Genomic DNA, 42943 nt, shown 5'->3' on the forward strand with positions numbered 1-42943 from the left:
TTAGAAAAGGCAGTGGATTTGATTAACAATCGACCGAGGAAATCGCTTGACTATCGAACCCCTTTTGAAGTATTCTATGGACATACATCAGACACTGTTGCACTTCAGATTTGAATTGGCGCTTTTTTAGTGTTACTAGGGCTTGGACTATATCACTACCAACAGAAAAAGCGTGAGCCATTTGTTCTATTAGCAGCATCGGGGGTATTCTTGTTAGCCCTTTCATTCCGAACTGTCGATCGCGCAATTTGTCCTTACTTTTCAACGGGCACTCATTTTCTTTGGCATCTTTGTAATGGTATTTTGCTGTACTTATCAGCAAGAGCATTAATCCTAAACAGGTCTATGATGGAGTAGGGTTTACTTAAGAAAAATCTGACTTGCCCAAAATGGCTATATTGCCAGAAAATCGTCAGATGAAATTCATCAAAAGCATTAAGTAAACCGTATTGCAATACAATCCACTCCATCAAGAGAAGAGTTTTGAACCGTATTGGGGCGCTTTTGGCGCAGAGGGAAGAGTATTGCGAGGGTTTTGGATGTCGTAAAAAAACCTTTTATCCCTCCCCTCTCTGTGTTCTCTGTGTTCTCTGCGGTAAAATATTCTTAATATCTACTTCACCTCTTTATAATCCAAAAATCGTCAGATGAAATTCATCAAAAGCGTTAAGTAAACCGTATTGGTCTATGATGGAGTAGGGAGCGATCGCCTCTACCCCTCTCCACATCCCTAAGCACCTCTTTTAGCAACATCCGCTCTAAATGCCGGGAGTAAGCTAAAATCTGCAATCTACCGATCGACTGGCATAAAATCGTAACCCGTACCGGATTTAGAATCGGGTACAATTTGCAAAAGAGCTACTTTGCTATTGCGATCGCCACTCGACAAAAATCTAATTTCCCCCGTGGCACCGCTAACTTTGAAATCCTCAGCAGCTAAGGCTTTAGCCAGCATCACTCGCCCCGCTTTACCGCTATTCGGAGCAATTTGCCCGATCGACCTTCCCAGCCGCAACACCTGCACCGCATCGTAACTCATCGCCGTCCGCCAGTTAACATCAATTCCCCACAAATTTCTAGCTGATTCTACAAATTTTTGATTTTTACTATCAGCAAAATGCCAAGGCACAGAAATTATCGCCCCGTTCAAAGCTGCTCCACCCTGTTTCAATAAATCCGTATTGTATAGAGCATCACCGCCAATTATTGGCAAACCTTTTTGATTATTTTTAGCGATTTCCAGGAATGAATTTACAGTATCTGAATCTGGTAGCAAAACCAACACATCTGCTTCCATCCCATCGATGTGCGCCGCAGAATTTGGCTCAGATAAATCTACTTCTTTAACAACTTGACCGCCTTCCAGAATCAAAGTAGTAGAAAAAGCTGTTTGCAGCGACTTGCTATAAGAACTTTTGGAATTGTAAAAAACCGCAGCCGTGCTTTTTTTCATGCCAGTTAACATATAGCGAGCTAAAGCCGTACCTGTAAATTGGTCGCTCGGTATCGTCCGAAAGAAATAGTTTACTCCGTCAGGGCGCCTGGGAACCGTTGCTAATTGAATGCTCGTGCTCGTAGGTGCGATCGCCACCATTTGATTTTGACTGTAAATTGGAGCAACTGCGATCGAAGTTTTGCTGGTGCCGTGACCGACAACGGCTAAAATACTGCTATCTGCAATCAGACTCTGTGCAATAGCCTTCGCCCGATTTTCATCATTACCGTCATCAGCAATTACTACCTTTAAAGGCACTCCCGCCTTAATTGCTTCGTCTTGAGCTTGGGCTATCCCGCGCAATATTTCCGCCGCCCCGCTGAGATTGTCGCCAATCGGAACTACTGCGGCAATTTTCAAAGCTTGTGCAGTACCGAGTCGAGCGTTATTGAGATAAATTAAAGTTTCCGCGTCTGTGCGATCGACTTGGAAAGCCGCTTCTAGCTGATTTACCGCCGTTTTGAAGTCACCGCTGGCGATCGCGCGAACTCCTGCTTGCTTGTCAGGATTTGCCGTGCTGGCGAACAAAATGCGATCGCCCGCACTGATGTAACTGCTGGCATCTACAGGCGAGGAAGTTTGGGCATTTTCCGGTGTCACCCCAGGCAAAGATGTTACTTGAGAATCGCTAGGATTCAGACTTTTCTCAGCTAAGTTTACAGCATTTTTTAGGATACTTATCAACTCTTTTTTAAATACAAAAGCACCCGCACCTAAAGCAATTAAAAATATCAAAAATACATAAATAAGCCAGCTTTTTTTGCTGCTTTTTTGAGAGTTGGTCGGTTCCTGAATGCTCGCCAAAGTAGCCGCTGTCGGCTCCTCCAAAGCTGCCAACATTTCCTTAGCGGTATGGAACCGACTTCGGGGGTGAAATCTAATCGCTTTATCCAGAACTGCGGCAAATCTCACACTCACCTTTGATGAATGATTCTGCCAAAGCATCTCCCGAGTTTGGGGGTCAGTTTCTAAATCCTGCGGCCACTTTCCAGTTAGTAAATAAATTGCCGTCAATCCCAAACTGTACAAATCGCTCGAATATTCGGGTCTGCCTGCCGCTTGTTCCGGAGCCATAAATTGGGGCGTTCCAATGGATATTGTTACATGATTCCCCCCAGAAGTTACCGATTGATTAATTGTTTCCTTGACGACGCCAAAATCTATCAAAACTGGTTCATCATCAGACTTGCGTAAGATAATGTTTTGAGGTTTAATATCTCGGTGAATAATCTGTTTTTCGTGTATGTAATCCAAAACAATTAGCAGGCTAGTAAGAATTTTCTTGACTTCCTCCTCGGTCATTTTTTCAACTACTTTGACTCGGTTGTTAAGCGTTTCCCCGTCTATCCATTCCAGCGCCAAGAAAAATAAACCGTTTTCCTCAAAGTGCCCGTAAAGTTTGGGGATTTGAGAATGCCCTTCGCCCAACTTTTCCAAAACAGCAGCTTCTTGAGAGAAACGCTCTCGAACACTTTGATCGATATCAGGATTATTTGTCTGCGGCTTAAGCTGCTTAATAACACAACACCGGTGCGAAGGCATTTGCGTGTCTTGGGCCAACAATGTTAAGCCAAAACCTCCTTCTCCCAACTTCTCAATTACCCGGTACCGATTGTTTAAAAGTTGTTCTGATTCTGGGTTGGGTTCCGGCGGCTGCAAAATCTCGCCGTTGATTTGCACGGGACTTTCTACTGCGAGAATTCCATATTTGCCACTCCCGTTTGGTTCGGTATGAATTAGCATGGATGTGTCGCCGTTGTCTTTTAACTTTCTCTTGAGTTCAAAAATGCGATCGACTATTATTTTCTCTTCGTCACCTGTTGGGGGACGCTTGTACAACACATTAAAAATCGCTGTCGGTGCGACATATTTGCCGTAGTGTTTGCTCAACAGCAGCAGCACGATATACTCTTCTTTGTTTAGGTCTATGCACTCGGAACCTAGCTTGACGGCGCGGGTTTTAGTGTCGATGTTCAAGTTGTTCATACCGAAAAGTTTTATTGATAACTAAGAAATTAATAAAAATGCAAGTAATTGGTAAGAAATCGAGTATAGCCTCGATCGGGCAGATATGGTACAATAACAGCACTGGGTCAACTACTGGAGAGATGCTTAGCTCGTCAACTGGATCGAATGCTCGTACCAGAGGCTGCAAAACAGGCTCGATCGCCGATTGCACGAGGGAGAACCCAAAATATCCTTAACGGTTAGACTTAATTGTATAAATATTTGATTTATAGCCAAACCGCAGATTGACGCAAATCGACGCAGATGTATTTCGAGATAAGTCTTCTTAAAAATTTTCAAGTTCCGTAAATAGCGATTGCCCGCCGTGAGTTGCACTGATTCAGGATTTTCGGCAGGGAATCGATCGCATTCAGTTACATGGCAGTCTCTCTGACTACAATATTGTTGGCAACTCGATAAATTTGGCTGGAACCTCTGACCAAATTGCTGTAATTCAAGGCGGTTTTACACCTGACAGTTTCCTGTTTGTGTAATATCAATTATGGAGGAGACGGCAATGCCGTTTCCCACCGAAAATAATATTGTAGGGACATGGCACTGCCGTGTCCTAATTTCTTCTTCCTTCTTCCTTTGTGTCCTTGGCGTCTTCGCGGTTTAATAAAACTAATTTTCGCTGTCAATTGTCAATTGTCAACTGTCAATTGTTTAATCCATTCGAGTAAAATCGGATTGACTAATTCCGGGGCTTCATCCTGGGGACAATGGCCTACGCCCTCCAGCGGAATAAACTTTTCTACAGCCGGAAACTTGGCTAATTCTCGCCCGAGGGCGATCGGCTCCCAAGGGTCTTTTTCGCCCCACACAATCAAAGCAGGACAGTTCAAACGCGGTAACAAATCCTCCGGTAAGGGGCCTTGAGAATAGCTAATAAATGCTACAAATACATCCACTGCGCCGTTGTCTCGCGATGGTTTTAACAAGATTTCTACAAGTTCGTCGCTGACTGCTTCGGGACGGTGATAGGCTTGCAAAAGCACTTTTTTGACTGTATTCGGCGTTGCCAATTGTTTGAAAAATAATTGACTAATCCACTTGACATTTAAAATTTTTTGTGCAATTGGCGCTCCAAAACTGCGATACCAAGGCATTTCGGCGCGTTTGCGATCGTGCAACAAGCGCAGGGAACAATTGAGTAAAATGACACCAGAAGCAATATTGGGAAAATCAACGGCGGCTTGCATAATTGCTACGCAGCCGATCGAATTTCCCACCAAAAAAGCCGGCCCGCCCGCAACTTCCCGACAAAAATCGGCAATTAACTCTCCCCAAGTCTCAAAAGTATAGTCAATCTCCAGCTTGGGTGCAGGCTTAGCAGAAGCGCCAAAACCGATAAGATCGATCGCAAAACAGCGACAATCGGCAGCCAACGCCGGTAAATTCTTACGCCAGTGGCCCCAAGACGCCCCAAAACCGTGGACAAGCACCACCGCCGGGCCCTGGGTGCCCGCAGCCTGGTAACAAATCGGAAAACCTTTCCACATCCAGGTTTGAGGCGCAAGAGCAGTTAACGTAGAAGAAGTCATATAGGTAAAAAAGTGAAAATTTAAGAGTTGGAAGGACTAAAGTCCTTACTACAAACCGTATCGCAATTCGAGGCAACTGCTAGGACACAAATCCCAAACCTTCGCTCCCTCCTCCCTCTGCGCCCTCTGGCGCTGGTGCGGTTAAATCCTCTTTCTCCTTCCTTTGCAGTTAGAGTCGATACTATGTCACGATTAAAGATGCCGATTTTTTTTGCCTTATTGAAATTTCCCCTATGCCAGCGATCATCTCAACTTCCGTCGTGCCGTTTCTAGGATCGGAAATCGTACCCGACTACGACACAGCCCGAGTAGTTATTTTACCCATTCCCTACGAGGCAACCACCACCTACCGCCGCGGGTGCGAAAACGGGCCGGCTAAGCTGCTAGAAGCTTCTCACCAGCTCGAATGCTACGACGAAGAACTCGATCGCGAAGTTTGCTACGATGTTGGTATTTATACCGCATTGCCGATCGCCGATACCCGCAACAAGCAACAAGTTTCATCCTTAGAAATGTTGCAAGTTACCCAACAAACCGTACACCAGCTAATTACCGAAAATAAGTTTGTCATCTCCCTCGGAGGCGAACACAGCATCACCGCCGGCGTTGTCGAAGGCTACCGCCAAGGATATCCCGACGAACCCTTTACAGTGGTGCAAATCGACGCCCACGGGGACTTGCGGCACGAATACGAAGGCTCGATTCACAACCACGCCTGCGTGATGCGACGGGTTGTCGATATGGGCTTACCGACACTGCAAATCGGGATTCGCGCTATCTGCAAGGAAGAAGCCGACTTGATTAAAGCTAAACAGCTAAACGTGTTTCGAGCTCGGGAAATCGCGACTCAACCGGATTGGGCCGATCGCGCCATTGCTAGCATAACAACCAAACGAGTATTTCTGACGATCGACCTAGACGGCATCGATCCAACATTAATACCAGGAGTTGGCACTCCGGAACCAGGTGGGTTAAATTGGTATTCGCTCACCGGATTTTTGCGCCGCGTATTCGAGTCCTACGAAGTAATCGGCTGTGACATCATGGAACTAGCACCTGTTGTAGATTCTGTAGTCTCAGAATTTACCGCCGCCAAACTAACATACAAAATGATTGGATATCAAGCTCTGGCGAAAGGTTGGCTAAAGCAAGACGAGGAATAAATCGCCAAGTCCGAATTCAAATAGGCTGTTAGTCAGGCTATAATTAAGTTCAACAGTTGTAGGGGCAGTGCCCCCGTGCCTGCCCTATAGAGTTGGCCGAAGGAGAGCTACCTCTACCCAGGAGTCCGAGTATTGGAGTAATGAATAGTCCGATCTTAATTTGTCCTTCAAAGACGGGCGGGCTTTCAACCAATTCTTTCTGGTAAAGTCCAAAAACAACCTATTTGATTCGCACCGATCCTTTCATCTTTCAACTTGGAAAATACTGCTCCTCACCTCCTGAAAAAATGAGTTTAATCAGCGAAACAACAGGTACTCCCATTAACGGCTACGCTCCCGATTTTGAACTTCCGGGAGTTGACGAAGACGTTCACCATTTATCTCGATATTTAGAAAAATTTCGAGCGATAGCGGTGATATTTATGTGCAATCAGTCTCCCTGCGTCGAGTTGTATCTCAATCGCCTCAAACAACTGCAAGCAGATTTTCAAGATAGAGACGTTACTTTAATCGGGATTAATGCTAATGATGCCAACCAACATCCCGACGAAAATTTTGAAAATATGAAAATTTTTGCAGCCAACAATCAACTCAACTTCCCGTACATCCGAGATATGGCTCAAGATGTGGCTGAGAGTTTTGGGGCTTCTCATACGCCGGAGGTTTTTTTGTTAGACCAAGACGGCAGATTGCGCTATAAAGGTTTAATAGACGACAACGCCGACAATTCAGAAGCGGTGCAATTTTCTTATTTGCGAAGTGCGATCGACCAATTGCTGAATGACCAACCGATAGAACCTTCGAGTACAGAGGCGATCGGTTGTACTCTCAAATGGCGAGCATAGACGGCGGTTGAAACCGCCAGAAAGTCAAACATAGACGGCGGTTGAAACCGCTTCTACACAAACATAGACGGCGGTTGAAACCGCTCCTACACAAACGATGTCCGCCGGACGCCGACTGAAGAAGATAACGTATTTTAACCGCTCTTCAACCCGCTTGGCATGGGTTTCGTCTGTATAGACGCGGTTTCAACCGCCCGGTCTTATATTTCTGATGAATTCAAAAAAAACTCCTATTCTCAATTTAATTATTGCAGCAATTGTGGCGATCGCACTGCTGATTAATTGGACTCCCGCCACAGCGCAGCAGCGAACATCTTTAACCGTATCCGCTGCCATCAGCCTCTCGCCAGCCTTAACAGAAATCAAAACAGTATATCAAAGCAGCAATCCCAATGTGAATATTACCTATAATTTTGGTGCTTCCGGCGCCCTAGCCCAGCAAATTCAGCAAGGAGCCCCGGTAGATGTGTTTTTCAGCGCCGCTACCAAACAAATGGATGCTTTGCAGCAAGCTAATTTGCTCCTCAACCAGACACGACGCAACCTCCTGACAAATCGCCTGGTATTGATTGCACCCAAAAATAGCGCTGTTTTGAGCGATTTTAAACAGTTGGCGGATGCCAAAATCAAGAAAATTGCGATCGGCGAACCCAACAGCGTCCCCGTCGGACAATACGCCCAGGAAATGCTAGCTAAACTAGGATTGTGGCAGCAAATTAAGCCAAAATTAGTGCTAGGAAATAACGTCCGTCAAGTGCTGACATTTGTCGAAAGCAGAAACGTTGATGCTGGCATAGTCTACGCCACTGACGGCAAAACATCCGACAAAGTAACTGTACAGCTAACAGCGGCCGCAAATTTGCACTCGCCCATCGTTTATCCCCTAGCAGTTATCAGAAACAGCCGCCATCCCGCAGCCGCCAAAACCTTTGTTGAGTTCTTGGCGGGCGATCGCGCTAAAATAGTATTTCAGAAATACGGATTCGGTTTAGCTCGTTAATTAGCTAAGATTAAGACGGCGGTTGAAACCGCGTCTTGTCAAACGAAGTCCGAGCTCAGAGGGACTGAATAAAATAACATAATTTTAACAGCTTGTTCTTCAACCCACGGAGGTGGGTTTTGTCTGTATAGACGCGGTTTCAACCGCCCGGTTTTATTAATCCCAAATATGGAATTCGACTTATCTCCATTGTGGATATCCCTGAAAACATCAGCCATCGCCACATTCTTTACCTTCTTTCTCGGAATCGCCGCCGCCCGCTGGATGCTTTCAACCCGCATCCGAGGTAAAGCCTTGATTGAAGGCATTTTCATCTCTCCCTTAGTTTTGCCGCCCACAGTCGTCGGATTTTTGTTGCTGCTGCTGTTTGGGAGAAATAGTGCGATCGGTCAATTTTTGCTAAAATTCGACTTAACAATCATCTTCACTTGGCAAGCCGCCGTAATTACAGCCACAGTCGTATCATTTCCCCTGATGTACAAAACTGCTTTGGGATCTTTTGAGCAAATTGATACCAACCTTCTCAATGCAGCCCGCACTTTAGGTGCTTCCGAATGGACAGTTTTTTGGCGGATTATGCTACCGCTAGCATGGCCGGGAATTTTAGCAGGAACTATTCTCGCATTTGCCCGCGCTTTGGGTGAATTCGGCGCGACTTTGATGTTAGCTGGGAATATTCCCGGACAAACTCAAACTATCCCGATGGCAATTTATTTTGCTGTGGAATCTGGGGATATGAGGCAAGCTGCTATTTGGGTTTTGATTATTCTTTGTCTAGCTTTTAGCGTGCTTACAGCTGTTAATTATTGGACTGATTTACAAAAAAAATCTCCCCAACCAAATCCTAAATATCGCCATCGTAAGTTAATTATAAACGGGGTTCAGGCTTCTAACCTGGACGGGCAAGATGCCCATCCCACAACTTATTTACATTTTCCAGATAAACCGCAATCTAATGTTGCTAAATTGGCTAATTATGGTGGCACAAATAAAAAAAATAATCAACCGGGAACAGGACTTTTTCTAAACATCTTTAAACCTCTTTCTGGCTTTGCATTAAATGTCGGTTTCGATATCGGGCAGGAAGTGCTGGGAATTTTGGGCGCGTCGGGTTCGGGCAAGAGTATGACTCTGCGCTGCATCGCAGGTTTGGAAACTCCAACTAGCGGTAAAATTGCAGTCAACGGTAAGGTTTTATTCGACTCAGTACAGGGCATTAATGTACCTTCTAAAGACCGTCATATCGGTTTTTTGTTTCAAAACTATGCTTTGTTTCCGCACTTGACTGTGGCTGAAAATATTGCCTTTGGCTTGCAGCATTTATCTGCAAGCGAGCAACAACTTCGAGTCAAGGAACAACTAATTTCGGTGCAAATGTCGGGACTGGAAAATCGCTATCCGCAGGAACTTTCGGGCGGCCAGCAGCAGCGGGTGGCTTTGGCGAGGGCGATCGCAAGTTCGCCGGCTTTGCTGTTGTTAGATGAACCTTTTTCGGCTTTGGATACGCACTTGCGGAGTCAACTGGAACGGGAGTTAATGCAGACTTTGGCTAATTATCGAGGCATTACCTTGTTTGTCAGTCACAATTTAGAGGAGGTTTACCGGGTGTGCGAGAATCTGTTGGTTTTGGCTGATGGAAGTGCGATCGCCTTTGATACCAAACAGAACATTTTCGATCGCCCGCGCAACTTCACCGTCGCCCAGTTGACGGGCTGTAAGAACTTTTGTGCTGCTAAACCTGTTGCTGAAACTGTCGTGGAGGCGATCGACTGGGGCTGCGATCTGACTGTCGCGGAGCCAATTCCCAAATCTCTAGTTTCTGTAGGAATTCGGGCTCATCAAATCAGTTTTGTCAGCGCGTGCGATCGCGAAAATACATTTCCTTGTTGGATCGCCTCAACGGTGGAAACTCCGCACCGGGTGACATTATATCTCAAGTTGCACTCGCCTCCCCACGATTCCCAAGATTATCACTTGCAAGCTGAAGTTTTCAAGGAAAAGTGGCGGGCAATTAAAGACAATCCTTTTCCCTGGTATGTTCATTTGGAGCCAATTAGGTTAATATTAATGGAGGCATGAGTTAACAGCAAGAGACAGTCATATTATGTCCAATAAATTGTCCCTCAAAAAGGTTCGTAGTGAGGACTTTAGTCCTCAGAGGACTGAAGTCCTCACTACGAACCCTTTAGGTGGCGGTAATATAAGGAGATAATATTAACCGTTAATGGTTAACTATAAACAACTAATTTCATCTACTCCAAACATTAAACCATGACAGACAAAGTTAAGAAAACCGATGCCGAATGGCAACAGCAACTCACGCCCGAACAGTTCAAAGTCACCAGAAAAAAGGGAACCGAAAGAGCTTTTAGCGGCGAATATCACGACAACAAAAAGCCCGGAACTTATAAGTGCATTTGCTGCGGCACCGAACTGTTTACATCAGAAACAAAATACGATTCCGGTACCGGTTGGCCGAGTTTCTACGCTCCCATTAAAGAAGAAAATGTCAGGAATGAGGCGGATAATGCCTTGTTCATGCGCCGTACTGAGGTACTGTGTGCTGTTTGTGACGCTCATCTCGGGCACGTATTCAACGATGGGCCCAGGCCAACCGGTCAGCGTTACTGCATGAATTCTGCTGCTCTTGATTTCGTTCCCAAGGAATAAATTCCGCCAACAGATACTGCTAAGTTCTCACCAAAGTATTCTGGAACAAGCCCAAAAGCCTGTTCCAGGCAATTTTATGTTCAAAATGCACCCGTGCTGCTATCTTATGGTGGAGGCAAACAGAAGTAAAAAAATAGTGGCGGCATGGGGATGGTTTATCAGCGGGTTTTGCTGAAGCTCAGCGGTGAGGCGCTGATGGGTAGCTTGGGCTACGGTATCGATCCGGTAGTCGTTGGGTCGATCGCCCAGGAAGTGGCCAAAGTCGTTTCCGAAGGCATTCAAATCGCGATCGTTGTCGGCGGCGGCAATATTTTTCGCGGCGTGAAAGCTGCTTCCGCAGGGATGGATCGGGCAACAGCCGACTATGTGGGCATGATTGCTACGGTAATGAATGCTATCACTTTGCAGGATGCACTGGAACAAGCAGGAGTGCCAACAAGGGTACAATCGGCGATCGCCATGCAAGAAGTAGCTGAACCCTACATTCGGCGGCGCGCCATTCGTCACTTGGAAAAAAAACGGGTAGTGATTTTTGGTGCCGGTTCTGGCAATCCTTTTTTTACTACTGATACTACAGCCGCATTGCGGGCGGCTGAAATTGATGCAGAGGTGATTTTTAAAGCGACGAAGGTAGATGGGGTGTACGATTCTGACCCCCACGTCAACCCAGACGCACGCAGGTATCAAACCCTCACCTACGCCCACGTCTTGAACCAAGACTTGCGGGTGATGGACAGTACCGCGATCGCCCTGTGCAAAGAAAATAATATTCCTATTATGGTATTTGACCTCTCGGTATCGGGCAACATCTACCGAGCCGTAATGGGAGAATCTATTGGAACTCTTGTCGGAGGATTTTGTGAAGTTAGCTGAAGCTGAAGATCATATGCAAAAGGCAGTTGAGGCTACTCAACGGTCTTTTAATACTATCAGGACGGGACGCGCCAACGCCTCCCTCCTCGATCGAGTCATGGTAGATTATTACGGAACTCCAACTCCGATCAAATCCCTTGCCAATATCGGCACCCCGGATGCGACAACGATCAACATTCAACCGTTCGATCGCACAGCGCTTACCTCAATCGAAAAAGCAATTTCCCTGTCCGATGTAGGCCTCGTACCTAACAACGACGGTTCAGTTATTCGCTTGAACATTCCACCGCTTACCAGCGAAAGACGCCAAGAATTTGTCAAAATGGCCGCGAAGTTTGCCGAAGAAGGTAAAATCGCAATTCGCAATATCCGTCGCGATGCCGTTGACTCGATTCGCAAGCAAGAAAAAAGCAGCGATATCTCTAAAGATGAATCGCGAGACTTGCAAGATAAAATTCAAAAACTGACGGACAAGTACATTGCCAAAATAGAAGATGTTCTGGCATCGAAAGAGAAAGACATCACGACAGTCTAAGAATCAGTAGTGATTAGTTATTAGTGATTAGTGATTGGTTAGTAGTTACCAACTCAAATCCAACGAGCGATCGCAAATAACAAACAACTAATGACACTGACTAATAATATCATGTCCGCTCGATTACTATAGTAAAAAAGGTTCGTAGTGAGGACTTTAGTCCTTAGGAATCAAAGACTAAAGTCCTGACTACAAACCCGATCGCGGGCGGAGCGAAGCGGAGGGAATTGATCGGACATGATTACTAGGCATAAACTTTATTATATCTTCGATTCTGGAGATTTTCCACAGCCGAAAAATGGGAGTTTTTAGGGCTAATCGTTCCTTGAACCCCAGCAGAGCTAAAGCTAAAGGAGTTGTGTCACGGGGCTATACAGATATTTTTTAAATCCAGTAACCATTTAGGGAATTATGTTAATTATGGCGATCGCACCTTTACCTAAAAATTAACTGGTATAACGTATTGAATCTGCAAAAAATCTGGCTCAAACATCGAGTTTTTCAGGCTTCTGCGATCTTAGGATTGGGTTTGCTATTAACGATCGCCCTTTCGCTTTCTTTTGGTGCAGTACCGATGAGTACAACTCAATTGTGGCAAGCATTTCTGCACCAAGGCGATACAGTTAATCAAACTATTTTCTGGGAATTGCGTTTGCCCAGAATAGTCGCATCGCTGACAGTAGGTGCAGCTTTGGGAATGTCAGGAGCATTGCTGCAAGGTTTGCTCCGTAACGGATTGGCAGATCCTTTTGTATTAGGAATTTCGGCGGGTGCGGGGTTGGTTGCGATCGCAATGCTAACTTTGGGAGTATTGCAAAGTTGGGTGCCTTTGGCGGCTTGGGTTGGTGCAATTTTAACTTCGATGTTAGTCTATTTTTTGGGACGGACTAAAACGGGGCTTTCTGTGGAACGTTTGATTTTAGCTGGTGTTGCTGTCAGTGCTTTATTTGGTTCGATTCAAACGACGCTGATTTTGTTAGCTGAAGACAGCAGAGTGCAAGCAGCCTTAAATTGGTTAATTGGTAGTTTAAACGGGCGTGGTTGGTCTGATGTGCAGCTTGTTTCACCTTATATTTTGGTGGCTTTGCTGTTAGGATGTTTTATGGCTCGTGGATTAAATTTGTTGGCTTTGGGTGATGATTTGGCTGTTGGTTTGGGGGTTTCGCTGGTGCGATCGCGCTTATTGATTGGAGGTATTGCCACTTTGCTAGCTGCGAGTGCTGTCAGCATCGGCGGATTGATTGGTTTTGTGGGATTGGTGGTGCCTCATGGGGTACGTTTGTTGGTTGGTAATGATTATCGGTTTGTGTTGCCAATGAGTGCGATCGGTGGTGCTTGGGTGTTGACTTTTGCCGATTTTTTGGCTCGTTTGGGTGCGGTAGAATTGCCTGTGGGTACGGTGACAGCTTTGTTGGGTTCTCCGCTATTTGTTTGGCTGCTTTATCGGCGTTCTAGTTATTAGTCATTAGTCATTAGTCATTAATCATTAGTCATTAGTTAATTGTCATTTGTTAACTGTCAACAATGCCCAATGCCAATGCCCGATAACCAATTCCCAATTCCTAATTACCCATTACGAAAATAGAATGTCTTTAGAAATTCAAGATTTAACTGGAGGCTACGGCGAAATTGCGATCGCCCACAATATCACTTTATCTTTGCAACCTGGCGAGTGGCTGAGTCTGATCGGTGCGAACGGTTCCGGTAAGTCTACTTTCTTAAAATTAGTTAGCCGCATCCTCACTCCACAGCAAGGAAGTGTATTGCTCGACGGCAAAGCCATTCATACTGAATCTGCTGCGATTGTCGCTCAAAAATTAGCGATTTTGCCGTAACAGCAAACAGTACCAGAAGGTTTGACAGTTCGACAATTAGTCAGTTTGGGACGCGCTCCCCATCAGGATTGGTGGCAGTGGGAATTGAGTAAAGAAGATGTCCAAAAGGTGGAACTTGCGATCGATCAAACAGGGATTGACGAATTTCGCGATCGCCCCGTCGAACAACTCTCAGGAGGCGAACGCCAGCGAGCTTTCCTCGCCTTAGCCTTGGCTCAAAATCCGCAAGTTTTGCTATTAGATGAGCCGACAACTTATCTAGATATTTGCTATCAATTGCAATTGCTAGAATTACTTAAAAAACTAAATATAGAACAAAGGTTGACGATTGTTACAGTGCTGCACGAAATTAATTTAGCTGCCAGGTATAGTTCGCGAATTGCTATGCTAAATAAAGGCAAACTTTTTTGTATAGGAACTCCCGCCCAAGTTTTAACTCCTGATAATTTATCTCAAACTTTTGGTGTGGAAGCTATTATTTTAGAAACTTCAGTAGGATTGCAGATTTGTGCGATCGCCCCTGTATCTCATAGCTAGTTGGTAGAGGGGTACGCACGCAGGGCTGTTTCATTCTCTTGTAGGGGCGGTGCCCCCGTGCCCGCCCCAATCTCTGAAACACCGACCAAATCCTGGATGGGGAGGGTAGGCACGGGGGCACTACCCTTACAAAACCCAGGTTTACACGAGCAGACTATTGACATATTAAGTCATTAAGCGCTAAGGTGCGATCGAGCTTCCCATCAATTTCGTCTCAACTCCGGCTCAACTCCCTACAACTCCAGCCTAAATCATGTACAAAACTTTGTTCGATCGCACCGCAATCCTATTGCTGAGTTTAGCATTTACCGCTTGCTCCGCCGCCACTTCACCCCAAACCCAGCAATCAAATCCTGTACTTTCACCGCCCGCCAATCAATCGGAAATAACTAACACCGAATCAGCACAAAAAGTCGTAGCCTTAACACCTTTAACCGCCGATATTATCCATCAACTAGACAAAAACAAACTTGTAGGAATTCCCGGTAGCAAGTTAGTTAGCAGCAACCCCAAATTTACCGAAATTACTACCGTAACTGCCGATCGCACTCCGCCCAACTTAGAAAAAATTATCGCATTAAAACCCGATTTAGTCGTAGGTGCGGCGGGATTTCACGACAAAGCAATGGAAAAATTGCAGCAGCTTGGAATCAAAACTTTGTTAACTCAAGTTGATAGCTGGAAATCCTTAGAAGAGTTAACCACAACCCTAGCTAAATCTCTCAATGCCAATCCCGAACCGCTTTTGAAACGCTACCAAACTTTTTTAGCCGACATCCCAAATCAAAACCCTGCAACTTTGGTTTTGGTAAGCAGACAACCGATTTTATCGCCAAATCAAAGCAGTTGGGCTGGAGACTTGCTGAGCAAGTTCAACGTCAAAAATGTCGCGGCGCAATTGCAAGGAGATAGCCCGATGCGCGGCTACGTAACACTTTCAGCCGAAAAAGTTTTAGAAGCCAATCCCGAAGTCATCATTGTAGTCGATCGCGAAAAGGGAATGCTAGACAAGTTTAAATCTGACTCATTTTGGAAGCAGCTAAAAGCCACCAAAAATAATCAAGTCTACGTTTTTGACTACTACGGAATTGTCAACCCAGGCAGCATTGAAAAAATCGACAAAGCAACAGCTAAACTCAAACAAGTCATTGCCAAAAAGTAGAATTTTCCCCATAATTTACAGAAAAAAGTCATGACTAAAACCAAAGTTGAACTAGGAACAGTCCAAGAAACCCTACTACTTACCCTATGGGCAAGGGCAGTCGAAGCCACCAAAGCAGACCCAATTTTGAGAGATCCAAAATCTCAAGAAATTCTCGAACAAATTGACTATGATTTCTCTAAACTTGAGGAAGCCAAAGGCACACAAGTAGCCGTTTGCCTGCGCGGACTAATGTATGATGACTGGGTTAAATCTTTTCTTCAAGAAAACCCCAGCGGTACGATTGTCGAGATTGGATGTGGCTTAAACACTCGTTTTGAAAGACTTGATAACGGTCAAGTGCGGTGGTTTGATTTGGATATGCCCGACTCGATCGCAGTCCGAGAAAAATACTTTTCGGAGACAGAAAGACGCAAATTAATTGCATCTTCTGTACTAGATGATAGTTGGGTTGATGCAGTAAAAGCAGTCGGTTCGGGCCCGATTATGTTTGTGGCAGAAGGAGTGTTGATGTATTTTACTGAGGCGCAGGTAAAGCAGCTATTAGCTTTGTTAGTCAAGAACTTTCCCGGCTGTTACTTTGTGTTTGATTCGATGTCGCCTTTTATGGTGAAAAATCAGAAGCAACACGACGCAATCAAACTTTATTCTGCCAAGTTTGATTGGGGAATTAAAGACATTAAAGATATCGAAAAATGGGATAATCGCTACCAAGTCACGGAAGTTAAATTCATGAGAGATGCACCTGCGAAGTATTACCAGCGGATGGGTTTATTCAATCGGTTGATTTTCTCAATTCCTCCTTTTAAAAATATGTATCAGTTAAATCTTACAAAGTTGGGATAAACTCACATTTTGCACCACCCTTCTCAACAACAGGCTTTCCGGCCTGTTCCACAAAAGATAAATTTTCTTGTGGAACAGGCCGGAAAGCCTGTTCATAAAAGGCTTGGTGAGAATGGTGCAAGATCTCAGGATAAACTCACATTTTGCACCATTCTCAATAACGCTGCTCAAAGCCCGCTCCACAAATATTCATTTTCTTGTGTGGTGGGCTTTGAGCAGCGCCCATAAAGGGCTAATTGACATTGGTGCCTAATCTAGGATAGGCAGGCGAGAACGCGAAACCTGGTACTATGTATCTAAACGCCCAAAAGATCGGCCCTGGCTGCTATAAGTAGTAGACATCTCCCATAATTGTTGTGGAACAGGCAGGATTCCTATTTTTGACTGTTTTTTGCAAAATGTCTAGTGTGTCAAACTACTCTTTGTGTAAGTTCTATGAATATTAAATATTTAATCTAAAATCTAAAATCGAATGATAATTTATTTTTATAAAGTAGAGGATCCTTACGGCTGCTTTTCCAATTTTTCACTACACGACATTTGCTTGTACGGTCAAGATTGGTTGACTGTGGAACATTACTATCAAGCCCAAAAATTTGTCGGTAGCGCTGATGAAAGATTAGTGGCCGCAATTCAATCCGTACCAACTCCTCAGGAAGCAGCCAAATTAGGTCGCGATCCAAACCACCAAATGCGCCCTGATTGGGAAGCGGTAAAAATTCCCATTATGCGCGAGGCAGTTTTAACTAAGTTTCTCACTCATTCAGACATTCAAGCTATTCTCCTCGCCACAGGGGATCGAGTGATTGTGGAGGATTCGCCAACAGATTACTACTGGGGGTGCGGCTGCGATGGAACGGGCCAAAATCATTTGGGTAAAATTCTGATGAGCGTGCGAAGCGAAATTAGTCAGCGCCCGGGGCCAGATCAAAACTCACATTAATCTATCATTATATGAAGTTATACAAACTAATGTCAACTTATCCTAAAAATAAATAATTCTGAGACTAAAAATTCAATATTGCAAGAAATTGATAAGAGGATTAAAATAATAATTATCATTTGGTTAAGTCGCCCTGTCTGTTGAAGGCAAGGAATACACCTCAGCGATCGCCGATTTTTGTTCTTCAGGGTGCCACAGGGGATACACGGTCGTCACTAAGCAGTACGCCACGGATTAATAGTAAAGCTCGGTTTAGTCAAAAACTCAGCCTCATAAAGTTGAGTTCGATCGCGAATGTAGATCAAAACTTCTTATTATCATTCCATAATTGCCAAAGGAGATTTATGCAAATCACAGAAAATACGCAAGAATTACATCATAAACTAGACAAAGAAGTTTTGGTAAGGCGAATCACAGAACGCATCCGCCAATCTCTAGAATTAGAAGATATTTTAACCAGTACAGTAGCAGAAGTGCGGTCTTTTCTGAAAACAGATCGCATTATGATCTACAGGTTTAGTGCCGACGGCTGCGGAGAAGTTGTTGCCGAATCAATTAATAATATATATCTCCCTTCCTTGAAAGGTCTCCATTTTCCAGTAGACGACATTCCTCCCAGCGCGCGGGAGATGTATGTCCGTATGCGCCAGCGGACAATAGTAGATGTTAACTCCGAGACGATCGCCCTGAGTCCCGTTGATGCTGCGGATACCGGTCAACCTTTAGTAAATGAAGAAATCCACTATCGCTCCCTCGATCCTTGCCACAAAGCTTACTTGATGGCAATGGGAGTCCAATCTTCCTTAGTCGTGCCAATTTTGCACCACAGGAGTGTGTCGCAACAGAACAAAACAGAGATCTGCGAGGCCCCCGCCTGCGTAAGTAGATGCGAGCCTGGAAGCGATCGCCAAACTCACATCGAACTGTGGGGACTGTTAGTGGCTCACCACTCCTCCCCCCGCAATATTTCATCCACAGATTTAGAAGTAGTTCAGCTCGTAGCAGATCAATTGTCGATCGCCATCGGCCACTCGCTCCTGCTCCAAAAAACCCGCTCTCAAGCATCTCGGGAAGCCACCGTCAGTCGCGTCGCAGCCCTGTTGTACGGTCAGATCGACATTCAACTACAACAGGCTTTAGAAGCCACTGTCACTGCTTTGGGGGGGAGCGGCGGCCGACTTTATCTCAACCCCCGGAAAATCAACAGCGAACAGTTACCGGTTCCCCAGATCGATCGAAGATTTCCCATTGCCCCTACTGCGATCGATGCTACCTTTGAACTGTTCGTCACAGGGACTCAACCGACACTTCCCAATTGGGAAACAGTCAGCGCGATCGAAGCTCATCCCCTCTGGCAACAATGGCTGATCGCAGGATTGAAAAATACCCCCGATTTTCCCAAATTCCCAATTCCCAATTCCCAATTCTCAGCTTGGATAATTACAGACTTATACAAAGAATCTCTATTTAGAGTGTTAGTTCCTGCTTTCCAAGGAACTCAAATTCGGGGTTTGCTGGTAATTCCCCTCCACTACCAACAACAAGTAGTTGGCTGTTTGACCGTTTTTCGCAATGAAATTGATACCGAAAAAATGTGGGCGGGGCGCTTTGACAGCAGTGTTGCACAAATCCTTCCCAGACAATCCTTTGAAGTCTGGCGAGAAATCAAAAAAGGTCAGTCGCCCGAGTGGAAATGGGAGGAGATCGAGCAAGCTTTAGCGATAGGGAGCCAATTTTGTTCGGCAATTGGGCAGTACCTTCTTCATAAAGAAGTGCAAGCCCTGAATGCCAACTTAGAACGCCAAGTTCAAGAGCGTACCGCCCAATTGCAAAAATCCTTAGAGTTTGCCCAAGTATTGACGCGAGTCAGAGACCAAATTCGCAGCACCTTGGATTTAAAGACGATACTGCAAACTATTGTGCGGGAAGTGAGAGTTTTGTTAAATACCGATCGCACGGTAATCTACCAATTTGGCGAAGGCGAACACGGCGAGGTAGTTGTCGAAGCTATTCGCGGGCAGTGGCACTCAATTTTAGGTATCAAATCTCCACAGGAATGCTTTCCCGAAGACTCAAACTGCTTTTATCGATCGGGACGGATGCGAGCAATTAATGATATTGATACTGAGGATTTAACCCCCTGTCACCGCGAATTTTTGGAAAACTTGCAGGTGAAGGCAAGTTTAATTGTGCCGATGATCGGCAAAGATGCCGAATGTTGGGGGTTGCTGATTGCCCACGAGTGTTCTGGGCCGAGGGTTTGGCCAACTGCAGAACAAGAGTTACTGCAAAATTTGGCCTCTCAAGCTGCGATCGCCATTCATCAAGCAGAACTTTATCAAGAAAGTCTGAATGCAGCAGCAGCCGATCGAGCAAAAGCCGAACAACTAGCTAAAACCGTCACTGAACTGAACAATACCCAAGCCCAACTGATTCAAACCGAGAAAATGTCCAGTCTCGGACAACTGGTTGCCGGCGTCGCCCACGAAATCAATAACCCCGTTAACTTTATCTACGGCAATCTCTCCCACGCCACCGAATACAGCAAAGACTTGCTCTGCTTGGTGGAACTCTACCGCCAGCACTACCCCAATCCCAACCCAGAAATTAGCGAGTGTGCCGAAGCAATCGACATCGAATTTCTTGCCACAGATTTGCCAAAAATTTTGGGTTCCATGAAAGTAGGAGTTGAGCGCATCCGCCAGTTAGTTGTATCTTTACGCAATTTTTCCCGGCTCGATCAAGCTCAAAAGAAAGGCGTTGACATTCACGAAGGCATCGACAGTACCCTGTTGATTTTGCAGCACCGGATCAAAGCCAAGTCCGATCGCGATACCGTACAAATAATGAAAGAATACGGCAATTTGCCCTTAGTTGAATGCTATGCCAGCTCGCTCAATCAGGTATTTATGAATCTGATCGGCAATGCCATTGACGCCATAGAAATGGGACAAATAGATCGAGTTGCGAACGTTAACTCCCTAGTACCAAGTGCAGCCGTGACATATTTGAGTTCGCAACAACAGGATGTCAGAACAGTAGATATCAAGACCAAAACCGAGCATTTGATACCTGATTTGCCATCCCCTTGCATTCGGATTCGCACCGAATTAATTGATGAAAAAACAGTAAGAATTTGCATTGCAGACAACGGTCACGGCATCCCCAAAGAGTTAATTTCTCACATCTTTAATCCCTTTTTTACTACTAAACCCGTCGGTCGGGGGACGGGTTTAGGACTGTCTATCAGTTATCAAATTATAGTTGAGAAACACAAAGGGGTACTCAAGTGTGTTTCTGTACCCGGTGAGGGTACTGAGTTCTGGATCGAGATTCCGATCAATTAACTAGAACAACCTGAAAAACTGAATACCCAGAACCCCGACTTCTTTAAGAAATCGGGGTTCTAACATCGGACATCAAGAAATTATTTTATCTTCATCGCAGAGAGAGATAATTCGATTTACAAAAGATTTTAGCTCTGGACAATCTTTAATCGCAATCATCAGATCGTTTTACAAAAGATTTTAGCTCTGGACAATCTTTAATCGCAATCATCAGATCGTTGTTTTTCAAAATAGCCTTTCCATCACTCACTTTGTCATAGTCTTTTCTGCATTTTCCTGTTCTAAAAATTTTCTTAATCCAATAGGAAGGTGGCTTTTGATGATTCACTGTTTCAGGCAAACCGCTAGGAACAGAACGGTTGTGTTTCGCCAGCTTCTGGATAGTTGGCCAGTAGGGAAGAAGCCATGCTTCAAAATCATGTAATGCTGTGTGAGGATAGAAGTTTGGGTTGTTATCTACCCATGTCATCATTTTCTCTTTAGCATCATTGGCATCTTTAAAGTCCGGCTTTCCCGTATAAACGTCTGTAAGTGCAATTACAGCATTATAGCCATCATTATTGAGGAGATTTTCAACAATACGCTTGAGTTTCCCTTCCTTGGGAATTCCACCATCTTGTGGTATAAAGCGGAGTTTGGGCATTTTTTGTAAACGGCTTTGCAGAAACTCACGAAGCTTCTCTCTAAATGCCATTTCAGTAGCACCTTCAACCAAAATAGCAATTTTCATGGGCGGCCACCCATTATATTCATTGCCCAAAGCTGGTCAAGAGTATAGTCTTCTAACCATTTATCCAGATTAAAAGTGTCACCCCACCTCATTTTTGCCTCCCCTTCTTCCAAATCGCAGACCAAAACCTCGCTTGGATCGAGAAATCTGATGAGTCTATCTGAGTGTGTGGCAACTATCAGTTGAGTGTGTTTTGAAGCTTCTCTCATTAGATAAACTAAGTGTCTTAAGAGTTCCGGGTGTAGGCTAACTTCTGGTTCATCTAGCAACGTGACGGTTGTTAAAGTTTGACTTTGCAGCAGCGCAACCAACCAGAGGAAACGCAGCGTTCCTTCTGATAGCTCATGGACATAGAAAGGCTGAGGAAAATTCCTATCTGTCCAAGTCATAGACATAGTTCCTGCGGCAACCGGAGGAAAGTTTAATCGCTCGAAATCTGGAAAGGCAGCAGAAATGATATTTTCCACCATTTCAAAACGGTCACGATCGGTTTCCCGAAGGTCATAAAGACAGGAAACGAGGTTTTCACCGCTTGCTCCAGGCAACTTTGCAGGGCGCATTGCTTGAGGTAGACGAATTGGACTTTTCTCTGAAACATCGAGTGCTCCATAATATGTGCAAGAAGCAAGGCTCTTTCTCAGGTTCTCTGGTTCACTATACATTTTAGGAACTTGAGAAAGGGATGTTTCAAGAGGATTGTGTTCCCAAGTCGGTCTCACAAATCCTCTGCTTTCTTCTTGAGAATATTTAATATCCAAACCTTCTGATTCAATATACTTGAATGGTTCAGCTCTGTGGGGATTTCTCTGCTGTGTTAAAGATTCGTCTCTAACTTCATAAGATAAACCTTTGGGTGACAATGTTAAGCTGTACTTCAAAGGTTGTTCCTTTGGAACTTCCATTGAAATTTCAATTTCAAGTTCTTGTACTTTACCTCTTGTCACAATTTCATTCAAGCCGCCTTTAAGTTGCAATAAATTCTGTAAATTTCCACTTGCTGAAGCGGCTAGTATTGAAATAACATCTAAAAAAGAAGTTTTTCCCGATCCGTTTGCACCAATCATCACGATGAGATTTCTCATCTCAAGCTCAATATTTTGAAGACGCCGAAAACCCCTTACTGATATATTTTCAAATCTATTCATATTCCGTCCTTAAATAGTGAAACTAGCCTAGACACATATATCCAGACTAGGCTAAGTATATCTGCCTTAGATACTTTAGAGCGTCCCACGGACGCGGAGCACCCGTTATGAATAAAAGAAACTCTTTCTCCCCCTCTCCCCCTCTCCCCTTCTCCCCCTCTCCCCTGCGAGTTTCTTAGGAGGTTTAGTAAAGCCAGATGGGTTGATGAAACAGTCTGCATCGCTTGGGTTGGCGCAGCATGAAAAGTCGTTGGAGCAGGCCGTTCACAAGTCTTTAAGGTAAAACAAACTTGAGCAGCACAGAACCGAGCGAGCCCAGAAGACTCATAAAGTTGCCGCCCCCAGTGCGGGGTTCCGTTGGCTTTTGGCGGGCAACAATTGCTTCTCCTAGCTGCTTTGACAATTCCTGACCTTGGGGATTTCCTTGAGTGGCAAACAGTTGGTTTGCTTTTGCAGCATCTTGAGCGGCGCCGGCGAAGTCTCCCAAGTCAGCGCGGGACATACTGCGCGCAAAATAAACCGCAGCTATATCCGATTTCAGATTCAGAGCTTGATTGTAATAATCAATGGCGTTTCTGTAGTTTCCCGCTTGAGCCTCCAGCACTCCCAATCGGTAAAAGTCTTCTGCTGTGCCAATATTAGTTGGCATTCCTCTAACTCCCAGCAGTTGGGCGTTAGTTAAATTGGCGTCAGTTAAATTGGCGTTGCTGAGATAGGCGCTTCTCAAGTCAGCACCGCTGAGGTTTGCGCCCGTCAGGTTTGCACCCGTCAGGTTGACGCCAAACAAACTGGTGCCGCTAAGGTTTGCCCCGCTGAGATCGGCGCCAGTGAGGTTGGCTCGGCTGAGGTTAGCCATTCTCAAGTCAGCACCTTTGAGATTGGCTCCTGTTAAGTTGGCTAAAACCAGACCAGCGCTGCTGAGGTCGCAGTTTGGACACTGTCGGGTGGCTAGTAATTGTTGCGTGTGTTGAATGTTCTCGGCTCGTGCAGGGGCTAAAGGGGCGATCGCGCTCAGCAGCGTTGCAGCAGCCATGATTCTGAGTTTCATCTTAAGCATCCAAAATCCCAATTAATAACTCTAAAATAGCTTTTATCGCAGCAATTGAAAATCTAGATCGCAGACATTGCTAAATATTGCCAGATTCTCAGCTATCTATCCCAGATATCATACATTGAAATTCACGGTCTCACCAGAGTTTCAAATAAACATTTTGCTACCAATAAATTAGGGTGACAAAAAAATGTTACCCTTAGTATTGGTTCTCGCCAACCATAACATTGAAGACATAAATTAATCAATCGTGAACCGTACCGTCGGGCATCGTCGCACCCTTAAGATATACTCCGCTCAGGTTAACTTTTGTCAGGTTTGCTCCCAACAGGTTTGCCCCGCTTAAGTCTGAGGCACTTAAAATTGCTTCAGTCAAATCTGCCCTAATTAGGCTCGCTCCCATTAAGTCGGCTCCGCTGAGGTCTACTTTAGTTAAGTTGGCTCCAATTAAATCTGCTTCTGTGAGAACGGCCCTTCGCAAGTTTACTCCGTAAAGGTTTACTCCGTGCAAGTCTGTACGAGAGAGTGTTGCCCGAGATATGTTGGCTCCGATTAAACTTGCTTGGATCAGGGAAGCTCCACTTAAGTCTGCTTTGCTAAGATTTGCTCCCATCAACTCAGCTCGATACAGGTTAGCTTCAGCTAAAAGTGCTTCGGTGAAGTCGGCTCCTGCTAAGTCGGCTCTGCTCAAATTGATCTGGCACAAATTGGCTTTGCCAAAGTTGACTCTGCTGAGTTTGGCTTTGCTGAGATTGGAGCCAATCATGTCGGCTTCAGACAGATTGACTCCAATCAATTCTGCTTCGTAGAGGTAGACTTCGTGCAGGTAGACCCCACTAAAATTTCTTTCTCCTATTGCGTATAGCTTGAGCAATTCGTCAACGTTCATTTTGGCTTCTCTACACCTTTTAAAGGAACAATACTCTTCGCAAGCTGCTTGCACCGGATCTTCTGCCATTTTAGACTTGAGATGCTAAAAGATTTACGCCGAGTACAAGATTGCCCTAGACGGTTTGGGGAGGGTGAAGGACAAAACAAGATGCTTGTTCACCTGGGTAAAAATTTTTAACAAAAATATCAATATTATCGTACTTCCTAACTAAATCAAAGAATTCTCGCTGGAAAGTGCGATCGAGGCCATAACTTTTTATGGCTAGTTGAGGTTACTGAGTATTTGTGTGATAACGATCACTAATTAATGTTAGTAGTATCACATAGAAGCAACGTTTTCGATCACGACAGGCAGGCGAAAATAGCCGATAGTGGTACTGTGATGTTGAAAATTTGACAATCCCACGGTAGACGTGTTTTACTCAACTGGCGATCGAGCAAGTAATTTCACAGAGGCCTGCCCGCGTACCGTGAAAGTTGGTTGCACCGTCACTCGGCGCGATCCGCTTCGGCCCATCAGAGTGCTAATGTCTCAGGATTTCTCACAAAGGGAAAGCCAGAAATACACTTCTGGGAGCAGTAGAATCTGTGTCTAAATGTGCTTATAGCTAGCGTACAGACCAAGGTTATATGCTAGCTATAAATTGCCAAGACATTCGCAAAAATTACCAAAAAACACCAGGAAAACCATGATATATGTTTAACAAAAAGAGAATAAATGGTATTCCTTAAAAGTCAACTATTGCAGCTAATGTTGCGGTCGATCAGTTAACTGATATCAGTATTAGCAATGATGCTTGTGCCATCCAATACCAAACTGACTTATAAACCGGGTCTTTCACCAAAAGACGCGTTCCAGCCCTTGCTCCAGGTAAAAAAACAAGCTTCTGAGCATCTGAGTAAGTCCAGGCATGAAAAAGTTTAATTGAGATAGCTTGTCTATTCCTTTCTTGGCAAGCAAAAGGCGAGCATTTAGGAGGGGAGAAGATTTTTCTCCCCAGTCAAAAAAAACAATTGTATAGTGCGAATCCTCGTGAGGTAATTGATATGGCTGGAGTATGTAAACTTAGCATCACAGAGACCACAGAAGAACTAAAAAGCCTGTTAACCGAACAAAAAACGGCAAGCGGCTTTCAAAAAATTCAAGCACTTTACCTGTTCAAAATTTGTCACGTTAAGACAGTTAAAGAATTGGCAATGACGATCGGCGTAAACCGCATTACTGTGCAGCGGTGGCTGAGAAAGTACAGATCTGATGGACTTGAAGGACTCCTGGAAACCAAGCACAGCGGTGGCAGGAAGCCGGCGATTCCTCCTCTGGCCCGCGCTAGTTTGGCAATGCGCCTCAGCGATCCCCAAAAAGGCTTTAAAAGCTATGGAGAAATTCAAGAGTGGTTGCAGCAGGAATACAGCATAGACGCTTCCTATAAGGCCGTTTACGCAACAGTCAGATACCAGCTCAAAGGCAAGTTGACGAAAGTTTAGATAGACAGTTCATCCCAAGTCTGGTTAATCACCCTCCAATTGTTGATACTCAGAGTTTAAAGCTGTTGATGACTTTGGTTGTCACTAAAAACTCACTACTTCTTTTTGAACTAAGATCGCTCTCACCAACTGCCGATCGTATCAATTATCTGTTGTGCCGATTGGGTTGAGGGGGAAATATTTGATGGTTTTCCCTGGTTGGTGAAAGATTCTTAAGCAATGCGCCCGAACTCATAACTTGCAAGTTGTTGTCTGATTTGCAGGTTTTGTTATAGAAGAAGGAAGTTCGGCAACGGATGTAACGGATGTAAAAGATAGAAGGAAGAAGGAAGAGGGAAGAAGGAAGAGGGAAGAAGGAAGAGGGAAGAGGGAAGAGGGAAGAGGGAAGAGGGAAGAAGGAAGAGGGAAGAGGGAAGAAGTCATCAATAACGGCTTACCTCAGAATGAAAAGAAGGAATAAGGCAGCTTTTAGTTATCTATAGTCGCGAGAGACTTTTATTTGCAATTAATCCCATGAAGAAAGCGATCGCTCGCCAGAACTTCCTAACCCTCAGTCATCACATCAATAACGGCTTACCTCAGGATAAAAAGAAGGAAGAAGGCAGCCTTTAGTTATCGTCGCGAGAGACTTTTATTTGCAATTAATCGGATGAAGAAAGCGATCGCCAGAAATTCCTAACCATCTGATGGGGGGTGGTATATGTAAGAAAATGGCAGCGACTAAGGCAAAAACCGATCCAAAGCAGCTTTCAACTCTTCTATTTCGGTATCGATATTGCCTTCTTTAGCGGCCCTGGCAATGCACTGAGTTAAATGTTCGTCAAGAATGATTCTTGCTACGCGATCGAGCGCGCCTCGAACTGCTGCAACTTGCACGAGAACTTCGGGACAGGGACGGTTTTCTTGCACCATTGTTTTGATGCCCCGGACGTGTCCCTCAATCCGAGATAAGCGATTAACCAGCCGCCGCCTCGATTCTTCATCGTGATGGTGAGGGTGGACTGATTGATTGTCGTGATGGTGGTGGTGGGAATTTGAGGGTACGGATTTGTCAGTAGAAGTGTCAGATATAATCATCAGGGTTGTGCCATTTGAGATTTGAGATTTGAGATTTGAGATTTGAGATTGGGGATTTGGGAATAAGTTGTTCCGTAGTGGTTTAGAGCGCTGGACTACAGTTTAATTGTTTTTTTGAAACTGGTATTACTAGGGAAATTTTTCACGTTAGAATTGAGAATATGTTGAGTTTGTGCTGGCTCCAGACTCGTGTATTGTAGCTGTGTGAACGACCCAACACTCTACCCGAAGCGGGTAGAGTGTGGGCTTCCAAGTTCAAGGGCAACAGCCTCGGCGACAGTGGATTTTTGCCCATATCGTTTTGGTCTTACATTGCCTCCCTTGGCAGTAACGCTGGTTCCCAACGTCAATAACCGTAAGCCTTCATTTTTAATATTGATTGCCGCGTTAATGTCTCTGTCGTGTCGATTGCCACAGTGGGCACAGTCAAATTCACGCACAGATAGATCCATTTTTGGCAGCGACAGTAAAGTATTAGAACACAGATGAGATGATGGAAAAAATCGACATACTTCTAGATAGACCTTGCCTTCTGCTTCTGCCTTATATTTAAGCATGGTGCAGAATATTCCCCAGCCAGCATCACTGATAGATAAGGCAAGATTGTGATTTTTGACCATGTTCTTTACTGCCAGATTCTCGACCACAATCACTTGGTTTTCGTTAACTATCTTACGGGATAGTTTGTGTCGGAAATCTTCACGCACTCTAGCTATTTTTGCGTGGACTTTGGCTACAGCTAGTTTAGCCTTTCGTCGTCTGTTGGTAGTTCGATCCTTTTTTCTGGATAACTTACGCTGTTTGCGTTTGAGGTTACGTTCGTGCTTCTTCAAATGTCGAGGGTTCTGGTATTTCGAGCCATTAGATGTAACTACAAAGTCTAGTAAACCGAGGTCAATACCAATGGCTCTACCATCTTCATTAGCGACTGGGTTTTCTATACCATCATCCATCAGTAGGGAGGCGTAATAACGACCATCAGGCATTCTAGATACCGTCACAGTCCTTAATTTACCAACAAGAGCGCGATGAATTTTAGCCTCAACCACTCCAAGATTACCAGGGAATTTAATCTCAGTATCGCTCAGAATTTTAACGTTCTGAGGGTACTGCATTGATTGTCTACCTTGACGTTTCTTGAAGGTCGGATATCCTGTTCGGCCATCAAAGAAATTGATAAAAGCTTGGGACAGATTAAGTACAGAGGACTGGAGGCATTGCGAATAACACTCTTTGAGCCATTCATGCTCAGTCTTCCATACTGGAATCTGTTTCTTCATCATCAAAGCCGATATACCTTTCCCAGTCTCCTTATAGGTTTGGGACATGGTAGCCAGAGATTGATTCCACACCCATCGAACACAGCCAAAAGCCCCTGCCAAATGACTCTGCTGTTCTTGGGTAGGATAGATTCTGACTTTGACTGCTTTTAACACGATGCTTTTATCACAAAATGCTTACATATGATAACACAGATACAGACCAATCAAGGGATTTTGTTCGCCTGCTCATACACCCGCGCATCTCCCGCTGGCTGTGACGAGAGCGCCTTGTGCGCGGATGCAATCGGCGGACGATCGCGCATTCATCCCGTCGCTCACGGATTGTACAGGTAGAGCGCGGGGATGAATGCTGTTTCAGCTAAATATATTTAGGATCTTCATAGCGGGCGATTATTGAGTCCGATCGCACGCACGCCTTTACTAGAATAACTCAGACTACCCAAGATTGACGCTATGCGACTATTTAAGTTTTTTGGATCCGCACCCCGCACCGATCGCCCTTTCGCCCTCATTTTAGCAATGACGATCGCCCTCAGCGCTCTGTTCATCAATGCTGCATCCGTCTTGGCCGCTGGCAAAAATCAGCCCAACTGGCCCGAAGAGACAGAAACAGCCGTGCAGAAAGTACCTTTGAGTTCCAGGGCAACTTCCCAAAATCCGCAAATGCTGGCACTGCGGAGTCCGGAACTCCCGGCGCAGGTGGCAGCAGATACCAACAGTTTTGTGACGGCGGCAGTCGATCGAGTCGGGCCTGCTGTTGTCCGGATTGATACCGAGCGCACTGTCAGCCGCAACCTCGACCCCTTAATGGAAGACCCCTTCTTCCGCAGATTTTTGGGAGAAGATTTGCGGAGCATGACGCCCAGACAAGAACGCTTGCGGGGTCAAGGTTCTGGCTTCATCATTGACAAAAACGGGATTGTGTTAACCAATGCTCACGTGGTAGATAAAGCCGATCGAGTAACTGTCACCTTAAATGACGGCCGGACTTTTCCAGGAGAAGTCCAAGGTACTGACGAAGTAACAGATTTGGCTGTTGTTAAAATTAATACCAAAGGTGTTAACTTGCCCGTGGCACCACTGGGAGACTCCGATGCGGTGAAAGTGGGTGATTGGGCGATCGCCGTGGGAAACCCCCTCGGATTTGACAATACCGTCACTTTAGGCATTATTAGCACTTTGAAGCGATCGAGCGCAGCCGTCGGCATTCCCGACAAACGTCTCGATTTCATTCAAACAGACGCCGCCATCAATCCCGGCAATTCCGGCGGGCCGCTGTTAAACAGCAGAGGAGAAGTGATTGGCATCAACACGGCGATTCGGGCGGATGCAATGGGTATTGGGTTCGCAATCCCGATCGACAAAGCCAAGGCCATCTACGCCCAGTTAGCCAAGGGAGAACAAGTCAGCCATCCGTTTTTGGGGATTCAGATGATTGCTTTGACTCCGGAAATGGCCAGAGAGAATAATTCTGACCCCAATGCTCCTTTGATTGTGCCGGAAGTTACAGGGGTACTGGTGATGCGAGTTGTGCCCAATACGCCGGCCCAGAAAGCGGGGGTTCGCAAGGGAGATGTCATCCTTCAAATTGAGGGCGAGAAAGTGACTCAACCCGAACAATTGCAAAATTTGGTGGAAAATAGTCAAATCGGTCAAATTTTGAAACTGAAAGTGCGGCGGGGTTCTCTGACGAAAGATGTTGCTGTTCAAACTGCTCAATTGAGAGATTTTTAGAGCAGAAAGGGAAGGGGGAGGAATTGTTAAAAAACCTCCTCCTTGTTTCTTTTTTATCTGAATTGATTTGATTCAGTAGTGCGATCGTTTGAATGGTCGCATTTTTTAAGCAAAAAAATGATAGTATATTTTAAAATAGTATTACAGTCCAAACAATGAATAAAAATCCAATTTTTAATTCGCAAAAAAGTCAAGTTCTTGAGGCACTAAAGCAGGATTATTTTCAAATGACCCCGCAGCTTCAGAGGAACTGGACACCACAGCAACATGAAAAAAATCGATTGAGCCGTTCTTTGGCTGCATTTGCGATCGCCAATCTTGCCGATATTACCCCAACTCAAGCGGCTAACTCAATTATTAATGGGGAAAATGACAACGGGATTGATGCCATTTATTTCGATCGCATGAAAAATTTGCTTTTGTTGGTGCAGGCTAAGGCGGGAAATGCTCCAAATATGGGTGATAATAAAAAATTTTGTGATGGGATTAGAGATTTAGTCCATGAACGTTTTCAGAAATTTAATGATGGCTTTACGCGATTGCAGCAAGATGTTGAAGATGCTTTAAATACTAACGGGGTAAAAATAGTTGGCTGTAATATATATCTCGATGAAAGCCTGAGTTCTCATGTGATTGCAGATCTTAATCAGTTAGAAACTGAACTGAATCAGTTCGATCGACGTTTTGAATGGCGAGATTTAAATATTGGCATAACACATGGTTGGTTGACAGCCAAACAAGCCATCGCCCCTATTGATGTAGTCTTGACGTTGGAAAACTGGCATTGTTTAGATCTGCCGCGTAGGGCATTTTATGGATTGGTTAAAGCTTCTGAACTTGCATCTTTATATCAACAGCATAATAAGTCACTGTTCGAGAAAAATATCCGCTATTACCTGGGTACGGAAGATGTTAACTTAGCGATTGCGGAAACTGTCAAAGAGCAACCATCTGAACTATTTTATCTCAACAATGGTCTGACGATTACTTGTTCGGCAATTAGTTTGCCTTCGGGACACAAACAGGAATCAACTCAATTTACTTTAAGAGGTTTTTCCGTCGTGAATGGGGCGCAAACGGTAGGAGCTATCGCTTCTGTTTACAATGCTAATGGTTCAATATCTGCCGATGCCAAATTATTAGTTACAATTATTGAGTTGGGGACGGAAACCGATAATATTGGCAAAAAGATTACTGGGGCAAGGAATAGGCAAAATGCTGTGCGCGATGTTTATTTTGCCGCCTTAGATCCCAATCAAGAACGTTTGCGACAGGAATGTATGGTATCAAATATTGTCTATGAATATCGACCATCAGCGGAGCGCAATCAGCATGCAATTACGATTGAACAAGCGGCAATTGCTCTTGCTTGTTTTAGCGGTAATACGGAAATATTGGTGGGCAGCAAAGAGAGAAATTAGTCAGCTTTATAAGCATTATTATGTTATACTGTTTAATGATGGTATTTCAGGAGTTACGCTTTGTCGTTATGTGCGAATATTTCAATGTCTGGATAATTTTTTTTTCGGATTCAGAAAATGCTGCAACAGGTCAACAAAAGAAGTTTTATAAGCACGGTAGATTTTTATTCTGGATATTTTCGCAAGACGCAATAAACCTTTGCTGAATAAGCATGAAGTTGGTTTGTCTGAGGATGATAAAATCGAACTTTCCCGAATAGGGTTAGAGATTGCTGAGATTGTTTACACTGTTGCTGAATCTAGATTTGCTAGTGACAATAAGGGATATCTTGCTATTTTTAGAAATATCACAGATGTTAATCCTTTAACGAATGAGGTGATGCAGGAGTTAGAACGCAGGGATGCTCAGACTGAAAATCCGAATATACCTACAGTTTAACTTTTTATTTTGAGATAGATATTAATTATGAATAAGAAGCAGAGACTAGAATTAACCTGGATTGGTAAGGATATTCGCCCCAAGCTGGAGCCGCGAATTTTGCTGGAAGATCCAGAGATGTCTTATCATGCGGCGCATCAGGTGAGTGAAAATGATATTTTTGATAATCGCTTGATTTTTGGGGATAATTTGTTGGCTCTCAAGGCTTTAGAGTCTGAGTTTGCAGGAAAAGTTAAGTGTATTTTTATCGATCCGCCCTATAATACAGGCTCAGCTTTTGAACATTATGATGATGGAATTGAGCATTCTCTCTGGCTTGGTTTAATGCGCGATCGTTTAGAGATTTTGCGTAATTTATTATCTAATGATGGTTCTTTATGGATCGCAATTGATGATAATGAAGCGCATTATTTAAAAGTGATGTGTGACGAGATTTTTGGGCGTATAAATTTTGTCGCGAATGTAGTTTGGCAGAAGAAGTATGCAGCATCGAATGATGCATTGTGGTTCAGTAACGATCATGACCATATTTTAGTTTATGCGAAAGTTAAAACCTCTTGGAAACCTAATAGACTTCCTCGCACTGAAAAATCAAACTCAGCATACAAAAATCCTGATAACGATCCTCGTGGTGCTTGGCAATCAGACAATTATACTTGCAACAAATCTATTGACGAGCGTCCTAACCTATACTATCCGATCGCTAATCCAAATACTGGTGAAATTATTCTCCCTAAGAAAACGGCGGTGTGGAGATATTCCCGTGATAGACATGAAGATAATGAACGACAGGGCTTAGTATATTGGGGAGTAGAAGGAAAGAACTCTGTACCTCGCTTCAAGAGATTATTAAGTGCGGTTTCTGACAAAGGAGGAGTTGCACAAACAATATGGAGATGGGAAGAAGTTGGTCACAATCAAGATGCTAAACGAGAGCAGTTGCAACTTAATGAACAAGCACCCTTTTCAACTCCTAAACCTGAAAAGCTACTAGAACGTATTCTTCAACTTGCTACTAATCCCAAAGATATTGTTCTTGATTCCTTTGCAGGATCGGGAACAACAGGCGCAGTCGCGCAGAAAATGGGAAGACAATGGATTATGATTGAACTCGGCGAACATTGTCATACCCATATCATTCCCCGACTCAAAAAAGTAATTGATGGCGAAGATCGAGGGGGAATTACTAAAGCAGTTAACTGGAAAGGCGGCGGCGGATTTCGTTACTATCGTCTTGCACCATCCCTACTAGAAAAAGATAAATGGGATAATTGGGTGATCGACAAAGACTATAATGCCGCGATGCTTGCTGAAGCACTCTGCAAAATCGAAGGTTTCACCTACGCACCATCAGACACCTTCTATTGGCAACATGGCTATTCTACAGAAAGCGATTTTATCTATGTCACCACCCAAAATTTTAGTCACGAACAACTATCTAAACTTGCAGACGAAGTAGGACAAGAGCGCACCCTACTTGTTTTATGTACCGCCTTTCGAGGCGAAACCGACATATTCCCAAACCTCACCGTTAAAAAAATTCCTAAACAAATCCTTTCACGGTGTGAATGGGGACATGATGATTACAGCCTCAAAATTGAAAACTTGCCAAAAGCACCTCCCAAGTGCGGACAACTATCACTATTTGACATGGATACCTATGAGAAATAAACTTGTTAATAATATTTCTAATCGTCTCAGTCTGCGCCATCCCCAGCGCCAATCATTAGAAATTCTCGATCGCATTTGTGAGCTCTTGTCCATCCCAGACATCACAGATAGAGAAACAAGTTTAGTAGCCCTCAAACAAGAATTCCCAACGTTTACTGACTTCGAGCGCGACTTTCCATCCCTATGTTTTGCCCTAGCCACAGGTGTGGGTAAAACTCGACTCATGGGTGCTTTTATTAGTTATTTATACCTAGCATATAACATCAAAAACTTCTTTATCCTTGCCCCAAACCTAACCATTTATAACAAACTGATTACCGATTTTACGCCCAATACCTCAAAGTATGTATTTACGGGTATCTCTGAATTCGCGATCGATGTCCCAGAAATCATTACGGGAGATAATTACGAAAAGTCATCGATCATCACTAATTTTGCCGGTTGCAGAATCAATATTTTTAATATCTCAAAAATTAACTCCGAAGTACGCGGTGGTAAAAGTCCTAAAATTAAACGACTATCCGAATATATTGGCGAAAGCTATTTTGATTACCTGTCTCAATTAAAAGACCTTGTAATTCTCATGGATGAATCGCACCGATATCGCGCATCAGCAGGAGTTCGGGCTATTAATGAATTAAAACCATTGATGGGGCTAGAACTTACCGCCACACCCTTTGTCGAAGCCAATAAAGGTTCAGTAGCTTTCAAAAATGTCATCTATGACTATCCCCTCGGATGTGCCATAACTGATGGATTTGTGAAAGATCCAGCAGTCGTCACCCGCAAAGACTTTAACTCTAGGGCAATGTCACCAGAAGCGATCGAGCGTCTTAAACTAGAAGATGGCATCTATCTCCATGAAAATATTAAAGCTGAATTAGAAACCTATGCTATCCAAACTGGAAAAACGCCTGTTAAACCTTTTGTGTTAGTGATTGCCCGTGACACTAAGCACGCCTCAAAACTCATCGAACTCATTCAATCCGATGAATTTTCCGAAGGGAATTATAAACATAAAGTTATTCAAGTTGATTCTAGTAAAACGGGCGCTCAAGAAGATGAAATGGTAGAGCGCTTGCTGAAAGTAGAACATACCGATGAACCGACTGAAATTGTCATTCATGTGAATATGCTCAAAGAAGGCTGGGATGTCACCAACCTCTATACAATTGTCCCTCTGAGAGCCGCAAATTCTAAAATCCTGATCGAGCAATCTATCGGACGGGGCTTGCGTTTGCCCTAGGTCATGCGTACAGGTGTTGAAATTGTCGATCGCCTAAATATCATCGCCCATGACAAATTCCAAGAAATTGTCGATGAAGCAAAGCGCCCAGAATCCCAAATCCGCTTAAAACAAATTATCCTTACGGATGAAGACTTACAGCAAAAGACACAAACAGTAATTTCGCGATCGCAACTAGCCCAAAATCTAGGACTTCACCTCGAACAACCCATTGATTTACCTGAGAGTTTACCTGAAACCGAACCCCAAAGTATTCAACAATCCCTATTTCAATCACCTATAGAACAAAAGATTGCACAGCTTACATACCAAGAAATCCTCAAGCTGGAAAGCCGCCCCGAAGAAGTTCCAACCATCGCCGATCTCGCATCCCCAAAGGTTCAGGCTAGGGTGCGCGAAGCCGTAACCAGAAAATATCAACCCGCACAAATGGAACTTGAAGGTATCATAGCACCTCCAGATATTGAGGCGATCGTTGCGAAAACAACGAATTTAGTGATCCAGCAAACCATCAATATTCCTAAAATTATTATGAGTCCTAAAGGGGAAGTGCGATCGGGTTTCAGGTCTTTTGCCATAGATGTCACAGGCTTAAATTATCCCGTTCCATCCCCAGAAGAATTACATATTCAATCCCTAGCAACGAATAAAGTTGAATCTATAGAAATTAGCAAAGAAAACTTTGAAGAATCATGACTAGAAAACTATATTGTCAAACATTTAGTCAACTTCGATGATATTGCCTATGACGAACACGCTGATTTACTCTACGACCTTGCGGATCAAGTTATCAGTCATTTTATGACCTACTTATCGGAAGGAGATACACAGAAAGTTTTACGCTATTACCAAAGGGAAATTGCCAGTTTTGTCCACAGCCAAATGCAACCACATTTCTGGGAAGAAACAACAGATTACGAAGTTATAATCAGTAAAGGTTTTACAGCCCTAAAAGATAGCGCCTACACTACAATTGCTAAGAATTGCGTTGATTATCAATCTTCGCCACGAGACAAAAGCAATATGTCCAAATATCTGTTTACAGGCTTCTCCAAATGCCTCTATCGAGAACAGAAATTTCAATCGGAAGCAGAAAGAATACTAGCAATGATTTTAGAACGGGATGCAATCAAATGGTTTAAACCTGCGAAAGGACAATTTCAGCTTTATTACAAATGGCACGGTAAGTATTTAGAATATCAGCCATATTTTGTCGCTGAAACTGAAGAAATTATCTATATGCTCGAACCAAAAGCTCACAATGAAATCAACGATCCTCAAGTCCTTGCTAAGAAAATCGAACTAGATGTGAGTGCTGCACTATTAAGAGAAACGGCTGCCTCTATGACTGATGTGATGCAATTTCTGGGAGATATAGCCTTTCTCAAAAAGATGAGGTATGATTGACAGCTTATATAACCCTTAAATTAAGAGGGTTCTCTTCCCAACAACGTCCGCGAATATGAGAGCTAGATCCGCTATAGTTCACCAAAGTTACTAGCTCCTTATCAAATCATAATCATTGATGGCAATTGTTTGGCTGCTACAGATCATCGTTTAGAAGTCCTGACGCCCTATGCAGCTAAAGCTTTGCCGGCAAGTCTTTGGTGGTGCTTGACCCAGACTTGAAAATGGCGATTGATGTGTTTCCTTGTGAGGATGGTCACGCAAGGCGAACGTTCTTTATTTGAGTCGGTATTGCAGCGGGTAAAACCTGGTGAATTATGGATTGCCGCAATATGTGTACTCAAGGGTTTCTATTTGGTATCTGTAACGCCTCTGCTGATTTTTTGCTCCGAGAACATAAATCTCTGCCACAGGAAGCCATCAGTGAATTGGAATGCAAAGGCGATGTAGAAACAGGCTCTGTTTTTGAACAAACAGTTGCTCTCACTTATGAGGGTATCTGTTTAAAAGTACGACGGGTGGTATTGCGTTTGAAGAAAGTTACTTGTAATGGTGAGCGGGAAATTGCCATACTTACTAGCCTACCTCAAGCTGTTGCCAGTGCGATCGAGATTACTGATTTATACCGAGGATGTTGGAGTGTTGAAACTCTCTTTCAAATCGTAAATAAGAACTTTGAGAGCGAAATACAAACCTTGGATTATCCGAAAGCTGCTTTATTTTATTTTTGCCTCGAAGAAGGTTTCTTACAATATTTTAGCCGTTGTCCGAAGAGCTATCGGCAGTGTACATGGTGTCGGTAAAATTGAGTCGAGTCTTCCGAAATTCTACGAAAGTTGATGAAATTCAGGGGACTTATCGGGGTATGACGATCGCTACTGAACCTGATAATTGGGCGTATATTCAGGCTTGGTCATTGTCTCAATTGGCCCAATTTCTATTGGATTTGGCCGGGCGAGTGAATTTAAAGTCTTTCCTCAAGCAGCCACGCTCCCCCAAAAGGAATAAACCACTTTTGATCGTTGACTCAAATCACCGTCATCTTTCTACAGCAAGGCTTTTAGACCAGGATCGGCTGTCACCTTGACAGGGCTAGGGCGCCGGTTCAGTATCAGGAGTTGACACTCCTCGACATAGTATGTATGTTGATGTAGACCTTGGCCCGGAGTTGCATGAGGACAAAAAAATGGTTGGCGATCGCGATCTACTGTCGCCCTCATGCGATCGCCCCTACATAATACATATTTTGTTCTTTTTGTCAAAATATTCTACTGTACCGACGCTCTAGGTGCGCATTGCGCACCTTACAGGATAGAGGTTATCCTCCAAACTCTTTCTTATCTTCCAATCCCGACATATTGGAAACCAGCCGCTTCTAAAGCCTTCTTATCTAAGAAATTGCGGCCGTCAATCATGACCGCATGAGCCATCAATTTGCCCATTTTATCGTAATCTAAATTACGAAACTGTTCCCAGTCAGTCACCAACACCAAAGCATCGCAACCGTCAGCCAATCTTTCCGCATCGGTTTCCACCAAAACTCCCGACAAACCGTGACGCATCCCAGTTTGAGAAACAATCGGATCGTAAGCTTTAACTTTCGCTCCCAATCTGTTTAAATTCTCGATTAAATTCAGGGAAGGAGCATCCCGCAAATCATCAGTATCCGGCTTGAAAGTCAAACCCAAAAGTCCGATTGTTTTACCTTTAAGAATCTTCAAAACTTGCTGCAACTTTTCAATCGCAATCGAGCGCTGGCGTTCGTTCACTTCCACCGCCGCTTTCAGCAAATGCGCTTCATATCCGTAATCGTCAGCAGTGTGAACTAAAGCCGAGACATCTTTGGGGAAACAAGAACCGCCCCAACCAATGCCAGCCTGCAAAAACTTACTACCAATTCGCGAATCTAAACCGATACCTTTTGCTACTTGGGTAACATCTGCACCGACTCGATCGCAAATATTAGCAACTTCATTAATAAAGCTAATCTTGGTAGCCAAAAAAGCATTAGCTGCGTACTTAATCATTTCTGCGGAACTGATGTCAGTCATCACCACAGGTACCACAGGCAAAGACGGATTTTCAGCAAACTTGCGATCGACAATTGGTGTGTATAATTGTAGCATCAGATCCATCGCCCGCTGAGAGTTGCTGCCCAGAACAATGCGATCGGGATTAAACGTATCGAAAACAGCACAACCCTCGCGCAAAAACTCTGGATTGCTAACCACATCAAAATCAGCACCAATTTTTGCTGCTACTTCCTCACCCGTAGCGCCCTCACCGCTTTGAGCTTTTTGACGTTCAGCCAAACCGTCTAATACAATCCTCCGCACCCAATCTCCCGAACCGATGGGTACAGTTGATTTGTTTACGATCACTTTGTAATCGCCGTCGAGGTGAGCGCCAATGCCGCGCGCCACCGCTTCCACGTAGCGAGTATCGCTTTCCCCAGTGGGCAAAGGAGGCGTCCCCACCGCAATGAATAAAATCTGCCCATGAGCCACTCCTGCTGCTAAATCTGAAGTAAATTCTAAATTTCCCGATTGAGAAGCAGAGGACATTAATTCAGACAGTCCGGGTTCAAAAATAGGTGACTGTCCCGATTTCATTAATTTAACTTTTTCTTCGTTGTTGTCTACACAAATGACATGATGTCCGATGTGGGCCAAGCAAGTGCCGGTGACTAAGCCAACGTATCCTGTACCGATGACACAAACACGCATAGAAATCTCCTCAAAGTTAGTAAACAGTTGACAGTTGACAGTTGACAGTTGACAGTTGACAGTTGACAGTTGACAGTTGACAGTTGATCTGTGGTAGGGGCAGTGCCCCCGTGCCTGCCCTTCGGGTTGACAGTTGACAGTTCTTATTAGTCAGATGGCAGATTGAGGAAGCAAAAGAGAATAGGGAATAGGGAATAGGGAATAGGGAATAATCAAGAATTAAGAAGTAAAATACTCCCCCTCTCCCCCTCTCTCCCCCTCTCTCTCCCTCTCTCCCCCTCTCCCCCTCTCTCTACTTTTGGTTTCCCTCAATGCGATCGCGAAAATCTTTCACAGTTAACTCTAAACCTTTATCCAGCGGCACAGTTGGTTCCCACCCCAACCAGTTTTTAGCAAGAGTAATATCCGGTTGTCGCTGTTTTGGATCGTCTTGTGGCAGCGGTTTGAAGATGATTTCCGCCCCTGGATTAATCATATTTTGAATTTTCTGTGCTAACTCCAAGATAGTGTATTCGCCGGGATTCCCCAAATTCATCGGCCCGATTTCGTTGCTATTCATCAACCGAATAAATCCTTCTACCAAATCAGAAACGTAGCAAAAACTCCGCGTTTGAGAACCGTCGCCGTACACAGTCAGAGGTTGATTTCGCAAAGCTTGCACAATAAAATTGCTCACAACTCGGCCGTCATTTTCCAACATTCTCGGGCCGTAGGTGTTGAAAATTCGTACTACTCGAATGTCTACCCCATTCTGTCTGTGATAATCAAAAGATAGCGTTTCAGCTACTCGCTTCCCTTCATCATAACAGTTGCCACAAAACGCTGCCTTGCCGTTGCGGCGGACGCAGATTACGTGATTTTTAACATTGACACAATAAACATTTCCCGCATAACGAACTGGTTCGGGAGTTACGAGATTTGCATCTTTTGGAGGGCGAATATTAACGCGATAAAGATCGCGACCGATTGCATGATTGACTACCGTTGCTGCATAGCCGCAGCGCATTGCTAACTCTTGTACGTCATCAGCCAATTGCTTTGATTTAGTGTAATAAGCGTAGGCATTTCCTTTTTGAGAGCCATCTCCCAATATCAAAGCTTTGAACAAAATTAATGACTGTCGCTGAGACAGATTTAGGTATTCTCGCGGTATGTATTTGTCACCAGACTTGCCCAGAGGCAGCAAAATTTCTGCTAATTGTTTGCTGCAAATCCGAAATTGATGGTCGTCGGAGTCAAAAAACTTGAAAGGAGTCCGCTGGAGACACTCTGCTATTGCTGTCCGTCCTTCTGGATTTACTTGAGCGATTAATATGTTGTAATCAGCAATATCATAATCGCAACCGTTAACGACTCGCGCTCGCCTGCGGACGTGAACGCAACCTTCGGAAATGTAATAACCCAGAAATTCCAGCCAATCATCCATCCGCACCCGTTCGACATTTACTTTAGCATTGCGTGGCGGTTCTCCTAATTCAAACCATTCTTGTTCTGCCCCTAAAAATTCTGCTCCAATGATGGCTCTTTGATGGTGCCAATATACATCTGTATCGGCTTGGAGAAAGTTCAATTTACCAGTGCGGTTTTTGACATACATCCAGTGATTGGGAGTCACACAAAAATCAAATTTAGAATTGGCAAATCGGAGCAAGTTACCCACATAAGGCTGCACGATATGCTCGTCAGGAACGTGATATTCAATCTGATTGTCTGGATTGAGAGTTGCTACGCGAACTCCCGGCTGTAAGTTAGGAAAAGGAACCCAACCGTTTTCTGTCAAAATTTCAGTATTCTCGTCGTAACAACTGCGAATACCTATACAATTAACGTTGCCGCGATAGTCTTCTGTTTGGGGGTGTACGTCAGGATCGCCGTAAACTTCTGATGTGGAAGCCAGAAAAAATCTGGCCTTCACCCGTTTCGCCAATCCCAACATATTCATCGTGCCGATGACGTTTGTTTTAATTGTCTTGACAGGATTGTACTGATAGTGTATGGGGGAAGCTGGACAGGCCAGATGGTAAATCTGATCTACCTCTAACCGAATGGGTTCCGTGATGTCGTGGCGGATCAGCTCAAAATAGGGGTTGTCCATCCATTTGAGGATATTGCGCTTAGTCCCGGTGTAAAAGTTATCCAGGCAGACTACCTCGTGTCCTTGGGCCATTAAGCGATCGATCAGATGGGAACCGATAAAACCCGCACCGCCTGTGACTAAAATTCTCATGGGGGAAACTGCCGTTCTGTTTAGAGGGTAAGACTGTGGTACAACAATTCAGTCGATCGAATCAAACTTGTTAATACAATAACAAAATATCGATCGACAATGTAAAGACTTATCCGCAACCTGGATCAAATCTTTAATTAACTTAGCATTGTCAGAATATATGCAACAGATTGCAATCTAGACTGGAGCTAACCTAGTTAATTTTACTTACACTTCTATAATTCCGAAAAAATACTGTTGACATTATCTGCAAAGTGATAGTATAATTATATCTTAATTTTTAGTTATAAAACGAAAGATCAAGTGCTTACTATAAACTTAATAAGGACTAAAGTCATGATTACAAACCTAATATCGCGCTGGTGACTCGTTCTAAATCTTCTTCAGTTAAATTTGAGCCGGAAGGCAAGCAAAGACCGTACTCAAATAACTCTTCAGCAACTTCGCCTCCGATACATTCACAATCAGCAAATACTGGCTGCAAATGCAAAGGTTTCCAAACCGGACGTGCTTCTATTTTTTGTTTGGCAAGTGCGAGGCGAACTTGTTCTCTATCCGCTAGGGTCAATATCGGCACTTTGGCCCTAGAGGTTTACGATCGCCACAGCTTTCGGTAACTTTCCTAATTTTGCTCGTTTGTCCAGGGCTTCTCGCAATAAATCTGGATTCATGTTCCATGTAGTGCGATCGCTATCAATGAAAACAGGTTTTGCGCCTAAATAAGTAATGGGACTAGCCGTCGCAATAAACGTCAGAGTCGAGCAAAAAACTTCATCGCCTGGACTGACACCAATTAATTGTAGAGCTAAATGTAAAGCCGCAGTGCCCGAACTCAGAGCAGCCGCGTGACTAGAACCGACAATATGGCAGAATTCCCGCTCGAAAGCATCGACATGGGGGCCGACGGGGGCGATCCAGTTGGTGTCAAAGGCTTCTTGGGCAAACTTTTGTTCGAGTTCACCCATGTGCAGAGTTGAAAAGAGGATTTGTTTAGTCATATTATCTAAATTATTTTATGCTTTGCTGCGAACGGTGACTTGGTATAAGGTGCGGATCTGTGAGATTGTTGGTTTTTATTGAGGGATTGTTTATTTATTATCCACACCCTACGAATAATTTTGCAACAATTATGAAAATTGGTATAACTCCACCAAAAAAACATCACACCGAGAAACCGGGTTTCTCGGTGCGATCATATCCAGTAGTTTCATCCCTCATTGGATTTGATATAGCAATCCTAAATCATTTGCACAATTGTTGTAGGGCTCGAACCACGTTCGGTTGCCCGATAGATAGGGTAGGCAAAGAAAGGCACTACCCTACAAATTTATCTTAATTATTTAGGATTTCTATATGAGTAAGTTAAGCACACTCTAACCGTACAAAGACTGTACCCATTCCCATTCTTGCCTCAATCCTTCTCTCAAAGAAACCTGGGGCTGGTATCCCAAGATTTTTTGAGCTTTCGATGCGTCAGCGCTAGTAAGTAGGTCGGCGCAAAAAAACCGAACTATGTTAAGATAAGTAAACAAAGAGAATATATCTGCTGAGGTAAGTCAATATATGGGCGCTAGATTAAGGGTATTCCTGACTCAACAGCAAGACAAA

General features: G+C 44.1%; 34 protein-coding genes and 5 pseudogenes. 24 read left to right on the plus strand and 15 right to left on the minus strand.

Annotated elements, in window-relative coordinates; translation table 11 throughout:
* A pseudogene (locus QZ918_RS23695) lies at positions 1-114 on the plus strand (IS30 family transposase); the annotation flags it as partial.
* Between the two features lie 676 nt (positions 115-790).
* Here the strand turns inward: QZ918_RS23695 and QZ918_RS23700 are convergent.
* On the minus strand, positions 791-3481 hold the full coding sequence (locus QZ918_RS23700; protein WP_293338959.1) for a protein kinase domain-containing protein: 2691 nt from the start codon (positions 3479-3481) through the stop codon (positions 791-793).
* Positions 3482-3519: 38 nt separating this feature from the next.
* On the opposite strand from QZ918_RS23700, the gene QZ918_RS23705 reads away from it, so the two are divergent.
* The gene (locus QZ918_RS23705) at positions 3520-3699 is read left to right on the plus strand and encodes a hypothetical protein (RefSeq protein ID WP_293338962.1); all 180 of its coding nucleotides are present in this window, start codon (positions 3520-3522) and stop codon (positions 3697-3699) included.
* Between the two features lie 447 nt (positions 3700-4146).
* Here the strand turns inward: QZ918_RS23705 and QZ918_RS23710 are convergent, their stop codons facing one another.
* Positions 4147-5046 carry an alpha/beta fold hydrolase gene (locus QZ918_RS23710; protein WP_293338965.1) on the minus strand — a complete coding sequence of 300 codons (900 nt, stop codon included), beginning with the start codon at positions 5044-5046 and terminating at the stop codon, positions 4147-4149.
* Between the two features lie 233 nt (positions 5047-5279).
* On the opposite strand from QZ918_RS23710, the gene speB reads away from it, so the two are divergent.
* The 13 genes and pseudogenes from speB to QZ918_RS23775 all read left to right on the plus strand — a co-directional run bounded on the left by speB (position 5280) and on the right by QZ918_RS23775 (position 20802).
* The gene (gene speB, locus QZ918_RS23715; protein ID WP_293338969.1) at positions 5280-6209 is read left to right on the plus strand and encodes an agmatinase; all 930 of its coding nucleotides are present in this window, start codon (positions 5280-5282) and stop codon (positions 6207-6209) included.
* A 287-nt stretch (positions 6210-6496) separates the two neighbouring features.
* On the plus strand, positions 6497-7054 hold the full coding sequence (locus QZ918_RS23720; protein WP_293338972.1) for a thioredoxin family protein: 558 nt from the start codon (positions 6497-6499) through the stop codon (positions 7052-7054).
* A 211-nt stretch (positions 7055-7265) separates the two neighbouring features.
* Positions 7266-8054, plus strand: coding sequence for a molybdate ABC transporter substrate-binding protein (gene modA, locus QZ918_RS23725; RefSeq protein WP_293338975.1), 789 nt, complete (start codon positions 7266-7268; stop codon positions 8052-8054).
* Positions 8055-8222: 168 nt separating this feature from the next.
* Positions 8223-10133 (plus strand): molybdate ABC transporter permease subunit, encoded by a 1911-nt coding sequence (gene modB, locus QZ918_RS23730; protein WP_293338978.1) that lies wholly within the window; start codon positions 8223-8225, stop codon positions 10131-10133.
* 192 nt (positions 10134-10325) lie between these two features.
* Positions 10326-10724: a peptide-methionine (R)-S-oxide reductase MsrB gene (gene msrB, locus QZ918_RS23735; RefSeq protein WP_293156724.1), complete on the plus strand. Its 399-nt coding sequence runs from the start codon at positions 10326-10328 to the stop codon at positions 10722-10724.
* A gap of 144 nt (positions 10725-10868) precedes the next feature.
* Positions 10869-11597: a UMP kinase gene (pyrH, locus tag QZ918_RS23740; RefSeq protein ID WP_293156721.1), complete on the plus strand. Its 729-nt coding sequence runs from the start codon at positions 10869-10871 to the stop codon at positions 11595-11597.
* The gene (gene frr / locus QZ918_RS23745; RefSeq protein ID WP_293339033.1) at positions 11584-12132 is read left to right on the plus strand and encodes a ribosome recycling factor; all 549 of its coding nucleotides are present in this window, start codon (positions 11584-11586) and stop codon (positions 12130-12132) included. Before pyrH ends, frr begins: the two co-directional genes overlap by 14 nt.
* Before the next feature lie 463 nt (positions 12133-12595).
* Entirely contained in the window at positions 12596-13594 is a 999-nt protein-coding gene (locus QZ918_RS23750; RefSeq protein WP_293338981.1) for a FecCD family ABC transporter permease, read from the plus strand.
* A gap of 124 nt (positions 13595-13718) precedes the next feature.
* Positions 13719-14504: pseudogene (locus QZ918_RS23755) on the plus strand (ABC transporter ATP-binding protein).
* A gap of 253 nt (positions 14505-14757) precedes the next feature.
* The gene (locus QZ918_RS23760) at positions 14758-15666 is read left to right on the plus strand and encodes an ABC transporter substrate-binding protein (protein ID WP_293338984.1); all 909 of its coding nucleotides are present in this window, start codon (positions 14758-14760) and stop codon (positions 15664-15666) included.
* A gap of 30 nt (positions 15667-15696) precedes the next feature.
* Entirely contained in the window at positions 15697-16512 is an 816-nt protein-coding gene (locus QZ918_RS23765) for a class I SAM-dependent methyltransferase (protein WP_293338987.1), read from the plus strand.
* 472 nt (positions 16513-16984) lie between these two features.
* Positions 16985-17455 (plus strand): riboflavin biosynthesis intermediates N-glycosidase, encoded by a 471-nt coding sequence (gene ybiA / locus QZ918_RS23770; protein WP_293156718.1) that lies wholly within the window; start codon positions 16985-16987, stop codon positions 17453-17455.
* Positions 17456-17799: 344 nt separating this feature from the next.
* Entirely contained in the window at positions 17800-20802 is a 3003-nt protein-coding gene (locus QZ918_RS23775) for a GAF domain-containing sensor histidine kinase (protein ID WP_293338990.1), read from the plus strand.
* A gap of 145 nt (positions 20803-20947) precedes the next feature.
* Here the strand turns inward: QZ918_RS23775 and QZ918_RS23780 are convergent, their stop codons facing one another.
* The 4 genes from QZ918_RS23780 to QZ918_RS23795 form a co-directional block, all read right to left on the minus strand.
* On the minus strand, positions 20948-21532 hold the full coding sequence (locus tag QZ918_RS23780) for a DUF4276 family protein (protein WP_293338993.1): 585 nt from the start codon (positions 21530-21532) through the stop codon (positions 20948-20950).
* On the minus strand, positions 21529-22677 hold the full coding sequence (locus QZ918_RS23785; RefSeq protein ID WP_293338995.1) for an AAA family ATPase: 1149 nt from the start codon (positions 22675-22677) through the stop codon (positions 21529-21531). The genes QZ918_RS23780 and QZ918_RS23785 overlap by 4 nt, the downstream gene beginning before the upstream one ends.
* A 274-nt stretch (positions 22678-22951) precedes the next feature.
* A complete protein-coding gene (locus tag QZ918_RS23790) occupies positions 22952-23725 on the minus strand; it encodes a pentapeptide repeat-containing protein (RefSeq protein WP_293338998.1) in 774 nt (257 codons plus the stop codon).
* Between the two features lie 247 nt (positions 23726-23972).
* Positions 23973-24686 carry a pentapeptide repeat-containing protein gene (locus tag QZ918_RS23795; protein WP_293339001.1) on the minus strand — a complete coding sequence of 238 codons (714 nt, stop codon included), beginning with the start codon at positions 24684-24686 and terminating at the stop codon, positions 23973-23975.
* 980 nt (positions 24687-25666) lie between these two features.
* On the opposite strand from QZ918_RS23795, the gene QZ918_RS23800 reads away from it, so the two are divergent.
* On the plus strand, positions 25667-26104 hold the full coding sequence (locus tag QZ918_RS23800) for a helix-turn-helix domain-containing protein (protein ID WP_293158055.1): 438 nt from the start codon (positions 25667-25669) through the stop codon (positions 26102-26104).
* A 720-nt stretch (positions 26105-26824) separates the two neighbouring features.
* On the opposite strand, the gene QZ918_RS23805 is transcribed toward QZ918_RS23800, so the two are convergent.
* Together QZ918_RS23805 and QZ918_RS23810 are read right to left on the minus strand one after the other, a co-directional pair.
* The gene (locus tag QZ918_RS23805) at positions 26825-27181 is read right to left on the minus strand and encodes a metal-sensing transcriptional repressor (protein ID WP_293158052.1); all 357 of its coding nucleotides are present in this window, start codon (positions 27179-27181) and stop codon (positions 26825-26827) included.
* Between the two features lie 221 nt (positions 27182-27402).
* Entirely contained in the window at positions 27403-28617 is a 1215-nt protein-coding gene (locus QZ918_RS23810) for an RNA-guided endonuclease InsQ/TnpB family protein (protein ID WP_293339004.1), read from the minus strand.
* 300 nt (positions 28618-28917) lie between these two features.
* Between QZ918_RS23810 and QZ918_RS23815 the strand changes: the two genes are divergently transcribed.
* The 8 genes from QZ918_RS23815 to QZ918_RS23850 all read left to right on the plus strand — a co-directional run bounded on the left by QZ918_RS23815 (position 28918) and on the right by QZ918_RS23850 (position 37185).
* Complete coding sequence (locus QZ918_RS23815) at positions 28918-30198, plus strand: HhoA/HhoB/HtrA family serine endopeptidase (RefSeq protein WP_293339007.1); 1281 nt, start codon at positions 28918-28920, stop codon at positions 30196-30198.
* 155 nt (positions 30199-30353) lie between these two features.
* Positions 30354-31619, plus strand: coding sequence for an AIPR family protein (locus QZ918_RS23820; protein ID WP_293339010.1), 1266 nt, complete (start codon positions 30354-30356; stop codon positions 31617-31619).
* Between the two features lie 199 nt (positions 31620-31818).
* Positions 31819-32058, plus strand: coding sequence for a hypothetical protein (locus QZ918_RS23825; RefSeq protein WP_293339014.1), 240 nt, complete (start codon positions 31819-31821; stop codon positions 32056-32058).
* A 27-nt stretch (positions 32059-32085) separates the two neighbouring features.
* The gene (locus QZ918_RS23830) at positions 32086-33729 is read left to right on the plus strand and encodes a site-specific DNA-methyltransferase (protein WP_293339017.1); all 1644 of its coding nucleotides are present in this window, start codon (positions 32086-32088) and stop codon (positions 33727-33729) included.
* Positions 33719-34975 carry a DEAD/DEAH box helicase gene (locus tag QZ918_RS23835; RefSeq protein WP_293339020.1) on the plus strand — a complete coding sequence of 419 codons (1257 nt, stop codon included), beginning with the start codon at positions 33719-33721 and terminating at the stop codon, positions 34973-34975. Before QZ918_RS23830 ends, QZ918_RS23835 begins: the two co-directional genes overlap by 11 nt.
* Positions 34976-34978: 3 nt before the next feature.
* Positions 34979-35671: a hypothetical protein gene (locus tag QZ918_RS23840; protein ID WP_293339023.1), complete on the plus strand. Its 693-nt coding sequence runs from the start codon at positions 34979-34981 to the stop codon at positions 35669-35671.
* 105 nt (positions 35672-35776) lie between these two features.
* A complete protein-coding gene (locus QZ918_RS23845; RefSeq protein WP_293339026.1) occupies positions 35777-36382 on the plus strand; it encodes a hypothetical protein in 606 nt (201 codons plus the stop codon).
* Between the two features lie 317 nt (positions 36383-36699).
* Positions 36700-37185 carry a hypothetical protein gene (locus QZ918_RS23850; RefSeq protein ID WP_293339029.1) on the plus strand — a complete coding sequence of 162 codons (486 nt, stop codon included), beginning with the start codon at positions 36700-36702 and terminating at the stop codon, positions 37183-37185.
* Between the two features lie 243 nt (positions 37186-37428).
* On the opposite strand, the gene QZ918_RS23855 is transcribed toward QZ918_RS23850, so the two are convergent.
* The 7 genes and pseudogenes from QZ918_RS23855 to QZ918_RS23885 form a co-directional block, all read right to left on the minus strand.
* Positions 37429-37644, minus strand: coding sequence for a hypothetical protein (locus QZ918_RS23855; RefSeq protein WP_293146130.1), 216 nt, complete (start codon positions 37642-37644; stop codon positions 37429-37431).
* A gap of 75 nt (positions 37645-37719) precedes the next feature.
* Positions 37720-39108 (minus strand): UDP-glucose dehydrogenase family protein, encoded by a 1389-nt coding sequence (locus QZ918_RS23860; RefSeq protein ID WP_293146132.1) that lies wholly within the window; start codon positions 39106-39108, stop codon positions 37720-37722.
* Positions 39109-39400: 292 nt separating this feature from the next.
* Positions 39401-40021 (minus strand): annotated as a pseudogene (locus QZ918_RS23865) (NAD-dependent epimerase/dehydratase family protein); the annotation flags it as partial.
* Positions 40022-40054: 33 nt separating this feature from the next.
* A pseudogene (locus tag QZ918_RS23870) lies at positions 40055-40705 on the minus strand (LAGLIDADG family homing endonuclease); the annotation flags it as partial.
* A gap of 183 nt (positions 40706-40888) precedes the next feature.
* Positions 40889-41335 (minus strand): annotated as a pseudogene (locus tag QZ918_RS23875) (GDP-mannose 4,6-dehydratase); the annotation flags it as partial.
* Between the two features lie 340 nt (positions 41336-41675).
* Complete coding sequence (locus QZ918_RS23880) at positions 41676-41912, minus strand: DegT/DnrJ/EryC1/StrS family aminotransferase (protein WP_293146136.1); 237 nt, start codon at positions 41910-41912, stop codon at positions 41676-41678.
* Positions 41913-41919: 7 nt separating this feature from the next.
* Positions 41920-42333 carry an aminotransferase class I/II-fold pyridoxal phosphate-dependent enzyme gene (locus tag QZ918_RS23885; RefSeq protein ID WP_293146138.1) on the minus strand — a complete coding sequence of 138 codons (414 nt, stop codon included), beginning with the start codon at positions 42331-42333 and terminating at the stop codon, positions 41920-41922.
* Between the last annotated feature and the right edge of the window lie 610 nt (positions 42334-42943).

It is taken from the genome of Microcoleus sp. CAWBG58 (assembly GCF_020883045.1).
Lineage (GTDB): Bacteria > Cyanobacteriota > Cyanobacteriia > Cyanobacteriales > Microcoleaceae > Microcoleus.

What these genes read in the sequence shown, in the direction of transcription:
- QZ918_RS23835 (WP_293339020.1), top strand. Translation starts at nt 33,719, where the DNA reads ATGAGAAATAAACTTGTTAATAATATTTCTAATCGTCTCAGTCTGCGC.
- QZ918_RS23780 (WP_293338993.1), bottom strand. Translation starts at nt 21,532, where the DNA reads ATGAAAATTGCTATTTTGGTTGAAGGTGCTACTGAAATGGCATTTAGA.
- QZ918_RS23720 (WP_293338972.1), top strand. Translation starts at nt 6,497, where the DNA reads ATGAGTTTAATCAGCGAAACAACAGGTACTCCCATTAACGGCTACGCT.
- QZ918_RS23775 (WP_293338990.1), top strand. Translation starts at nt 17,800, where the DNA reads ATGCAAATCACAGAAAATACGCAAGAATTACATCATAAACTAGACAAA.
- QZ918_RS23760 (WP_293338984.1), top strand. Translation starts at nt 14,758, where the DNA reads ATGTACAAAACTTTGTTCGATCGCACCGCAATCCTATTGCTGAGTTTA.
- QZ918_RS23795 (WP_293339001.1), bottom strand. Translation starts at nt 24,686, where the DNA reads ATGGCAGAAGATCCGGTGCAAGCAGCTTGCGAAGAGTATTGTTCCTTT.
- QZ918_RS23805 (WP_293158052.1), bottom strand. Translation starts at nt 27,181, where the DNA reads ATGATTATATCTGACACTTCTACTGACAAATCCGTACCCTCAAATTCC.
- QZ918_RS23800 (WP_293158055.1), top strand. Translation starts at nt 25,667, where the DNA reads ATGGCTGGAGTATGTAAACTTAGCATCACAGAGACCACAGAAGAACTA.
- QZ918_RS23705 (WP_293338962.1), top strand. Translation starts at nt 3,520, where the DNA reads ATGCAAGTAATTGGTAAGAAATCGAGTATAGCCTCGATCGGGCAGATA.
- QZ918_RS23815 (WP_293339007.1), top strand. Translation starts at nt 28,918, where the DNA reads ATGCGACTATTTAAGTTTTTTGGATCCGCACCCCGCACCGATCGCCCT.
- QZ918_RS23765 (WP_293338987.1), top strand. Translation starts at nt 15,697, where the DNA reads ATGACTAAAACCAAAGTTGAACTAGGAACAGTCCAAGAAACCCTACTA.
- ybiA (WP_293156718.1), top strand. Translation starts at nt 16,985, where the DNA reads ATGATAATTTATTTTTATAAAGTAGAGGATCCTTACGGCTGCTTTTCC.
- QZ918_RS23845 (WP_293339026.1), top strand. Translation starts at nt 35,777, where the DNA reads ATGACCTACTTATCGGAAGGAGATACACAGAAAGTTTTACGCTATTAC.
- QZ918_RS23885 (WP_293146138.1), bottom strand. Translation starts at nt 42,333, where the DNA reads ATGACTAAACAAATCCTCTTTTCAACTCTGCACATGGGTGAACTCGAA.
- QZ918_RS23850 (WP_293339029.1), top strand. Translation starts at nt 36,700, where the DNA reads ATGGATTGCCGCAATATGTGTACTCAAGGGTTTCTATTTGGTATCTGT.
- pyrH (WP_293156721.1), top strand. Translation starts at nt 10,869, where the DNA reads ATGGGGATGGTTTATCAGCGGGTTTTGCTGAAGCTCAGCGGTGAGGCG.
- QZ918_RS23790 (WP_293338998.1), bottom strand. Translation starts at nt 23,725, where the DNA reads ATGAAACTCAGAATCATGGCTGCTGCAACGCTGCTGAGCGCGATCGCC.
- msrB (WP_293156724.1), top strand. Translation starts at nt 10,326, where the DNA reads ATGACAGACAAAGTTAAGAAAACCGATGCCGAATGGCAACAGCAACTC.
- QZ918_RS23830 (WP_293339017.1), top strand. Translation starts at nt 32,086, where the DNA reads ATGAATAAGAAGCAGAGACTAGAATTAACCTGGATTGGTAAGGATATT.
- modA (WP_293338975.1), top strand. Translation starts at nt 7,266, where the DNA reads ATGAATTCAAAAAAAACTCCTATTCTCAATTTAATTATTGCAGCAATT.
- QZ918_RS23840 (WP_293339023.1), top strand. Translation starts at nt 34,979, where the DNA reads ATGCGTACAGGTGTTGAAATTGTCGATCGCCTAAATATCATCGCCCAT.
- QZ918_RS23710 (WP_293338965.1), bottom strand. Translation starts at nt 5,046, where the DNA reads ATGACTTCTTCTACGTTAACTGCTCTTGCGCCTCAAACCTGGATGTGG.
- speB (WP_293338969.1), top strand. Translation starts at nt 5,280, where the DNA reads ATGCCAGCGATCATCTCAACTTCCGTCGTGCCGTTTCTAGGATCGGAA.
- QZ918_RS23860 (WP_293146132.1), bottom strand. Translation starts at nt 39,108, where the DNA reads ATGCGTGTTTGTGTCATCGGTACAGGATACGTTGGCTTAGTCACCGGC.
- QZ918_RS23700 (WP_293338959.1), bottom strand. Translation starts at nt 3,481, where the DNA reads ATGAACAACTTGAACATCGACACTAAAACCCGCGCCGTCAAGCTAGGT.
- modB (WP_293338978.1), top strand. Translation starts at nt 8,223, where the DNA reads ATGGAATTCGACTTATCTCCATTGTGGATATCCCTGAAAACATCAGCC.
- QZ918_RS23820 (WP_293339010.1), top strand. Translation starts at nt 30,354, where the DNA reads ATGAATAAAAATCCAATTTTTAATTCGCAAAAAAGTCAAGTTCTTGAG.
- QZ918_RS23785 (WP_293338995.1), bottom strand. Translation starts at nt 22,677, where the DNA reads ATGAATAGATTTGAAAATATATCAGTAAGGGGTTTTCGGCGTCTTCAA.